At 45.1% G+C, this 57,671-nt stretch carries 57 protein-coding genes, 1 tRNA gene, 1 pseudogene and 1 riboswitch (2 of these 60 running past the window's edge); of the genes and pseudogenes, 50 read left to right on the top strand and 9 right to left on the bottom strand.

Going from position 1 to position 57,671, the window contains the following annotated elements:
• Both J3A84_RS00845 and J3A84_RS00840 read right to left on the bottom strand, forming a co-directional pair.
• A protein-coding gene (locus J3A84_RS00845) for a condensation domain-containing protein (RefSeq protein ID WP_207598104.1) crosses the window boundary here: on the bottom strand, nucleotides 1-461 show its 5' portion. 808 nt of this gene lie to the left of the window's left edge; only the first 461 of its 1,269 coding nucleotides appear in the window; it begins with the start codon at nucleotides 459-461; the stop codon falls past the left edge of the window.
• 19 nt (nucleotides 462-480) lie between these two features.
• Nucleotides 481-1,392 (bottom strand): alpha/beta hydrolase, encoded by a 912-nt coding sequence (locus J3A84_RS00840; RefSeq protein WP_207598103.1) that lies wholly within the window; start codon nucleotides 1,390-1,392, stop codon nucleotides 481-483.
• A gap of 180 nt (nucleotides 1,393-1,572) precedes the next feature.
• Between J3A84_RS00840 and J3A84_RS00835 the strand changes: the two genes are divergently transcribed.
• The 7 genes from J3A84_RS00835 (at nucleotide 1,573) to J3A84_RS00805 (ending at nucleotide 8,005) form a co-directional block, all read left to right on the top strand.
• Entirely contained in the window at nucleotides 1,573-2,763 is a 1,191-nt protein-coding gene (locus J3A84_RS00835) for a coenzyme F420-0:L-glutamate ligase (protein ID WP_207598102.1), read from the top strand.
• Between the two features lie 24 nt (nucleotides 2,764-2,787).
• Nucleotides 2,788-3,480, top strand: a complete 693-nt coding sequence (locus tag J3A84_RS00830; protein WP_207598101.1) for a Crp/Fnr family transcriptional regulator — start codon at nucleotides 2,788-2,790, stop codon at nucleotides 3,478-3,480.
• 187 nt (nucleotides 3,481-3,667) lie between these two features.
• A complete protein-coding gene (locus J3A84_RS00825) occupies nucleotides 3,668-4,888 on the top strand; it encodes an ABC transporter substrate-binding protein (protein ID WP_207598100.1) in 1,221 nt (406 codons plus the stop codon).
• 1 nt (nucleotide 4,889) lies between these two features.
• On the top strand, nucleotides 4,890-5,591 hold the full coding sequence (locus tag J3A84_RS00820) for a GTP-binding protein (RefSeq protein ID WP_207598099.1): 702 nt from the start codon (nucleotides 4,890-4,892) through the stop codon (nucleotides 5,589-5,591).
• On the top strand, nucleotides 5,584-6,606 hold the full coding sequence (locus J3A84_RS00815) for an ATP-binding cassette domain-containing protein (protein WP_207598098.1): 1,023 nt from the start codon (nucleotides 5,584-5,586) through the stop codon (nucleotides 6,604-6,606). Before J3A84_RS00820 ends, J3A84_RS00815 begins: the two co-directional genes overlap by 8 nt.
• Before the next feature lie 5 nt (nucleotides 6,607-6,611).
• Nucleotides 6,612-6,854, top strand: coding sequence for a hypothetical protein (locus J3A84_RS00810; protein WP_207598097.1), 243 nt, complete (start codon nucleotides 6,612-6,614; stop codon nucleotides 6,852-6,854).
• A 167-nt stretch (nucleotides 6,855-7,021) separates the two neighbouring features.
• Nucleotides 7,022-8,005 (top strand): helix-turn-helix transcriptional regulator, encoded by a 984-nt coding sequence (locus J3A84_RS00805; protein WP_207598096.1) that lies wholly within the window; start codon nucleotides 7,022-7,024, stop codon nucleotides 8,003-8,005.
• Nucleotides 8,006-8,053: 48 nt separating this feature from the next.
• On the opposite strand, the gene J3A84_RS00800 is transcribed toward J3A84_RS00805, so the two are convergent.
• Nucleotides 8,054-9,661, bottom strand: coding sequence for an amidohydrolase (locus tag J3A84_RS00800; protein ID WP_207598095.1), 1,608 nt, complete (start codon nucleotides 9,659-9,661; stop codon nucleotides 8,054-8,056).
• A gap of 232 nt (nucleotides 9,662-9,893) precedes the next feature.
• Here J3A84_RS00800 and J3A84_RS00795 point away from each other — a divergent pair, with 232 nt between their 5' ends.
• The 15 genes and pseudogenes from J3A84_RS00795 to J3A84_RS15370 all read left to right on the top strand — a co-directional run bounded on the left by J3A84_RS00795 (nucleotide 9,894) and on the right by J3A84_RS15370 (nucleotide 22,072).
• Nucleotides 9,894-12,401, top strand: a complete 2,508-nt coding sequence (locus J3A84_RS00795) for an ABC transporter permease subunit (RefSeq protein WP_207598094.1) — start codon at nucleotides 9,894-9,896, stop codon at nucleotides 12,399-12,401.
• A 6-nt stretch (nucleotides 12,402-12,407) separates the two neighbouring features.
• Complete coding sequence (locus J3A84_RS00790; RefSeq protein ID WP_207598093.1) at nucleotides 12,408-13,364, top strand: ABC transporter ATP-binding protein; 957 nt, start codon at nucleotides 12,408-12,410, stop codon at nucleotides 13,362-13,364.
• A 20-nt stretch (nucleotides 13,365-13,384) separates the two neighbouring features.
• The gene (locus J3A84_RS00785) at nucleotides 13,385-14,323 is read left to right on the top strand and encodes an ABC transporter permease subunit (RefSeq protein ID WP_207598092.1); all 939 of its coding nucleotides are present in this window, start codon (nucleotides 13,385-13,387) and stop codon (nucleotides 14,321-14,323) included.
• A 40-nt stretch (nucleotides 14,324-14,363) separates the two neighbouring features.
• Nucleotides 14,364-15,356, top strand: coding sequence for an ABC transporter ATP-binding protein (locus tag J3A84_RS00780; protein WP_207598091.1), 993 nt, complete (start codon nucleotides 14,364-14,366; stop codon nucleotides 15,354-15,356).
• A 138-nt stretch (nucleotides 15,357-15,494) separates the two neighbouring features.
• Nucleotides 15,495-15,570: transfer RNA gene (locus tag J3A84_RS00775), tRNA-Met, on the top strand.
• A 283-nt stretch (nucleotides 15,571-15,853) separates the two neighbouring features.
• Nucleotides 15,854-16,864, top strand: a complete 1,011-nt coding sequence (locus J3A84_RS00770) for a PstS family phosphate ABC transporter substrate-binding protein (protein ID WP_207598090.1) — start codon at nucleotides 15,854-15,856, stop codon at nucleotides 16,862-16,864.
• Between the two features lie 88 nt (nucleotides 16,865-16,952).
• Nucleotides 16,953-17,876, top strand: a complete 924-nt coding sequence (gene pstC / locus J3A84_RS00765; protein WP_207598089.1) for a phosphate ABC transporter permease subunit PstC — start codon at nucleotides 16,953-16,955, stop codon at nucleotides 17,874-17,876.
• Nucleotides 17,876-18,808: a phosphate ABC transporter permease PstA gene (gene pstA / locus J3A84_RS00760; RefSeq protein ID WP_207598088.1), complete on the top strand. Its 933-nt coding sequence runs from the start codon at nucleotides 17,876-17,878 to the stop codon at nucleotides 18,806-18,808. The genes pstC and pstA overlap by 1 nt, the downstream gene beginning before the upstream one ends.
• Before the next feature lie 15 nt (nucleotides 18,809-18,823).
• Nucleotides 18,824-19,597 carry a phosphate ABC transporter ATP-binding protein PstB gene (gene pstB, locus J3A84_RS00755; protein WP_207598087.1) on the top strand — a complete coding sequence of 258 codons (774 nt, stop codon included), beginning with the start codon at nucleotides 18,824-18,826 and terminating at the stop codon, nucleotides 19,595-19,597.
• 13 nt (nucleotides 19,598-19,610) lie between these two features.
• Complete coding sequence (gene phoU / locus J3A84_RS00750) at nucleotides 19,611-20,264, top strand: phosphate signaling complex protein PhoU (protein WP_207598086.1); 654 nt, start codon at nucleotides 19,611-19,613, stop codon at nucleotides 20,262-20,264.
• 89 nt (nucleotides 20,265-20,353) lie between these two features.
• A complete protein-coding gene (gene rd / locus J3A84_RS00745; protein ID WP_207598085.1) occupies nucleotides 20,354-20,515 on the top strand; it encodes a rubredoxin in 162 nt (53 codons plus the stop codon).
• 190 nt (nucleotides 20,516-20,705) lie between these two features.
• Nucleotides 20,706-21,095: an FMN-binding protein gene (locus J3A84_RS00740; protein ID WP_207598084.1), complete on the top strand. Its 390-nt coding sequence runs from the start codon at nucleotides 20,706-20,708 to the stop codon at nucleotides 21,093-21,095.
• Nucleotides 21,096-21,112: 17 nt separating this feature from the next.
• Nucleotides 21,113-21,346 (top strand): flavodoxin family protein, encoded by a 234-nt coding sequence (locus tag J3A84_RS00735; protein ID WP_207598083.1) that lies wholly within the window; start codon nucleotides 21,113-21,115, stop codon nucleotides 21,344-21,346.
• 236 nt (nucleotides 21,347-21,582) lie between these two features.
• Nucleotides 21,583-21,750: pseudogene (locus tag J3A84_RS15495) on the top strand (helix-turn-helix domain-containing protein); the annotation flags it as partial.
• 196 nt (nucleotides 21,751-21,946) lie between these two features.
• On the top strand, nucleotides 21,947-22,072 hold the full coding sequence (locus J3A84_RS15370; protein ID WP_281069601.1) for a hypothetical protein: 126 nt from the start codon (nucleotides 21,947-21,949) through the stop codon (nucleotides 22,070-22,072).
• Nucleotides 22,073-22,114: 42 nt separating this feature from the next.
• On the opposite strand, the gene J3A84_RS00725 is transcribed toward J3A84_RS15370, so the two are convergent.
• Entirely contained in the window at nucleotides 22,115-23,374 is a 1,260-nt protein-coding gene (locus J3A84_RS00725) for a CapA family protein (protein ID WP_207598082.1), read from the bottom strand.
• A 283-nt stretch (nucleotides 23,375-23,657) separates the two neighbouring features.
• Here J3A84_RS00725 and J3A84_RS00720 point away from each other — a divergent pair, with 283 nt between their 5' ends.
• The 3 genes from J3A84_RS00720 (at nucleotide 23,658) to J3A84_RS00710 (ending at nucleotide 29,862) form a co-directional block, all read left to right on the top strand.
• Nucleotides 23,658-26,657 carry a PAS domain S-box protein gene (locus J3A84_RS00720; protein WP_207598081.1) on the top strand — a complete coding sequence of 1,000 codons (3,000 nt, stop codon included), beginning with the start codon at nucleotides 23,658-23,660 and terminating at the stop codon, nucleotides 26,655-26,657.
• 116 nt (nucleotides 26,658-26,773) lie between these two features.
• Nucleotides 26,774-28,090, top strand: a complete 1,317-nt coding sequence (gene der, locus J3A84_RS00715; protein WP_207598080.1) for a ribosome biogenesis GTPase Der — start codon at nucleotides 26,774-26,776, stop codon at nucleotides 28,088-28,090.
• Nucleotides 28,091-28,332: 242 nt separating this feature from the next.
• Nucleotides 28,333-29,862, top strand: coding sequence for an SH3 domain-containing protein (locus tag J3A84_RS00710; protein ID WP_207598079.1), 1,530 nt, complete (start codon nucleotides 28,333-28,335; stop codon nucleotides 29,860-29,862).
• Nucleotides 29,863-30,083: 221 nt separating this feature from the next.
• Here the strand turns inward: J3A84_RS00710 and J3A84_RS00705 are convergent, their stop codons facing one another.
• A complete protein-coding gene (locus J3A84_RS00705) occupies nucleotides 30,084-30,623 on the bottom strand; it encodes a hypothetical protein (protein ID WP_207598078.1) in 540 nt (179 codons plus the stop codon).
• Nucleotides 30,604-30,996, bottom strand: coding sequence for a DUF4430 domain-containing protein (locus tag J3A84_RS00700; RefSeq protein ID WP_207598077.1), 393 nt, complete (start codon nucleotides 30,994-30,996; stop codon nucleotides 30,604-30,606). The genes J3A84_RS00705 and J3A84_RS00700 overlap by 20 nt, the downstream gene beginning before the upstream one ends.
• A gap of 173 nt (nucleotides 30,997-31,169) precedes the next feature.
• Nucleotides 31,170-31,356: riboswitch (cobalamin riboswitch) on the bottom strand.
• 189 nt (nucleotides 31,357-31,545) lie between these two features.
• Between J3A84_RS00700 and helD the strand changes: the two genes are divergently transcribed.
• Nucleotides 31,546-33,810 carry an RNA polymerase recycling motor HelD gene (gene helD / locus J3A84_RS00695; protein WP_207598076.1) on the top strand — a complete coding sequence of 755 codons (2,265 nt, stop codon included), beginning with the start codon at nucleotides 31,546-31,548 and terminating at the stop codon, nucleotides 33,808-33,810.
• Nucleotides 33,811-33,891: 81 nt separating this feature from the next.
• On the opposite strand, the gene J3A84_RS00690 is transcribed toward helD, so the two are convergent.
• The gene (locus J3A84_RS00690; protein WP_207598075.1) at nucleotides 33,892-34,395 is read right to left on the bottom strand and encodes a GNAT family N-acetyltransferase; all 504 of its coding nucleotides are present in this window, start codon (nucleotides 34,393-34,395) and stop codon (nucleotides 33,892-33,894) included.
• A 108-nt stretch (nucleotides 34,396-34,503) separates the two neighbouring features.
• Between J3A84_RS00690 and J3A84_RS00685 the strand changes: the two genes are divergently transcribed.
• The 6 genes from J3A84_RS00685 to J3A84_RS00660 all read left to right on the top strand — a co-directional run bounded on the left by J3A84_RS00685 (nucleotide 34,504) and on the right by J3A84_RS00660 (nucleotide 41,579).
• The gene (locus tag J3A84_RS00685; RefSeq protein ID WP_207598074.1) at nucleotides 34,504-35,655 is read left to right on the top strand and encodes an exonuclease SbcCD subunit D; all 1,152 of its coding nucleotides are present in this window, start codon (nucleotides 34,504-34,506) and stop codon (nucleotides 35,653-35,655) included.
• On the top strand, nucleotides 35,652-38,684 hold the full coding sequence (locus J3A84_RS00680; RefSeq protein ID WP_207598073.1) for an AAA family ATPase: 3,033 nt from the start codon (nucleotides 35,652-35,654) through the stop codon (nucleotides 38,682-38,684). Before J3A84_RS00685 ends, J3A84_RS00680 begins: the two co-directional genes overlap by 4 nt.
• Nucleotides 38,684-39,031, top strand: coding sequence for a Spx/MgsR family RNA polymerase-binding regulatory protein (locus J3A84_RS00675; RefSeq protein ID WP_207598072.1), 348 nt, complete (start codon nucleotides 38,684-38,686; stop codon nucleotides 39,029-39,031). The genes J3A84_RS00680 and J3A84_RS00675 overlap by 1 nt, the downstream gene beginning before the upstream one ends.
• A 305-nt stretch (nucleotides 39,032-39,336) precedes the next feature.
• Complete coding sequence (locus J3A84_RS00670) at nucleotides 39,337-40,071, top strand: DUF3784 domain-containing protein (RefSeq protein ID WP_207598071.1); 735 nt, start codon at nucleotides 39,337-39,339, stop codon at nucleotides 40,069-40,071.
• 37 nt (nucleotides 40,072-40,108) lie between these two features.
• Nucleotides 40,109-41,194: a M42 family metallopeptidase gene (locus tag J3A84_RS00665; RefSeq protein ID WP_207598070.1), complete on the top strand. Its 1,086-nt coding sequence runs from the start codon at nucleotides 40,109-40,111 to the stop codon at nucleotides 41,192-41,194.
• Nucleotides 41,195-41,207: 13 nt separating this feature from the next.
• The gene (locus J3A84_RS00660) at nucleotides 41,208-41,579 is read left to right on the top strand and encodes an SdpI family protein (RefSeq protein ID WP_207598069.1); all 372 of its coding nucleotides are present in this window, start codon (nucleotides 41,208-41,210) and stop codon (nucleotides 41,577-41,579) included.
• 89 nt (nucleotides 41,580-41,668) lie between these two features.
• Here J3A84_RS00660 and J3A84_RS00655 read toward each other — a convergent pair whose 3' ends face one another.
• Together J3A84_RS00655 and J3A84_RS00650 are read right to left on the bottom strand one after the other, a co-directional pair.
• Entirely contained in the window at nucleotides 41,669-42,715 is a 1,047-nt protein-coding gene (locus J3A84_RS00655; RefSeq protein ID WP_207598068.1) for a PTS sugar transporter subunit IIC, read from the bottom strand.
• A 17-nt stretch (nucleotides 42,716-42,732) separates the two neighbouring features.
• The gene (locus tag J3A84_RS00650) at nucleotides 42,733-44,421 is read right to left on the bottom strand and encodes an NFACT RNA binding domain-containing protein (RefSeq protein ID WP_207598067.1); all 1,689 of its coding nucleotides are present in this window, start codon (nucleotides 44,419-44,421) and stop codon (nucleotides 42,733-42,735) included.
• Nucleotides 44,422-44,577: 156 nt separating this feature from the next.
• Between J3A84_RS00650 and J3A84_RS00645 the strand changes: the two genes are divergently transcribed.
• The 18 genes from J3A84_RS00645 to J3A84_RS00560 form a co-directional block, all read left to right on the top strand.
• Complete coding sequence (locus J3A84_RS00645) at nucleotides 44,578-45,420, top strand: ATPase, T2SS/T4P/T4SS family (RefSeq protein ID WP_207598066.1); 843 nt, start codon at nucleotides 44,578-44,580, stop codon at nucleotides 45,418-45,420.
• Complete coding sequence (locus J3A84_RS00640; protein ID WP_207598065.1) at nucleotides 45,386-46,390, top strand: type II secretion system F family protein; 1,005 nt, start codon at nucleotides 45,386-45,388, stop codon at nucleotides 46,388-46,390. Before J3A84_RS00645 ends, J3A84_RS00640 begins: the two co-directional genes overlap by 35 nt.
• Nucleotides 46,377-46,820, top strand: a complete 444-nt coding sequence (locus tag J3A84_RS00635; protein WP_207598064.1) for a hypothetical protein — start codon at nucleotides 46,377-46,379, stop codon at nucleotides 46,818-46,820. The genes J3A84_RS00640 and J3A84_RS00635 overlap by 14 nt, the downstream gene beginning before the upstream one ends.
• Nucleotides 46,821-46,847: 27 nt before the next feature.
• Nucleotides 46,848-47,207 carry a hypothetical protein gene (locus tag J3A84_RS00630; RefSeq protein ID WP_207598063.1) on the top strand — a complete coding sequence of 120 codons (360 nt, stop codon included), beginning with the start codon at nucleotides 46,848-46,850 and terminating at the stop codon, nucleotides 47,205-47,207.
• 13 nt (nucleotides 47,208-47,220) lie between these two features.
• Entirely contained in the window at nucleotides 47,221-47,628 is a 408-nt protein-coding gene (locus J3A84_RS00625; RefSeq protein WP_207598062.1) for a hypothetical protein, read from the top strand.
• Entirely contained in the window at nucleotides 47,618-48,010 is a 393-nt protein-coding gene (locus J3A84_RS00620; protein WP_207598061.1) for a hypothetical protein, read from the top strand. Before J3A84_RS00625 ends, J3A84_RS00620 begins: the two co-directional genes overlap by 11 nt.
• A 3-nt stretch (nucleotides 48,011-48,013) precedes the next feature.
• Complete coding sequence (locus J3A84_RS00615) at nucleotides 48,014-48,544, top strand: shikimate kinase (protein ID WP_207598060.1); 531 nt, start codon at nucleotides 48,014-48,016, stop codon at nucleotides 48,542-48,544.
• 188 nt (nucleotides 48,545-48,732) lie between these two features.
• On the top strand, nucleotides 48,733-49,290 hold the full coding sequence (efp, locus tag J3A84_RS00610; protein ID WP_207598059.1) for an elongation factor P: 558 nt from the start codon (nucleotides 48,733-48,735) through the stop codon (nucleotides 49,288-49,290).
• 332 nt (nucleotides 49,291-49,622) lie between these two features.
• A complete protein-coding gene (gene dctP / locus J3A84_RS00605; protein WP_207598058.1) occupies nucleotides 49,623-50,675 on the top strand; it encodes a C4-dicarboxylate TRAP transporter substrate-binding protein in 1,053 nt (350 codons plus the stop codon).
• Nucleotides 50,676-50,799: 124 nt separating this feature from the next.
• Nucleotides 50,800-51,324, top strand: a complete 525-nt coding sequence (locus J3A84_RS00600) for a TRAP transporter small permease (protein WP_207598057.1) — start codon at nucleotides 50,800-50,802, stop codon at nucleotides 51,322-51,324.
• Nucleotides 51,324-52,610: a TRAP transporter large permease gene (locus tag J3A84_RS00595; protein ID WP_207598056.1), complete on the top strand. Its 1,287-nt coding sequence runs from the start codon at nucleotides 51,324-51,326 to the stop codon at nucleotides 52,608-52,610. The genes J3A84_RS00600 and J3A84_RS00595 overlap by 1 nt, the downstream gene beginning before the upstream one ends.
• An 18-nt stretch (nucleotides 52,611-52,628) precedes the next feature.
• Entirely contained in the window at nucleotides 52,629-53,420 is a 792-nt protein-coding gene (locus J3A84_RS00590) for an HAD-IIA family hydrolase (RefSeq protein WP_207598055.1), read from the top strand.
• A 185-nt stretch (nucleotides 53,421-53,605) separates the two neighbouring features.
• Nucleotides 53,606-53,986 carry an Asp23/Gls24 family envelope stress response protein gene (locus tag J3A84_RS00585; protein WP_207598054.1) on the top strand — a complete coding sequence of 127 codons (381 nt, stop codon included), beginning with the start codon at nucleotides 53,606-53,608 and terminating at the stop codon, nucleotides 53,984-53,986.
• A gap of 73 nt (nucleotides 53,987-54,059) precedes the next feature.
• Entirely contained in the window at nucleotides 54,060-54,557 is a 498-nt protein-coding gene (nusB, locus tag J3A84_RS00580; protein WP_242693913.1) for a transcription antitermination factor NusB, read from the top strand.
• Between the two features lie 28 nt (nucleotides 54,558-54,585).
• The gene (locus J3A84_RS00575) at nucleotides 54,586-55,434 is read left to right on the top strand and encodes a bifunctional 5,10-methylenetetrahydrofolate dehydrogenase/5,10-methenyltetrahydrofolate cyclohydrolase (protein ID WP_207598053.1); all 849 of its coding nucleotides are present in this window, start codon (nucleotides 54,586-54,588) and stop codon (nucleotides 55,432-55,434) included.
• A gap of 20 nt (nucleotides 55,435-55,454) precedes the next feature.
• Nucleotides 55,455-56,672, top strand: a complete 1,218-nt coding sequence (xseA, locus tag J3A84_RS00570; RefSeq protein ID WP_207598052.1) for an exodeoxyribonuclease VII large subunit — start codon at nucleotides 55,455-55,457, stop codon at nucleotides 56,670-56,672.
• The gene (xseB, locus tag J3A84_RS00565) at nucleotides 56,647-56,853 is read left to right on the top strand and encodes an exodeoxyribonuclease VII small subunit (RefSeq protein ID WP_207598051.1); all 207 of its coding nucleotides are present in this window, start codon (nucleotides 56,647-56,649) and stop codon (nucleotides 56,851-56,853) included. Before xseA ends, xseB begins: the two co-directional genes overlap by 26 nt.
• A protein-coding gene (locus J3A84_RS00560) for a polyprenyl synthetase family protein (RefSeq protein ID WP_207598050.1) crosses the window boundary here: on the top strand, nucleotides 56,854-57,671 show its 5' portion. 43 nt of this gene lie beyond the right edge of the window; only the first 818 of its 861 coding nucleotides appear in the window; it begins with the start codon at nucleotides 56,854-56,856; its stop codon lies beyond the right edge, outside the window. It begins immediately after the preceding gene.

The following is a 57,671-nucleotide window of genomic DNA, read 5'->3' as shown; positions in this document are numbered from 1 at the left end:
CGCAGTGTGGGAAAATCCTCCGGAAGATCATTTTTGTGTTTCAGCGTCATATAGTGATAGATGAGTGTTTCGAAAAACCAGTTAGCTCCAGCCCCATCACTTAATGCATGGAAGATCTCCACGCTGATTCTCTTTCTGAAATAGAACACTCTGAAGAGAAGGCTCTTTTCTTCTTTCAGATATAAAGGGGCGCAGATGGGTTTGGATTCTTCTTCCACAACAGGCTCCAGATCGCTGGATTCGAAATAATACCAGAATGCGCCTCTGCGTAGAATGGATCGATAAAGAGGAAAGCTGTCCAGGGTTGGTGACACCGCTTCCTGAAGGAGCTTCGGATCCACTTCCTCAGTCAGTTCGCAGTAAAGACGAAATACTTTCGTATCTCTGTTTGTGACGGTTGGCGGAAAGATTTTGGAAGCGTTGTCCAGTCTTCTCCATCTGATTTTTTTGTTCTCCTTCATGAATACACCTCGCTTTCTACTATTCGCTTAAGAACAGATTGATGATTTCAATGGTATGCTCCACAATATCCGAAGATAAGGGATTGTTCATGTAGCCGTGGAGCGCTTCCTTCATCTGAAAAATCCTCACTTCGTTCCCGAAGCTGCGCAGTCTTTTTCCGTAGGCTTCTCCTTCATCACGTAAAGGGTCATATTCCGAAGTGATGATCAGTGTTTTCGGTTGGGCGCTGAGATCGTCTGCAATGAGAGGAGCCACATAAGGTGTTTTGCGTGCGGCTTTAACGGGTACATAAAGATCCATGTAATCTTCGATTCTCTCTGCGGTGAGAATAAAATCTTCTCCATTCTCCTGAACGGATCGGAAAGGAGAATGAATGCTGTGATCGTGGTAGGTTGCCGGATAAATCAGGATCTGTCTTCGAGGCATGAATTCGCCTTTATCTCTGGCCATGAGGGAAACAACCGCAGCCAGATTTCCGCCTGCACTGTCTCCGATTAGGGTGATATCCTCAGGTGTAGCGCCGAGAAGTCCGATGTTCTGGAAAATCTCCTTAGCTGCTGTGTAGCAGTCCTGAAGTCCGATGGGATAAGGGTTTTCGGGTGCCAGAGCATAATCTACAGAAACGATGGTATGCCCTGTGGCTTCTGCCAGCGTGGCACAGACGGGTGTATAGGTATCAATATCACCTGTGACCCATCCTCCTCCGTGGAAGAAGATCATCACCTTGTCTTTTCTGTTCTCCTTAGGGATAAAAAGGCGTATGGGTATTTCACGATCTCCTGTCATCACTTTATGGTCAAAAGCTCTGTAGGGTACTCTGGGGGGTGGAGTGATGATTTTCTGAACTTTTCGAAACAGTTTGTAATTTTTTTTGATATTCATATCAATGCTGGATAAAGCTCTTAGTGTAATTCTTTTTAAAGGTTTCATAGAACACTCCTTCTTTGAGCTTAGTATACCTTATTCTTTGTAGTCATAGAAGAAAAATATCAGTATGGAAGAGGAAGGCTTAAAGAATGATGAATTGATTCCAAGGCAGAAAGAAGGGTATAATGAGACAATGAAGATGGAACGCTTCTACACCTTATAATATTAACTGGAGGATAGATTATGGAAAGAATGATAGGAACAACTTCTAGAGGAATACGTGCACCAATCATAAGAGAAGGAGATGATATCGCATCGATCGTGGTGGAATCTGTTATAAAAGCTGCAGCTTCGGAGCAGATCGTCCTGAACGACAGAGATGTGGTCTCCGTGACGGAGGCAGTTGTGGCAAGAGCGCAGGGGAACTATGCATCTGTAGATGATATTGCAGAGGACGTGAAAAAGAAATTCCAGGATGAGACCATCGGGGTGATTTTTCCTATTCTGAGCAGAAACAGATTTTCACTGTGCCTGAAAGGGATAGCGAGGGGAGCGAGAAAAGTCGTTCTCATGCTGAGCTATCCATCAGATGAGGTGGGCAATGCGCTGGTCAGCCTGGACCAGCTGGATGAAAAGGGAGTGGATCCATATATGGATGTCCTGACGGAGGAGAAGTACAGATCCCTGTTCGGATATGAGAAACATACCTTCACCGGTGTGGATTACATTTCCTTCTACAAAAAGATTATTGAAGAAGAAGGATGCGAAGCGGAGGTGATTCTCGCAAATCAGCCTAATGCGATCCTTTCCTACACCAAGTCTGTACTGAACTGTGATATCCATTCAAGAGAACGGACAAAGAGACTTTTGAAAAGAGACGGTGCGGAAGTGGTGTTCAGCCTCAGTGATATTCTGAATTCATCCATGGATGGCAGTGGGTATAATAAGGAATATGGTCTGCTTGGAAGCAACAAGGCGACGGAAGAAACCTTGAAGCTCTTCCCGAGGGACGGTCAGGAGATCGTCGACAGAATTCAGAAGATGTTTAAAGAACAGACAGGCAAGGAGATTGAAGTCATGATCTATGGAGACGGTGCCTTCAAAGATCCTGTGGGTGGCATCTGGGAGCTGGCAGATCCGGTGGTATCGCCTGCGTACACGAAAGGCCTGGAAGGACAACCGAATGAGATCAAGCTGAAGTATATTGCGGACAATGAGTTTTCGCATCTGGAAGGGGAAGAGCTGAAGAAGGCAATCACCGAATATATCAGAAATAAAGGAGAGAATCTATTCGGAGACATGACCGCTGAAGGGACAACACCTAGAAGAATTACTGATCTACTGGGCTCATTGAGTGACCTGACCTCAGGGAGTGGAGATAAGGGAACGCCGATCATACTGATTCAGGGTTATTTTGACAGCTATGCCAAATAGCAGATTCTAAAAGGAAGGATGCATATGGTTGAATCTTATTTGAAGCTGCTCATGGAGAACCCGCTTTTTCGAGAAATGTCCAGAGACGAAATTGGAGAGATGCTAAGTGGCATGGGTGCTTATATTGCCTCCTATAGTAAAAATGAAACCATTACAGTGGAAAATGAAAAACTCCATGGAATCGGTATTGTCTTGAGAGGAATGGTGTCCATCGGTAAAGACACGTCCTCAGGAGACCGGCTCATGATGGCCAGGCTCAGTCAGGGTGATATTTTCGGGGAAGTGGCGGTATATACGGGAAGCCTCTGGACCGCCACGGTCCTGGCAGAAAAGGATGCAACCATTCTTTTCCTGCCTGCGGAAAAGCTGATGAACGCAGAGCAGATGAGCAGTAATGCAGCAAGCAGATTCACGCTGAATATGCTTTACATCATTGCGAAGAAAGCCCGTGCATTGAATGATAAGCTGGAACTGCTGTCGCTTAAGAGCATTCGAAGAAAAATATGTTTCTATCTTCTGAAACAGCATCAAAGCAGAAAACAGAGTGAGTTCATGGTGCCGCTGAGAAGAATAGAAATGGCGGAATATCTTCAAGTATCCAGACCTTCTCTTTCAAGAGAACTGATTCGTCTGAAAGAAGAAGGAATCATCGACTTTGAAGGAAGAAATTTCAAACTGATTGATATTGAAAGAATCTCAAAAGAACTGAAAAAATGAAGTCAAACCAATTGCCTCCTGAAGTATGCGTTCATGTGATACTTGGGAGGCTTTTTAACGAAGAAAGTGTGTGAGAATCATTATCAATATTTATAAATGGTATCCTGAGATACCGAATATTGAGGAAGAACATGCTACACTTGAAAGCGGTGGCAAAGTGCCAAGAAGTAATCGTGAGGAGAATACAATGGATAGAATAAATATCGATCATAAAGATTCCTTGTTTCAGGTAACTGAAAGCTACAAGGATGCACTGGATCTTCTGATCTCTTTGGGTTTCGACAATCTGAAAGATGAGGAGAGAAGAAGGACCCTCGGAAAACTCGTGACCATCGGAGATTCCCTTAAGTCCAAAGGAATCTCACTGAATGCATTCATCGAACAGCTGGAAGAAAGAACAGCTCTGTCAGAGGGATCAGTAAAAGGTGTTTCGAATCAGGAGGATACTGTCCATATGGCTGGCGTCCTACCATGTCCGGTGAGAGTTCCGCTGCTGGAAACCTTTGAAGAGTGGCATTCAAGTCAGAGTCTGGGATACCATCTGGAGTATGAGCTGAAAGCCGCCTCCATGGGAATCGGGTGGCTGGAGGAGTCTCTGAAAAGCGAAGAAATCGAAAAACTACCGGATGTATTCATTTCAGCAGGATTTGATATGTTCTTTGATAAGAAGCTTTTCGGAAAGTACAAATCCAGAGATCTGTTTGAAGATCTCATGGACTTCGAGCATTATAATGAAGATTTTGAGAGTGAATCTCTCCGCCTGAGAGATCCGAAGAAGCAGTATTCCATGATCGGGGTCGTGCCTGCGGTATTCCTGGTCAATGTGAAAGAGCTTGGGGACAGAAAGATGCCAAGAAGCTGGGAAGATGTGCTCAAGGATGAGTTTCGAAACAGCATCAGCCTGCCTGTGAGCGATTTTGATCTGTTCAATGCGATTCTTCTGAACATCTATAAAATATATGGGGATGAGGGCATTGTAAGGCTGGGCAGAAACATGCAGAGAAGCATGCATCCGTCGGAGATGGTCAAGTCACATGCGAAACTTCTGGAGAGACCTTCTGTAACCATCATGCCCTACTTCTTCACCAAGATGGTGAAAAAAGGAGGCCCCATGGAAGCGGTATGGCCGGAAGACGGTGCCATCATGAGCCCGATTTTTCTCCTTACAAAAAAAGAGAAGAAAGAAAAGCTCAAGCCCATTGTAGATTTCCTGTCATCAAAGGGTGTGGGAGAAATTCTTTCGCACAACGGAAGATTTCCAAGCACCAATCCAGAGGTGGATAACCGCATATCGAAAGAAAACGGGTACATGTGGCTTGGATGGGATTTCATAGAAGAGCACGACCTGACGCAGCTGATCAGGCGCTGCGAAGATCTTTTCAATCAGGCTATGAAAGGAGAGATTTAAAATGAACCTTGTGACTGTATCTGGACCTCCTTCCTCAGGGAAGACTTCTGTGATCCTGAAGACCATTGAAGCCATCAAGAGAAGAGCATTATCTGTCGGTGTGGTCAAGTTCGACTGTCTTTATACCGATGACGACATACTCTATGAGAAAGCAGGTATTCCTGTGATGAAGGGGCTATCAGGATCCTTATGTCCTGACCACTACTTCGCCAGTAACATTGAGGAAGTTGTGAAATGGGGCAGAAAAAAGGAGCTGAAGCTGCTTGTTACCGAGAGTGCGGGTCTTTGCAACAGATGCTCACCTTATATAAAGGGAGTGAAGTCCATCTGTGTCATCGATAACCTCAGTGGGATCAATACGCCAAAGAAGATCGGGCCTATGCTGAAGACCGCAGACATCGTCGTCATCACAAAGGGAGATATCGTTTCCCAGGCGGAAAGAGAAGTCTTCGCCTCCAGAGTCCATTCCGTGAATCCACAGGCAGTGATCATGTCAGTCAATGGACTCACAGGCCAGGGCGCCTATGAACTGAGTACGCTCTTATATGATGAAGAAGAGAATATAAAGAGTGTGAAGGGAATGGAACTGAAATTTCCGATGCCATCGGCGCTGTGCTCCTACTGTCTGGGTGAAACCAGGATCGGAGAAGAGTTTCAGATGGGAAATGTGAGAAAGATGAAGATGGGTGATATGGATGCATAAAAGTTATGAAAGAATAATCATCGGGGATCTTCTCCACAAGTATCCCTTTGCGGCAGGATATTTCGAGCAGAACAAGATGGATATAAAGGGACATGAAGATAAGACAGTGGAGGAATTCCTGGATCGTTACACGGATGAGGAACGGGAAGAGTGGGCCATCGACAAGGAGAAGATCACATCTGATCTGAATCACTATATTGAGCAGATGATTTCTTTTCTGGGTCTTGACAAGGATCGTGTGGACAGCATTACGATCCTGGCCGGAAGGGATAAAGCCGGTAATCCGGAGACTTTTGAAAAATTAACCATTCACAGCAGTGAGATCATATCCATCGTGGGCCCAACAGGCTCAGGCAAGAGCAGACTTCTTGCAGATATCGAGTGGGCAGCCAACAAGGATACACCCACGCAAAGAACTGTGCTCATCAATGGGGAGCTTCCTGATAAAAGCCTCAGATACTCCACAAGCAACAAGCTGGTGGCACAGCTTTCCCAGAATATGAATTTCGTCATGGATCTTAGCGTAGGTGAGTTCATTGAGCTCCATGCCAGAAGCAGAATGGTGGAGAATATTGAAGAAATGACACAGCGTATCATTGATGCCGCAAATGATCTGGCCGGAGAGAAATTCGATCTGGAAACTCCGATCACAGGACTCAGCGGAGGACAGTCAAGAGCGCTCATGATTGCAGACACAGCCATTTTGAGCACATCTCCCATTGTCCTCATCGATGAGATCGAAAATGCCGGGATCGATCGTAAAAGAGCACTGAACCTTCTTGTCAGTGAAGAAAAAATCGTGCTCATGGCGACCCATGATCCGAGTCTTGCATTGATTGCAGACAAACGGATCATCATAAAAAATGGCGGGATTCATAAAGTCATGGAAACAAGAGCAGAAGAAAAATCGATTCTGTCTGAACTGGAAAAAATGGATCTGATCATCAGTAAAATGAGATCCAGTCTCAGAAATGGCGAAGTGCTGAATCATAAATATATTAAAGGAGAGGTATAGTAATTATGCATGAAGGATGTAGCGGAAGCTTTAAGAACGGAGAGGAAGTTGTAGCAAAGGTCAGACATATGGGTTTTTCTGAGCAGATGATGCCCATGCCTATGGAAATCAGCTGTGTGGAATGCGCAAAGGAATTTGAAATGAGTACCTTTGAAGACCAGTGTCCGCATTGCGGCATGGTGTATGGAGTCACTCCATGCCATGCCTTCGATCCGGAAAACATCAAAGCCGCTGGGATCGGCTACTGATATAACGCGAGAGGAAAGTCCGCAGAGAAATCTGTGGACTTTCTCATTTTCCGGCTGTGTTCTTCTGGGAGGTTATTTATCTGAATCTGCAGCTTTTTAACCTCATTCGATCAGATATCTGATACACTATAGATAATATAGCAATCATTTTCACGTAAGGAGGAATTATGGCAAAGAATGGAAGTCATAAACTGAAAATATTGTATCTGATGAAAATGTTTCTGGAACAGACCGATGAAGAGCACAGCATAGGCATTGCAGATATCATCAGAGAACTGGAAAATTACGGTATTTCTGCAGAGCGTAAATCCATCTATGCGGATATTGATACTCTTAAAGTGTTTGGACTGGACATCAGCAAGAAAAAGTCAAAGTCCACGGAATACTATCTTGCCAGCAGAGAGTTCGAGCTGCCTGAACTGAAGCTGCTGGTGGATGCGGTGCAGTGTTCGAAATTCGTGACCCATAAGAAAAGCAATGAGCTGATCAAGAAGATTGAGAGTCTGACGAGCAAGAAGCAGGCCATGACGCTGCAGAGACAGGTTTATGTGGCGAATCGCGCAAAATCCATCAATGAAAACATCTATTACAATGTGGACAAGCTCCATCAGGCTATTGCAGACAACAGAAAAGTTTCCTTTCAGTACTTTGACTATAATCTGGACAAAGAGAAAGTTTTCAGAAAAGACGGAGAAAGATATGTCATCAGTCCCTATTCACTGTCATGGGATGATGAGAATTACTATGTCATCGCCTATTATAAGAAGCATGATAACTTTGTTCACTACAGGGTGGACCGCATGAGCAGTATCGAGCTCATGGATGACATGAGAGATCTATTGAATGAAGATACGGTTTTCAATGTAGCGGAATATGCCAAACAGACCTTCAACATGTTCAATGGTGTGGATGAGGTGGTCTGGCTGGAGTTTGACAACGATCTGGTGAATCAGGTGCTGGATCGATTCGGTGCGGATATCAGCATCCAGAAGGAAACGGAAGAAACCTTTTCCATAAGGACCAGGGTCAAGGTGAGTAGTACGTTCTTTTCCTGGGTTGCACAGTATGGAAAGAAAGCAAGAATCATGCAGCCGCAGCATGTACGGGATGAATTCACAGATTTTCTCGCTGAAATACTCAAACAGTACTAGATTAGATAGGAGAAGAAGGCATCTGGCAAGATGCCTTCTTCTCCTATCTCAGCAGTCTTTTCTGCTGTCATAGCGGATCTGTCCATTTACGATGGTCATGTGCACTTTGATGTCTTTGATTCTGTCTGCGGGGACATCGAAATAAGGCTCTTCAAGAACCACAAGATCCGCATAGTAGCCCGGAAGGAGTCTGCCTTTCCTGTTTTCTTCCAAACTCATATAGGCACTGTTTGCTGTGATGTTATCCAGTGCGGTGTATCTGTCCACAGCTTCTTTCGTGTTGTATCCTTTCGGCGGGAAAAGAGTTAGGTCCTGTCTGTTTACCGCGCAGTGCAGGTTTTCCATCACCTGGAAATTTTCAATGGGCGCATCACTGCTGTAGGCGACCCTTATGCCGAGTTTTTCCATAGTCGCAAAAGCATAGGAGGACTCAGCAAGACTTTTCCCCACACGATCTTCGACGATATGCAGATCGTAATGGAGGAAGATGGGCTGTGCATAAACCATAAGGTTCAGTTTTCTGATTCGCTCAAGAAGAGTCTGGTCCGTGATCTGCACATGAATCAGTCCATGTCTGTTCCTGTTGTCCCTGATCACTTTCTCATAGGCATCCAGCACGCGCTCCAGAGCACCATCTCCGATGACATGGATGGCCGTCTGGATTCCATGGTCTTCGGCGGTACGGATCATGGACTCGAGAAGCTCCTGGGACATGGTGGGGATTCCACGGGTGGATGGGTCGTCTGCATAAGGCTTTCTGAGGTAGGCGGTCCGAGCTCCAAGGGAACCATCTGCAAACATCTTCAGTAGTCCATACTTCAGAAAGGGGCTTTCACTGCGGTTAAATCCCGATTCGAGTCTTTTTCTGAAGGTTTTCACATCCTTGGCGTAAATCTGATGATAGATTCGGATGCACGGATTCTCTTGTGCAAACCTTCTGTACGCTTCTTCCACCACTTCCGCTTCGGGATTGTCCAGCCAGATGTCATTGACCTGGACGGAGGTGATTCCATAGGAGAGCGCTTTCTCAGCGGCAGCTCGTATGTGATGCAGGGCACTGTCTATGGACTCTTCTTCATAAAGCACGTCCAAAAGCCGTATGGCGTTTTCTCTGAATACCCCATTGGGCACACCATCCGCAGCTGCATCGATCTGTCCACCTTCAATGGAAGGAGGCGGGGTGGAAAGATTCAGCTTTTCCAGTGCCGCTGAATTCACCACAGCAAGATGAGAGCAGGTTCTGGTGAAAATGATGGGAATATCGCGAGATATCCGGTCAAGATCATCTCTTGTGGGCAGTCTTTTCTCGGTGAAATAATCCTGATTGAAGCCTCTTCCGGTGAGGGTCTTCAGATTTTTCCCCTGCTTTTCCAGAAAGGCTGCGCTTCGGGTGATCATTTCCTCTATGGATGCGGATCCATAGAGGTTGACAGTGGACAGCGCCACTCCAGCCTGATAAAAATGAAGATGGGCATCATTGAAACCAGGGACAACGGTTTTTCCGTCAAGGTCCATGATTTCAGAAGGTTTAAGTGTGTTTTCCTCCAGAAGCGCCTTGCTTCCGGAAGAAATGATATATCCGTTTTCCATATAAAGAGCATCCGTGAAGAGATTGCGCTTCTGGTAGATTTTTCCGTTTTTCAGCAGCAGTTTCATATTTCCTCCGTCTGATTCTGATTTTGTATGTATGATCACATGAAATTTCAGATTGAACAGCCTAATTTTATCATGAAATCAGATCTGTTTCAGAAAAACTTCTGATGATGAATCTGTACATAGACAGGTCAAATTTGTATCTGAAAGGGTATAGCTTTTCGACATCTATGGTATACTGGGAGTATCGTTAATTATCAGAAAGTGCGAATTATTTGGCATCTGGAGGACATATATGAAGAAAATAAATTATCCGCTTCTCATTGGGGGGGTAGTGCTCCTAGTACTTCTGTTTCTCTCCTATTTTCCTGAACTGTTCACTTCCAGAGATCCCATTCACGAGGAACCACCCAGATATATAGAATATCAGCAGGATGGGGAAATGGTGGAGGAGCTCTCTGTGAATCCCATGAGACCCAACAACATCAATCTTATGGGAACAGATGACGCAGGAAGAGACATCTATGCAAGGCTTGTATATGGAACGAGAAATACGCTGCGGCTGGGTTTTCTCATTGCACTCTTCCGGATGATTTTAGCATTGCCTTTGGGGGTTCTGGCAGGTATGGGAAACAGAGCTGTCAGTGCGGTGATCAAATTCTTCAGCACATTCTTCAGTGCAGTTCCGATGCTCATCTTCAGTTTTGTTCTGCTCAACTTCAACTACTTCTATAGAATGCAGATCGAGAAATCCATCTTCGCATTTGCCATAGTGTTAACCATTGTGGGCTGGTCAAAGCTTGCTGGAATGCTGGAGGATGCTACCAAGAAGATCATGGAGGAGGACTTCATTGAAGGAGAGATCGCCATCGGGAAGACGAAGCTTCAGATTGTGCTGCAGAATGTGGTGCCTCATGTGATTCCAACAGGTGTCAGTCTATTCTTCAAGGAAATGGCCATGGCGCTGTTTCTAGTGGCGCAGCTGGCGGTTCTGTATGTCTTTGTCGGTTCCACCAGAGAAGTCGGCGCCATGGCCTTCAGAGCAAACTATCGTATGGGGCTTGAACCGGAGTGGGGTGGAATGCTCTCGAGAATCACAACGGATGTCATGAGGTTCGAGGAAGTCTGGTGGGTGTCCTTTTTCCCGGTACTGTTTTTTGCCGTGGCGATCATGGGCATCAATCTTCTGGGGGAAGGGCTCAGAATGGAGTTCCAGAAAAGAGACTCCAGAGTCATCAGCATCATCAGAAAAACCTTTGCGATGCTGTCGCCTAGACTGTTTTATCTGCAGCTGAGGGAGTTTCCTAAATACTACAGACCGATTATTCTAAAGACAGGTACAGCAGTCCTGATTCTTGTATACATCTTTGTGCCGAGATATTCAAGTGAGATCCCTTTTCAGACGGAAAAGGCGCTGGAACAGCTGCATGTTCTGACAGATTCATCTTTTGAGGGAAGAGTCAGTGGAACGGAAGGCGGGTATGAAGCGGGCAATCATATCATCGATACCATGCAGTCCTACGGATATGACGTGAAAACCCTGGACATCAGTTACTATCTTGAGCAGGATGAGACCGTGGATAATCTGAAAATCATGGCACCCATGGTGGTGAAGGAAGGAGAAATCAGAATTACAGAAGAGTCTGGAGAAGTAAAGACATTCAGACTTCATGAGGACTTCACCATCTTCTCATTAAGCAGACAGGAGCTCATAGAAGCTGAGGGTCAGGATTTTCATTATAAAGGAACTGCTGCAGATCGATCCCATCTTGCAGATGTTTCCATGGAGACCGAAGTGTTTCCCATAACAGAGAGGTATGTCAGAGAGCTGCTCAGTTCCAACGGATCCCCTTTCAGTGAGAATAATATGAGAGGAATAAATTCTTTTGAATCAGATGAAGTGGAGCGGGAATTCAGACTCCAGTTCATGCTGTTTGACGAATACGAATCCAGAACCAATGCTCATCTGCATAAATCTCATACGATTTTTCCCTTCGAAGAACTCAGAGAACTGCTTGAAAGAGGGTATGCGGAGATGGAGATCTCCTTCAGCTATCCTGAACTTCCTGAATACGAAGGAAGAGTCATTGAAGCATTCCTTCCAGGAAAAGGCCTGTCAGCTGAGAATCCTGGAGAAATCATCGTCATCGGAGCAGGTTATGATGGGGTATACGAAAATGCTGGTTCCTCATCAGTGATTTCAGCAACACCTGGTGCCACAGCACTGGAACTGGCAAGAGAAGTAGCAGCCCTGGAAGTGCCGCTAAGCAGATCTTTATCTTTTGTTTTCTGGGACAATCAGATGGAAGTGAAGAAAATCACCATGGAAGAAGGATCGGAGTACTATCACAGGGAAGCCATGAAGACCATCGATATGGTTGTGACCGGAGGGTACTACTATTATGAAATCGGATATGCAGGCATAGGAAAAGACAAGGAGCTTTCATTGGTCACATTTCCTGCTCAGGGTGGACGAAAACCATCCTATCTCATCGGGACACAGATGGAAAAGCTTCTGAAGGATATGAAAATGCCATACAGAAGATTTCAGAGCATCTACGGAAACACCGCCAGCAGTTCCAGTCTGGGCGTCTTTGATATGGTCACAAGATCTGCTCTGGATATGAGGCTGAACGCCTTCTTCACAGTGGGGATCGGGCAGGCTCATGTCAGTGAAATGTGGACGGAAAAGGATGTGCTATCGAATCTGAACAGGGAGAGACTGGAGAGCATCGGACAGGTGATGCTGGATAATCTCACCATGAATCCCTATCTGATGGAAGATGCGCAGAAGAAGGAGTAATGATGTATGATCGAGGTTAAAAATTTAAAGAAGCATTTCATTGCGAAAAACAGTATGCTGGGGGATGAGAAGGAGCTGGTTCATGCAGTCAATGGAATCGATTTTCAGATTCATCAGGGAAAAACTCTGGGACTGGTCGGCGAATCCGGAAGTGGTAAATCCACCACAGGAAGGCTGGTTCTGAGACTGCTTGAACCTTCCTCGGGGTCCATCTATCTGGATGGCAGAGACATCAGCACCATATCAAACAGGGACTTCCGAAAACTCAGAAAAGAGCTTCAGATGGTTTTTCAGAATCCGTACTCGGCCCTGGACTACAAAATGACCATTGAAGACATTCTTGTTCAGCCCCTTCAGATTCATAAAATCGTCCAGCCTCTGGAATACAGGAAAGAGGTCTACAGACTGCTGGATCTGGTGGGTCTTGATAAGGGATCAGCCAGGAAATTCCCCCATGAATTCAGTGGAGGGCAGAGACAGAGAATCGGGATCGCCAGGGCCTTATCCACGAAACCGCGATTCATCGTCTGTGATGAACCGGTGTCCGCGTTGGATGTGTCCGTACAGTCTCAGATTCTCAATCTGACCATGGATCTTCAGAAGGAATTCGGTCTGTCGTATCTCTTCATTGCCCATGATCTTCATGTGATCAGACATGTGAGTGATGATGTTGCGGTGATGTATCTTGGAAAGATTGTGGAGAACGGAACCGCGGGAAAGATTTTCAAAAGTCCCAGACATCCCTATACGAAAGCGCTACTTGCTGCTGTACCGGGTCAGAAGGAAAGAGTATCAGAAGATAGAAGAAGGCTTCATGGTGAGATACCGAGTGCGATCAGAATGCCCGCAGGTTGCGCATTTCACACGCGATGTCCCTATGCGATGAAAATCTGCAGTGAGGAAATTCCAATACTCAAAAATCATGAAGGGCGAGAGGTGGCATGTCATCTGTACGGAAGATGAATGCTCTATGGAGGTTGAAAATGAATCTGAGAACCAGGAAACTAATAAAAATCATTCTAGGGAATCTGCTGCTTCTCACATCGGTCATTGTAGGCGTACTTCTGATCACCGGTGTACCCATTGATTTTGATATCATCTATGAAAAGGGGAGATACAGACCGAATATGTCCTGGGATATCATCATGGAGGGAATCAGAGAGAACTTCCGGTATGTATTTTCCGGCGAAGTGAAGGATCTGGTCATTCTCGACGGTACCGTAGGGGAACTCTTTGCGGTATCAGCCAGACGTAGTGGAATCGTTCTTCTGTTTGGTATTCTGCTTGCGGTGATTCTAGGAATTCCCAAGGGGATTCTGGACAGCAGAAAGAGAGATCGTATCGGAACATTCAAGATGCTTCAGTCTCTGGTGCCGTTGTCGGTGCCGGATATTCTGACCATAGGTCTTATTCAGATGCTTGCATTATATCTTTTTAAAAGCGGGATCACCTTTTTCGGCATCGGTCCCATTGAATTCAAGGGCGACCAGTACTGGTATAGTGCCATCTATCCCATCATCTCCATTTCCATACTCCCTGCAGCGTATATTGCGAGAACCACCGCCACAGCCATTGAGGAAGGGTTTTCAAAGCCCTACATTCTGGCTGCGCGTGGGAAAGGCTGTTCCAGGTTTCGGATCATCAGAAACCATCTGATGAAAAGTGTGGTTTATGAGGTGCTTTCAGTTTTCCCGACGATCCTTGCGCTGATGTTTTCCAGTCTGATCATTGTGGAAAGACTCTTTTATTACAGAGGAATCGGATACCATATGATTGATTTCTATACATCCACCAGAATCGATGCCTTCGCAGGCAGTATGGCTTTCAGTTATTTCATGACCATCATGGCAGTGGTGTATTTCTTCATTCTGCTGATGTTCAACGTGCTGAAGGATGTGGTGATTCCTCAGGTCAAATCATGATGGAAATGGTGCAGATTAAAAAGTACAGGAGGGATAAGTCATGTCACTACTACGTGTCAGCAATATAAAAACATACTTTTATCTGGATGGGCTGGAACTTCCTGCTGTAGATGATGTAAGTTTCACCTTGGAAGAGAACAGGACTCTGGCGGTGATCGGGGAGTCAGGCAGCGGGAAAAGCGTGCTTGTCCTTAGCATCATGAAGCTGGTGGATTATCCTGGGAAGATCATAGAAGGCGAAGCCATCTATGATGGGAATGTTAAAGGGGATCTGCTGATGATGAAAGAGAAACAGATGCAGAAAATCAGAGGAAATGAGATCGCCATGATCTATCAGGACCCCATGTCCACCTTGAATCCGCTGATTCCAGTGGGAAAGCAGATAGAGGAAGCACTATACATCCATAAGAGAGGAAAAAAGCAGGAGATTAAAGTGAGAGCGATGCAGCTGATGACGGAAGTCGGAATTCCTGATGCGGAAAAAAGATACTATGATCTTCCCAAACAGTTCAGCGGAGGAATGCGTCAGAGAATCATGATTGCCATGGCCATTGCCTGCAAGCCCAGAATACTGATCGCCGATGAACCGACTACAGCACTTGATGTGACCATTCAGGCGGAAATTCTGGATCTCCTGAAGAAGCTGCAGGATGAGAACCAGATGTCCATCATTCTGAATACCCATGATCTGGGAGTGGTGGAAGATATGGCCCATGATGTCTGCGTGATGTATTGCGGAAAGATCATGGAAAAAGCACCCAAGGAAGAGCTCTTCAGCCATCCGATGAATCCTTATACCATAGGTCTCATAGACTGCATGCCTGGTAGAGGAGAAACAAAGGAAAGACTTAATGTCATTGAAGGTTATGTGCCCCATCCTTCGGATTTTCCCAAAGGATGCCGTTTTTCCAATCGATGTCCTTATGCTGTCGGAAAGTGTTATGAAGAAGTTCCTGACCTGGTGGAAATCACACCAGAACATTATGTGAGATGCTTTCTGGTAGAGGAGGGCATTCCGCTCATAAAGAAATGATTTGTGAGGCAGTACAAGTCTGCCTTTTTCTTTCTCTTCTTTCTTCTTTCTTGAGACTTGTGAATATCAGTTTGACATTTACATGTTTATCCTTTAAAATAGAATATGTGCTTAAGAAAGACAGTAAGCAGAGAATATCGCGGGGTGGAGCAGTTGGCAGCTCGTCGGGCTCATAACCCGAAGGTCGTAGGTTCAAGTCCTACCCCCGCTACCATTAAGAAAGAACCATGAAACAGGAAACTGATTCATGGTTCTTTTTTTTTTCGGTCGGGCAGATCACCCCAGTAAATAATTCATCATTGCCTTCACTTGAACCGAAAGCGTTTACCTGCTCTCTGTTCAATGAAATCCGCCTATGGAAGGGATTATAAGCAGCTACGGCATTTAACACGGACATAACATGTTGACAATCTCGGCAAAACAATCAGTGTCTATAATTCAATTTGTAGGGCACGGATGTGTCTCTCAGAATAGGTCAAAATTTAGGAGGATATGAAATGCGTAAGAAAATATTAGGTCTGGTATCATCAGTGGCAGTGGTTGCCATGCTGGCAGCATGCGGCACTACACCAGCGGAGGAAACACCATCAGATAATGGAGGAGAGCCATCCACGGAAGCACCCGCGGAAGAGCTGGAGGGAACAGTCATCGTAGATGGTTCAGGAACAGTCTATCCTCTGATGGCACATATTGCTGAAAACTACATGAGCAATGTAGAGCCAGGCGTAAGCGTGCAGGTAGGAAGAGCTGGATCCAGTGCAGGCCTTAAGAAGTTTATCGCGGGAGAACTGGACTTTGCGGATGCATCCAGAAAGATCAAGGATACAGAAGTGGAAGAACTGGAAGCTGCCGGAAAAGTCATGGGCGAAAACATCATGGAAATCGAACTGGCCTATGATGGTCTGACCATGGTCATCAACAAAGAGAATACATGGGCTACCGAAATGACCCAGCAGGAAATCATCGACATGTATCTGTCAGGAAAGTTCAAGGATGATGATAAGGTGCTCTGGTCTGACATTCGTGCAGAATGGCCAAGTGAAGAAATCAAGTTCTATGGTCCAAATGAAAATCACGGAACCTACGAATTCTTCTATGAAGTGATACTTGATGAGCAGGACATGGTGTCAACAGCCAATCTGCAACAGGAATACTCCACACTGGTGGATCTGGTATCTAAGGATGTGAATGCCATTGCGTTCTTCGGATATGGCTACTATGCTTCCAATACAGACAAGCTGACCGCTGTGAAGGTGGACTTCGGAAACGGTGCTGTGGAACCAACCCTGGATACCATCGGATCAGATCTGGATTATGCGGGATTCACAAGACTTGTATATACTTACCTGGATCTTGATAAAGCCAAAGAATCACCACAGATTCTGGATTACGCGAAGTTTGTGGTGTCAGAGGAAGGAGCCCGGAAGCTCGCTGGAGAAAACGGCTTTGCTCCACTTCCAGCAGAGAAGCATGCTGAATACAAGACCATTCTTGAAGGTCTGAAATAAGCGTAGAACAGACACTTAAATCAGGAAAGATGAGAGAGCATTCTCTCATCTTATCCGTGCGTATGGAGAAATCATAAAGGAGAAGTCTATGGAAAATCAGACTAAAATAAGAGAGATGATTCAGAAAAGAGTAAAAGAAAAGAAACGGTACATGGATAAGATTGTTCCGTTATTTCTTCTGTTTATGGCTCTGATTTCTGTGTTTACTACATTCGGAATCGTTCTGACACTGATCACCGATGCATTCCGATTCTTTGCAGCAGTCCCATTGTCTGAGGTGCTGAGCACGGATCTGGCACCCCTTAACAAGGATCCGCGGTTCGGATTCATTCCTCTTTTCATCGGAACCATCACCACATCGCTCATCGCCATGCTGGTAGCGGTTCCCATCGGGCTTGCGGCTGCCATCTATCTGAGTCAGTTTGCTTCACAGAGAGTACGCAGACTGGTGAAACCCATGCTGGAGGTCCTGGCAGGAATTCCTACCATCGTATACGGTTTTTTTGCCTACTCTTTTGTGACCCCCATGCTGATGAATCTGATTCCAGGACTTGAATCAAAGAATGCCTTGAGTCCAGGTCTTGTCATGGGAATCATGATCATCCCGATGGTGGCATCCTTATCCGAAGATGCCATGAACTCCGTACCAGAAATCATGAAGGAAGGTGCCTTCGGACTTGGCTCCACGAAACTTGAAGTGGCTTTCAAAGTGGTGATTCCTGCAGCAATCTCAGGAATCCTCGCATCCATAGTTCTTGGTATTTCTAGAGCCATAGGAGAGACCATGATTGTGACCATTGCAAGCGGAAGCTCCAAAGCCTTCACCCTTGATATCACACAGTCCATGCAGACCATGACAGGATATATTGTAGAGTTCACCAGTGGAGATGCGGCCAGCGGAACCACAGGATATTACAGTCTCTATGCGGTAGGGCTTCTGCTTTTCCTGTTCACCATGGTCATGAATCAGCTGGCACATTACATTTCTAAAAAATATAGGGAGGCATACTGATGGCAGATAATAAAGTGAAAACAGAAAAAACAGATCAGGTGTCTTTAATAAAGAAAAAAACATTTAAAGCAGACAGCAGGCAGATTGAAAGAAGAGTGAAACTCAGCGGATTTCTGAGAAGCGTATTTGGAGTGTCCATAGCCATGACACTGCTTGTACTGGTATTTCTGCTGGTGGATATCGTAAGAGACAGCGTCGGATGGCTTGATTGGGATTTTCTTACAGGGAATCTTTCCATTTTTCCGGAAAAGGCTGGAATCTTCGGTGCCATTATGGGAACGGTCTATATGATGCTCATCGTCATACCTGTTACCTTTATTCTAGGCGTATCCACAGCCATCTACCTTGAAGAATATGCAAAACCAGGAAAACTCAAAGATTTCATTAATATCAATCTCAGTAACCTTGCCAGTGTGCCTTCCGTGATCTTCGGACTGCTTGGTCTGGCGCTTTTCTCCAGACTCATGGGTCTTGGTGGGAGCATTCTTGCAGGGGGGCTCACCATGTCCCTTCTGGTACTGCCGATTGTAGTCGTGGCCGCCCAGGAAGCACTGAAAGCCGTTCCTGGATTTTTAAGAGAAGCCTCCTATGGCCTTGGTGCAGATAAGTGGACCACAGTCAGCAGAGTTGTTCTTCCGGTAGCACTGCCGGGCATGCTTACGGGCTTCATACTGGGCGTTTCAAGAGCCATAGGAGAAACAGCTCCTCTGGTTGTTCTTGGTATCCCGACACTGATCATGAAAATCCCCCAGAGTGTTATGGATGATTTCACCACGATGCCGATTCAGATCTATTACTGGACACTGGATACTGTGCTTACACCGGAGTATGCGAATCTTGCTGCAGCAACCATTGTGGTGCTGCTGGTGGTTCTATTCCTGATGAACTCAGTGGCGATTTTCATTAGAAACAAGTTTGAAAAGAAATTTTAGCGAGAGGAGTATACTATGACAACCATTGAAAACAAGGAAGCTGTTTTTCAGGTCAGAGATCTGGATCTCTGGTATGGAGACAATCAGGCGTTAAAGAAAATCAATTTCGATATTTACAAGAATGAGGTTACAGCCATCATAGGACCTTCCGGATGCGGTAAGTCCACCTTCATTAAGACCCTCAACAGAATGGTGGAAAATATTCCCATTGTGCGTACAGAAGGAAAGATTCTCTATCACGGAAATGACATTTTTTCCAGCGATCTTCGTGTGGAGGAATTAAGAACCCAGGTGGGGATGGTTTTCCAGAAGCCCAATCCCTTCCCGAAATCCATACTGGAGAATGTGCTTTATGCACCGAAGATTCACGGGCTGAAAGACAAGAATCTCCTCATGGAAATTGCGGAAACCAGTCTGAAGAGCGCTGCGCTATGGGACGAAGTCAAAGACAGGCTGAACGATAATGCCTATGGACTCTCCGGTGGGCAGCAGCAGCGTTTATGTATCGCCAGAGCCCTGGCGGTCCAGCCGGATGTGATTCTCATGGATGAACCCACCTCAGCTCTGGATCCCATTGCCACGGCAAAAATTGAAGAGCTGATGGAGAGCCTTAAAAATGAGTACACCATCGCCATCGTGACCCATTCCATGCAGCAGGCTGCTAGAATCTCAGACAGAACCGCATTTTTCCTTATGGGAGAAATGATTGAATACGGAGATACGAAGAACCTGTTCACGAACCCGAGGGATAAACGGACAGAAGACTATATAACCGGTAGATTCGGCTAAAAGGAGAAGAGAAATGACGTTAAACAGTATTGAAACAACCATAAGTCATATGAACAATAACCTTCTGAGAATGGGTTTTCTTGTGGAAACGCAGATCAAAAGATCCATCAGAGCTCTGGTGGAGAAAGACATCAAACTGGCTGATCTGGTACTAAAAGAAGACATACAGATCAACAATCTCATGAGAGACATTGAGGATGAAGCGATCAGGCTCATCGCTACACAGGGACCTGTGGCTTCCGATCTCAGAAATATCTTCACCATCATCAAAATCGTCACGGACCTGGAACGCATGGGCGATCACGCCAAGGACATAGCGGACATCACGAAAATCAGACGAGAGACTGATACGGATCTCATCAATGAGGAACTGATTCAGATTTCAGATCTCGTCATGGAATTCATCGGGAAGTCACTGGACAGTTTTGTGGCTAAAGATAAGGATACAGCGCTGGAACTGACCAAGCTGGATGATAAAATCGATGAGCTGACCTATGAAGCGGAGCAGAAAATGTTTGAGAAAGCAAACAACAATCCGGAGCTTCTCAAGCTTGCAGGGGATCTGCAGTTTGTCCTGAAGTACCTGGAAAGAAATGGTGATCATGCGACAAATATCTGCGAATGGACGATCTATATCGTCACAGGTAAATTCAAAGAACTGAATTAATGCTTAAATACCGGATATGAAGTTGAAGTCATTCCCCCTGCAGTCTATAATCTAGGTATCTTAGCAATAGATCCTATGGAGGTAGAAAAATGGAAAGGTATATCTGTGTCATCTGTGGTTACATTTATGATCCTGAGCTCGGAGATCCTGACAGTGGTGTTCATCCAGGAACCGCTTTCAAAGACCTTCCCGAAGGCTGGCTGTGTCCACTATGTGGGGCATACACGGATGAGTTCGTTCTAGCAGAATAAGATGGAAACCCGCTGCAGAGTAAATAGCAGCGGGTTTGCTGTTGAAAAGGGTAATCATCGAAAGAATGGTTGTTATTTTTTTGTTAAAGATATTGTTTATTCGCGAAAAAGTCACTTCTTCTTGAAAATAATCATTGATAATAGAACTGTTATGTGGTCAATCAATTTGATTCTGGAAGAAGGGATGATATTGAGAAAAAACAAATGGTTCAGGATTGTAGTCATAGTCATTGTGATTGTCGCTACGGGTAGTGTTCTGATCTACAGTACGTTATCAGATAATCTGGAGAAACTCACAAATGAACCGATTCATGATGTGGAACTATCCGAGATTCCTGATGGCAGCTATGTGGGTGAATATAGTGTTTTCCCTGTACATGTCAAAGTGGAAGTATTGATGAAGGACCACGAGATCAGCGACATTGTTATTCTGGAACATGACCATGGGAAGGGTGCAGATGCAGAGGCCATTACGGACACCATCCTGGAACAGCAGTCATTAGATGTCGATGCAGTTTCCGGAGCAACCTACAGCAGCCTTGTGATCATCAAAGCCGTTGAAGATGCTCTGATTCATTAAGCAAGGGGGTAGGGGGAATGAAAACAGCCATGATCATCCATTCTCTGACAGGAAATACTCTATCGGTGGCAGAAAGACTTAAAGAAAGCTTCCTTGGAAAGGGCATGGAAACGGACCTTATAAAGATCGAACCCATGGGTGGAGAAGACAGGAATGAGACCGATCCGGGTGAAATCAGATTTCAAGCCTATGAAAATCTGGACGACTATGATTATGTGATAGTAGGGTGTCCAGTGGGGGCTTCTCCATGAGTCCTGTGCTGAAATCCTATCTCAGTCACTCAGAAGAAATGAAAAAGACAAAATCCTCATTTTTGTGACACACTTCTTTCCATTCTCTTTTATATAAAACCCGAAAGAATACCCCCGCTTCTTAAGTGGGGGTATTCTTTCGCCAAATATTTCTGAATAAATAGAATTATTAATTAAAAAGCGATATAATAGTACTATAATATTTAAAGAGAGTAGCGATGATATGCTGAAACACAAAGCTTTTCAAGTTCAGAATATATCCAAATAATGAGCAGAAGATTTTATTAGCAAAACCATCGGCTCTCAAAAAAATTGGTGATGTGTCGTGGGCAAAGTTTAAAGACCAAATGGGCTACAAGGCAGACTGGTATGGCAAAACGCCCTACTTGCGATACGCATCATGATAGGGACTTAAATGCCAGTATCAACATAAAAAAGAGGCTCTACGAATAGTAGCCTCAAGAACCGCAGGAACTGCGGAGATAGCCTAATAAATTAGGAGCCGTTAGGCTCCCATCCTTAGGAATCTCCCTCTTCAATAATGATTTGATATCATTTAAGGGGGAGTAGTTCAAGGGAGGGAAAAGCGCCATCAGTCAGGTGAAAAAGGAAGTAGAGAATAAGGGTGGCTCTGTTCTGGACTGTGCAATCATTGACTGGAAAAATCCGGCTCGTGAAAAGCAGATTGAAAAGCTGATCATGAAGTGGAGCAGCACTGTGAAATAAGGAAGAGATCCATACAGTACTGACGCACGGTATGGATCTCTTCTATTCATGATTTAGGTCCAGTTGTTTTACCGTTGTGCTGTCTATGGCACGCAGTGTATTCATCAGGGATTCAGTGAGGCTCTCCTCGTCTGCACTGTACCTGGTGGCTGTTGACGAAGGATCAACATCAATCGGAAGGATTTCATATCTGAAATATTCACCGTATTCCGTTCGGCTGACCCAGGTTGGAATGAACTCTGCGCTTCGGATACCAATGATATGATCTGAGTCCCTCTTCAGAATCACTCTGGAAATGACTCCGTCTTCTGTGCCGGTCATATTAAGAATTTCGTTCCTCTGATTGGAGAGAAAGTTCCCCATGGAATAGATGACGAGTCCCTCATGAGCGCTCACGTTTGAAGTGAGAAACTCCATCTCCTGAACCATATGGGGATGAGAACCCAGGATCAGTCCTACTCCTTCGTCTATAAGCATCTGAGCCAGAGTTTTCTGATAGGCATTGGCGCTCTTTTCATACTCATTCCCCCAATGAAGAGACAGGATGATGAATTCGGCACCATTCTCCTTCATTGCATCAATTACAGGTTTCAGGGTATGAAATGCATTGTCAGCTTTTATGAGATCCATATAGTTGACGTGTTTTTCCATCCCATTAGACTGGATGTTGTTGATGACCACAGAATTTCCATGTACGTAAGCTGTGCTGAAAGCGGCAAAGCCGATGTTCATGCCTTTGATCTGTTTCATGAGATATTTGTCTGCACCTAGGTCCCTGTGTGTTCCGAAATACTGAAGATTTCTTTCCTCCAGCTCGGCTATGGTGCTCAGGATGCCATCCATTCCTGTGTCCATGGAATGATTATTGGCTGTACCGATGAGATCGAATCCGGCATCATCAAGAGCATCCAGGAGAGCATCCGGTGAATTGAATCGCGGATAGGTGGCGATGGCCTTATGCTCGTTTATGGTCGTTTCAAGATTTGCGATGGACAGGTCATCGGATGTGAAGATCTCCTTCACTTGGGCAAAATTTTCGGTGAAGTCATATGTATCGGGCCCCACTTGCTGAGACAGCCACTGGGATTCATGAACCATTATGTCGCCCACAGCGTTTATGCACACCTCATCTTCTTCCGTCGCATAGGGATTGATAGGAAGGGATGTGGTAACAATCGGATCAATCACATTCCTTATTACAGGTTCGGTTCGCAGTTCCTCAGAGGGATTTCCCGTACATCCGCTAAATAGGATGGGAAGAAGAATTGGAATCAAGATTGCATAGTGTCTGAATTTCATCATTCTGTTAAATTCCTTGCTCATTATTTGATTTAAGAATAACGTTTACACAGTCTATTATAGCTGATTTTCAATAAATAGAGAATATGAATCTGCCACCGCTCTGTTGTTACATGGGTATCGCCGCCCCATAATGATTTCTTTATAACTTTGATTAGCAAAGTATCAAAAACTGCTGTAGTTCAAAGTGAGAATCATATATAATGAAAAGATATGAGCGGTAATAGAAATGACCTGTGAATAGAATCAACTGCATTCTGACAGGAACGAGCACGAGGGGGTTACCATGAATGAGAAACTGACTCTTTGGAAAAATGATCTACTGGACCTGATGAACACTTCATCGGATCTGATCCAGATTGTTGATCAGGATGGAATAATTCATTATGCTAATGATATATGGAATACTGCGCTGGGCTATGGGGGAGCGGAAGTGCTTTTCACGATGATTTCAGACTATCTGATATGTGAGGATCCGGAATTGTTTCCAGCTTCAGGGATTCTTTCAGTCGGGAAGCATCTTTTTCAGGCAGATCTGAGGAAGAGAAACGGCGAAAGTTTAAAAGTGGAGGGTCTCATCCGTCCTTTGAAGGAAACCAGGTCAGATGCAGAAGTCCTGTACATGTGCATATGGAAGGTGTTAAAGCATCCGCAGATTACAGAAAAAGAGAAACCATCGGGTAGTATTCATCCGAATATAATTCAGGATGACAAAGATGAAGCAGTACAGAAGGTGCGCGTCGGAAATCTTTCTGAACAGGAGAAGCTTGCAGGAATCATTGAAGCGACTCAGGCGGGAACCTGGGAATGGGATGTGGAGAAAGATGAGATCAGATACAATGAGCGCTGGGCTGAGATTACCGGACATAGTCTTTCTGAACTTATGCCGATCACACATGATACATGGAGAAAACTGGTGCATCCCGAGGATCTGGTGAAGTCAAATCAGGAAATCGAATCCATTTTCTACAAAAAGAAAGAGTATTATTCACTGGAGTGCAGAATGAAGCACAAAGCAGGTCATTGGGTGTGGGTTCTTGATAAAGGCAAGGTTGTGTCCTGGTCAGAAGATGGCAGGCCTCTTCTGATGTTCGGTACACACATAGATATTACTGAGAGCAAGCAGCTTGAATTAGAGGTGAAGAAGAGCGAGGATGAATACCGGTTTCTTGTGGACAGCAGCTATGATATCATCTATCGCCTGCAGCTTGACGGTACATTTTCATTTCTTTCAAAAGCATGGGAAAATCAGCTTGGCTACAAAGTGGAGGATACGCTGGGAACCCCACTGAAACCATATGTACATCCGGAAGACCTTCTTCGTATCTACGATTTCTTCAGTCAAATCAATGAGTCTGGAGAAAAAATGGAGACGAGAGACTACCGTCTGCTTCACAAAAATGGCACCTATCACTGGTTTATGACAACTGCTGTAGCCATAAGAAGCAGCGAAGATGAAATCATTGGTTTTACTGGCACTGCAAAGGATATAACGGATGTGAAAGAAGCCCTTATTGAGCTTATGAATCAGAAAGAAGAGCTGGAAAGCTTTTTCACTGTGAATATGGACTTCTTCTGCATAGCTGATTCAGAGGGGAACTTCCGAAAATTGAATGATGCATGGAGTAGGAATTTTCATTATAAGACAACGGAGCTCATAGGTAAAAATGCGTTGGAATTTGTTCATCCTGAAGATGTTGATGGGGTGAAAGAGTGGATTCGCAGTCTAAATGGTATCAAGAAAGAAGCCTCATTTCTCGCAAGACTAAGAAAATCAGATGGAAGGTACCGGATGCTGGAATGGAAAGCGCATATCAGCGGAAAACTGATTTATGCCGCTGCAAGAGATGTCACGGATAACAAGGCACTGGAAAGCAGCCTGTTTCTTGAAAAAGAACTGTTCAGGACCACTCTTCTCTCTGTGGAAGATGGTGTCATTGCTACTGATAATACTGGTAGAATCACGATTATGAATCAGGCGGCTGAGATGATGACAGGGTGGCAGATAAAAGCAGTGCAAGGGAAGCCTATAGAAGAGATTTTCAGGGTGTTTCAGGAAAACAGCAATGCGCTGGTTTATACAAGGATTCCGGAAATCATCCGGAAGGGAAAGAGGATCGGGTTTTCGGAAATGATTCTTTCCTCAAAAGACGGGAAAGAAATTCCCATTGAAAACAGCGCTTCAGCCATTAAAGACCATGAAGGCAGAACAACGGGGCTTGTGATTGTATTCAGAGACATGACTGCAAAGAAGGAGAGGCAGAAAGAGATTGAATTTCTGAGTTTTCATGATCAGCTGACAGGTTTGTATAACAGAAGGTATATCGAAGAAGCGCTCAGACGACTGGGAAGAGTGGGTGATCTACCCTTAAGCATCATCGTTATGGATATCAACGGTCTGAAACTGGCCAATGACGCATTTGGTCATGATTTAGGTGATTTACTGCTGAAAAAAGCATCCAGAATCATGAAAAATAGAATCAGACAGGATGATCTGCTTGCGCGGATCGGTGGGGATGAATTCTTGCTTCTTCTTCCAAGGACTGATGCTGCTGAAGCTGATAGAATCAGACAAAGAATACAAGAGGAAGCGAATCATGCATCAGTGGGCCCCATCAGGATATCCATTGCGGCAGGTGCAGCAACAAAAACTTCTCTGTCCCAGAACATATCAGAGGTCCAGAAAGTCGCTGACAATAATATGTATCGGGATAAACTGGTTCACGGCAGACTTATGAAAAACAGAATCATAAAAACGATTATTGAAAGTATCAATCGAAAGTTTCCTGATGAGAAAATTCATCTGAAAGGCGTTGCCGAGTATTGCGCAGGAATCGGAAGTGCCATGGGACTCAATGTTTCTGAAGTTGAACGTCTGAGGCTGGCGGGAAGCCTGCATGATCTTGGCAAGATATCCGTACCGAAGGAGATTCTGCTCAAACCGGATCAGCTTACCTTCGAAGAACGTGAGGTTGTAAAGAAACATGCTGAAACCAGTTATCAGATTCTCAAATCGGTTGAGGAATATATGAGCATCGCAGAAGATGTGCTGTATCACCATGAAAGAGTGGATGGTCAGGGGTATCCTGAAGGACTGAAAGGAAATGAGATTCCCCTTCATTCAAGAATCATAACGGTGGCGGACGCTTACGAAGCCATGACCAGTGATCGACCTTATCATATGAAGAAATCTAAAGAAGAAGCAATCATTGAACTTAGAAGGTGTGCGGGATCACAGTTTGATCCGGACATTGTAGAGATATTCATCGAGAAGGTACTGTCTTAGTTCGTCCTCAGTATGTGAAGAAATTGCGGGGAAGGTTTTGTTTGACACTGGTTCATACTTAGGGTAATATGATTAGATGTAAAGAAATGCAAACGTGAAAAGTAGAGGTGAAGCAAATGGCAAAACCAATCGTAGCAATAGTTGGAAGACCTAATGTGGGAAAGTCAACTTTGTTCAATAAACTGGCAGGTCACAGAATTGCCATAGTTGATGATACACCCGGTGTAACAAGAGATCGAATCTATGCAGATGCCGACTGGCTGCAATATGAGTTTAAATTGATTGATACAGGTGGAATAGAACCAAAATCAGATGATATCATTCTGGCGCAGATGAAAAGACAGGCTCAGGTTGCAATAGATACCGCAGATGTGATCATATTCCTGGTGGATGGAAAACAGGGTCTGACAGATTCAGACAATGAAGTGGCTACCATGCTGAGAGTAAGCAACAAGCCGATTGTGCTGGCTGTAAATAAAGTGGATAACATGAAGGATGAGGCCAATGCCTACGAGTTCTATAATCTGGGTATCGGTGATCCTATAGCCATTTCCTCAGGTCAGGGATTAGGCCTTGGAGATCTTCTGGATGAAGTGGTGAAGCACTTCAAGGATTATGAAACAGAAGAAGAGGACGAGTATATCAGAGTCGCATTTGTGGGCAGGCCGAATGTAGGCAAATCTTCATTGATCAACAAACTGCTAGGGGAAGAGAGGTCCATCGTCACAGACATCGCCGGAACCACGAGAGATGCCATCGACAGTATGCTCGAAACAGAGGAAGGCAAGTTCATTCTAGTGGATACTGCCGGGCTGAGACGAAAGTCAAAAGTCAAGGAAGAAATTGAACGATATTCCGTGGTGAGAACCCTTGCAGCCATTGAACGATCCGATGTGGTCGTTCTGATGGTGGATGCTCAGGAAGGCATCGCAGACCAGGATGAAAAGATTATAGGGTATGCACATGACATGCGTAAAGCCATCATGGTCATCGTCAACAAATGGGATCTCATCGAGAAGGATGACAAGACCATGAACAAATACCTGGATGAGCTGAAGCTGAGTCTGAAGTTCATGCAGTATGCACCCTATCTCTTCATATCAGCGCTCACCGGACAGAGAACCCATAAGGTGCTGAGTATGATCAAAGGATGTTATGACAACTACAACAAGAAAATCGGAACGGGTGTCCTGAATGATGTGATCGGAAAAGCGCTGCTTCAGAAAGAGCCACCGATGATCGGCACCAAGAGACTGAAAGTGTACTACGGTACCCAGACAGGGGTGAAACCTCCGACTTTCGTCTTTTTCATCAATGACACCACAGCTATGCACTTCTCCTATTCAAGATATATCGAGAATCAGCTGAGAGATGCATTTGACTTCACGGGTACGGGTATAAAGATCGAGTATCGTGAAAGAAAGAAAGACTGATGAACTAAAACCAATCAACCTCCGGAGTCAGGAACATTCCTGATTCCGGAGGTTTTTTATCATGCAATGCATATTATGCATAAATACTGAAAGTGGAGGGGGTTCTTTTTCAAGTGAGAATGTTGAAATGTTACGGAATATTAACGATGTTGTGTTTTGTTTGATACTTGTGAGTGTTGTGTGAATTGTATAATTAATGTATAAAATACGACGGGTATTTTGAAGACAAGGAGGGAAAAGAAATGAAAAGCGCTTTCAGAAAAGTCGCAGTCTTACTTGTTGTTTTCGTTTTTTCCTCACTAACTGGTGTACATATGTTTAATCTGACAGGAAGAGATATAAATAAAGATCGTTATATTGAGGTGTTCGCTGAAGATGATATCAGGGTTACAACGGCAGATTTGAATCTGAGAAGCGGACCTGGAACGCAGTACAGCGTCATAGCCGTGATGCCTAAAGGAACCAGTGTGACGGTATTAAGCGTTTCAGGCAGCTGGGCTAAAGTCATCTATGGAAGCAAGGAAGGATATGCGCACACAGCGTACATGACTCAAGTGAGCACACAGATCATGGTGACCACAGCGAATCTGAACATGAGAACGGGACCTTCCACTAGCTACAGTGTCATCCGCGTCATTCCAAATGGAGCAGAGGTGAAGGTGCTGAGCACAAGCAATGGATGGGCAAGGGTCGTATATGGAGGCAGTGAAGGATATTCGTCCTTAAGCTATCTGAAGCTGAAAAGTACGCTGCCATCCACAGGAGAAACCATTATGGTAACTACTGCAAATCTGAATATGAGAACAGGACCTTCCACCAGCTACAGCGTGATTCGCGTGATTCCTCTTGGCGCAGAAGTGAAAGTACTCAGTAGCAGTAACGGATGGGCAAGAGTCCTATATGGCGGTAGTGAAGGATATTCGTCCTTAAGCTATCTGAGGCTGCCAGTAACATCCACCGACATTCGCGTCACCACGGAGGAGCTGAATCTGAGAAGTGGTCCTTCTGTAAGCTACAGTATCATTGCGGTGATGCCAAAGGGAGCAAAGGTCACAGTACTTAGTGTTTCCGGCAGCTGGGCCAAAGTGAACTATCAGGGAAAGATCGGCTATGCACATACCGGATACCTGGTGAAAGAGGGCACCTACGCATCCTCCACAGTGATCACCAAAGGGCTGGTCAATGCATCCACAAAACAGATTGCACTGACATTTGATGCCGGGTGGGAGTTTGAAACGACACTGCCACTGCTCGATATGCTTGATCAGCATGGGGTCAAAGCCACCTTCTTCCTGCGTGCTTTGTGGGTAAAGGATCATCCTGATCTGGCGAAAGAAATACTGAAGAGAGGTCACAGCATCCAGAACCATTCCCTTACACATCCTCATATGAGAGAGATGACAGAAGCGGAAATCAGAAAAGAATTCACCGATTCCACAGCCATATTCAAAAACGTTCTGGGTATCACACCTGCACTATTCAGACCTCCGTTTGGGGAATATAACGATACAGTGCTGAAAGTGGCAGGAGAACAGGGATACAAATATACCGTCATGTGGTCCATAGACACCATTGACTGGGCAACAACATATAACGGTGTAAACATCGATGCCAAATACATAACAGATAAGGTGCTGGATCGGGCAACAGACAAAGATATCGTGCTGATGCACATTGCCTATATGAAGACCGTCGACGCACTGCCAAGAATGATACAGACACTGAAAGACCGAGGATACACTTTCAAGACAGTTCCTCAGATGGTGCCATAACTGAAAAAATACTGAAAAACAGTGAAAATCCCGAAGAAATTCGGGGTTTTCTTTCTGAATGCTGTGCTAAAATTACCATAAGAAAGAGAAAGCAAAGCGCTGGAACGCTCTTCATGATGTGATGTAAGCCATCCATAGACACTTCTCTCTTTATACACATATAAGGAAAGCACCGGGAAACCATACATTTCCCGGTGCTTTTCCTATATGCATCTCTTTTCTTAATTTGTCACACGCAGATTGTGTTCATATTTGTCTCGAAGCCTTGTGAGCAGATGATACATGGGATTGAATAAAAACAGCACAATAACGAAATTCGATGCTCCATGAATCAGATCAAACGGAATTCCGCGGACCCAGTAGACAATTCCGTAGGGTATGCCGTAGAAAAAGGATTCGATTACAGCGAAGAACAGTCCGAAGCCTAATCCGAAAATCATTCCAAGAATGGCGTAAGGCCATTCAGAATGGGTGCCTTTCTGAAGAAGGACTGCGAGAAAACTCAGCAGCGGCCAGATCAGATAGTAGGCAAGAAGCCAGGTCTGTACACCATAAAAGAAGATTTCCGTGGTGGAAAAGATCAGTGCCACGAGGAAAGTTTTCCTGAATCCGAAGACAGAGGCATAGACCATGAATAAGAGTGTGACGATTTCAACGTTGGGGATGAATACCAGTGCCATTTTGCCTGCTGTCAATGAAGCACTGAGAAGGGGTATGAGCACGATGTCCCATACGGTGAAATTAGAATCCCGTAACTTCAAAAGTGTATTCGTCCTTATCATTTACTGGTATTTCTTTGATGCCGACCATGGCATCTTCCCCATTGATCTTGATGCTGAAGAATTCTTTGCTCATATCAGCAGTATAGCCTTTCAGCCCCATTAACATCGGACCATATTGCGTTTCTTCTGTTACCACCTGAAGTTCATCATTGTGTTCAATCAGCAGTCCTTCAAGGAACAGTTCATCAGATCGGAATGTCTCGCTGTAGTCTATGTTTTCGCTTTCTACAATGATATTGATGGTAACTTCCTTCGAGCCTTCCTCACCTTTTGGTGTCAGTGAACGGTAGACCAGAAATCCCCCAACAGCCAGAAGCAGCACCACCAGGACAGCAGTAATTTTCTTGTTCATTTTTTCCTCCTTGTTGTACAATTCGTACAGATGATTTTAAGAAACAATCCAAGAATGGTTACGAAGAGAAAAGGTGTACAAGGGGAAAGTAAAAGCACCCATTTCTGGGTGCTGCAATAGACTATTGAAGAAAATCTTCAAATCCATTTTGACACCTCATGACCCGTGAGGAGATTCTCAAAATCATATAGGCAGGTCTTCCGGCTTGACTATGTAAAAGAGTTTTCCTTCCCAGAAAAAGATTTCCAGTGGATCTTTGAACTCTTAAGAGTCTTACGGCGGCGGGACCGCACAGGCTTTTACCTGTTTCCCTCTTCGTGCCAAGATGCTGTCTTGGCAACCTATAGTATTCAATCTCTTAAATTGTATTCTTATACCTTTATTATAACAGATTAAATCCCGTAGTCCATAGTGTAAACGTATAGATTTTTGTGAGGGTCCGGTAAATATTTGTCTTAAAGCAATATTCTTGTGATGTAGGAGCGACAGGTTACATGTGGTATACTGATTTCTGAGAAAAGGTACAGAAAATGGAAGCCAGGTGAAGATATGTCGATCAGAGAACATGAAGACTATGACAAGGAAATAGAGCGACTGGAAGAGACGAAAGAATATATACGCAGAATCATCTCCCTGGTGGTGGAGAAGAGACTGAAATACAGGAAGGATATGCGCGAGGCATTTTCAGAACTCGACGATATGGACAACAGCCTCAGTTATGCCAGCATTCTGCTGAACGCGAAACTACTGGATAGTCTGGAACAGAATTTCGGCATGCTGAAGAAATCAAAGGATCACCCTTATTTTGCCCGTATGGATATCAGACAGTCCGACAAGGACAGAGATGAACAGCTCTATATAGGGAAAATATCGCTTTTTGATGAATCCATGGACACTCCGCTGGTTGTGGACTGGAGAGCACCCATAGCGAGTGTGTACTATGATGGAAGACTCGGGAAAGCGAGATATAAATCCTATGGAGAGGAATATGAGATCGACCTGTTCCGAAAAAGACAATACACCATTGAAAATGGGGAGCTGAAGCATTTTGTGGATGTGGACATTTCCATGTCGGATACCTTTCTGCAGGCTACCCTTGAAAATCATGCCAGTGATAAGCTGAAGGATATTGTCTCCACCATACAGTCCGAGCAGAATGACATCATCCGGGCCGACATCCATAAACCGCTCATTGTGCAGGGGGTGGCGGGAAGCGGAAAAACCACAATCGCACTTCATCGGATCGCCTATCTGATTTATACCTATTCCGACTCCTTTCAGCCCGAGGATTTCATCATCATCGCCCCCAACAACCTTTTTCTGGACTATATCTCCAGTGTTCTGCCGGAACTGGGTGCAGAGGATGTGAGACAGACCACATTCCCGGATTTCATGCTGGATGTGATCGGTGAAAGATATCCGTTGTCTGATCAGAACAGCAAGCTCAGACTTCTTCTGAAAAAAGAATCCCTGGAGGAGTATGACAGAGGACTGATCATTCGAGCATCTGCCTTCAAGAACAGCATGCTGATGAGAAAGATTCTGGAAGCGTACTGCGGGGACATCGAAGAGCACTTCATCCCTCCTGTGGATTTTGAAGTGAACGGGGAAGTGATCTTTACGAGAGCCTATCTGGAGGAGATGTTCAGGGAAAGTTATGCTTATCTGCCTTTCTATAAGAGAATCGACCAGCTCGAAAGCTATCTGGATCATCACGTGAAAGAGGCGGTAGATGAGATGGTGGCAAAAACAAGGCGAATCTATGACCGGAGAATGGATCGAGTGAGAAAATCCGACATGGATTCTGAAGACAGGAAGACAAAACTGAAGGCGGCCATCATGGATCGGGACGAAAAGATAAAAATGCTCCAGAGGAGCAGAAAAAAGGCGGTCAAGGACTATATCAAAAGAATCGACAGAAAGGATGCACTGTTCTTCTACAACAGGCTCATGACGGATGCGGACCTTCTGGAGCGCTACACGGATGACAAAGAGGTGATCAGATTCATTGTTGAGGATCGGATCAAAAGAATCCCTGCAAAGGAACTGGAACTGGAGGATCTGGCACCGATGGCCTATCTTCACAATAAACTCTACGGCATCGATAAGTCTGCAAGAGTGAAGTATGCCGTCATCGATGAGGCACAGGATTTCAGCGACTTTCAGTTTTTTGTGCTGAGAGAAATTCTAAACACGGACAGATTCACGATTCTGGGCGATCTTTCCCAGGGGATTCATATGTATCGCGCAGTGAAAGACTGGTCCTACCTCCAGGAATCCGTTTTTGAGGAGGAAGTGAACTACCTCACATTGCTTCAGAGTTATCGAACCACCATAGAAATCATGAATGAAGCAAACGGTGTTCTGAAAAAAGCACCGATCAGGGATCTCTCTCTGGCGAATCCTGTGGTTCGACATGGTAAAAAACCGCAGATCAGAAAGCATAAGGATGAGAGTAGTCTTGTGAAGGGAATTCTTGAAACCATCGACAAGTGGATGCAGGAAGAATATACAACCATAGCCATCATCACCAAATCAGAAGACGATGCCGGAGCCATTCATGGAGCGCTTACGAAGGGTAGTGGTTATGCCATAGGGCTCATAGAAGAGAAGGCTGCTCATTTTGAGGAAAGAATTGTGGTGCTGCCTGCATATCTTGCGAAAGGACTGGAATTTGATGCAGTCATCACTACCAATCTCCATGATGCCTTCGAAATCAGTGCACTGGATGCGAAGCTTCTTTATGTGGCGATGACACGAGCCATGCATAGATTGTCCCTGCAGTTCATATCCGGAAAAAACAGTTATTTCTGATAGAACACAGAACAGATGTCAATTCAGGACATAAGAAAAAGGTGTCAGATTCGTTCAATCTGGCACCTTTTGATAGATTCATTAGTCAATATTTATTTCTGTCACTGTTGTCAGGGGGACTTCAGAAAACCCCAAGGACTCAAATAATCTTACAGCACTGCTGTTTTCAACGGTCACATAGAGATAGAGTGAGTGATAGCCCAGCTGATAGAGTGTTTGAGCCGATTTCAGGATCAGCAGCGTGGCATAGCCGAGTCGCTGCTCCTTTTTTCTCGTGAAGGTATACGTGATGGTGGGTTCTCCGCGATAAAGACAGACAAGAACACCTGCTTTGACCAGATTCTCTTCCATGAGAAGAAATGAGGCTTCGTCCATGAGTGGACCATAGGAGCCTTTATAGACGCGTTTCAGCTCGTCCAGTGTCTGTTCCAGATCTTCTCCTTCGTAATCGATGGTATCCCGGTAGGCATCAAGTATGGCTTCTGCCATGGCGTACAGATGCTTTTTTTCTGCTGGGACAAAGGTGATCGGGAAATCTCTCTTATCATCACTTAACCTGAGACTCATACGGATTCTCTTTGGCATGATATACACCCCCTAGGAATATTCTACTACATTTTGACTTGTATTGCGTTGTATTGTCAAAATATTTCAGCTAAACTTTAAGGTAGGAAATGAAAGGAGCATCAGAGAATGAAAATTCTTCATGTAGCAGACTTACACATAGGAAGATATTTCAATGGCATGTCTCTTCTGGAGGACCAGAAGAGAATGCTGAAAGAGATTATAGAGGTGATTAGAAAGGAAGAGCCGGATGTGGTCGTCATAGCCGGCGATATTTATGACCGGTCCATCCCAAGAGAGGATGCAGTGAAAGTCAATGATGAGTTTCTCACAGAACTTGTCAAGCAAGGGAAAAGAAATATTCTCATCACAGGCAATCACGATTCCCATGAGCGTGTGGGGTTTTTGAGTTCTCTCCTGGAAGATAAGGGACTCACGGTGGAGAACAATGTGAAGCGGCCTCTGCGCTGCATCACGCTGAAAGATGAGTTCGGACCGGTGGAGTTCTACCTGTTCCCCTATCGGGATACAGCGAATCTGAAGACCATCTACGAGCTTGAAAGCTTCAGAGACGATACCCTGGTCTATGAACGCATCTTCAAGGAAAGCGTGAAAAAGAATGCCAACCGAAAAGTGCTTGTCTATCACGGTTTTGTGGCAGGTACAGGCCGAGAGGATGTGGCTGAGAGTGAATCTGAACGAATCCTGTCTGTGGGCGGGCATGATTTCATCAGAACCACGGTTTTCGAACCATTCCATTATGTTGCGCTGGGCCATCTTCACAAACCCCAGTGGGTGGTGGAAGGAAAGATCAGATATTCGGGTTCTCCCATGAAATACTCGTTTTCTGAAGAAAACCATAAGAAAAGCATCACAATCATTGAACTGGATGAAGAAGGGAAGGCTGATTTGAAGGAGATTCCGCTGCATCCTGTGAAGGATGTGGTGACTCTGGAAGGGTCCTTCAATGAAATCATGAATATGGATTATACGGGGAATCCTGAGGATTACATCCGGGTGATTCTGAAGGACAAGGAAGAGATTCTGGAGCCCATGATGAGGCTTCGCGCAAAATTCCCGAATATTCTGGAACTGCAGAGGGCACGTGACCAGAAGGAGATTCTCAATGAATATGCGGATTACAGCATCATTCAGAAGAAAGACATGACGAAACTCTTCAAGGATTTCTACAAGCTGAAGAACGACAGGGAAATTGAGGAGACGAATCTTGAAATCATCCGTGAACTGGTGGAAGAGCTGGAAGGGGGGACCATAGTATGAAACCATTGGATCTGAACATGAAGTCCTTTCTCGGATTCAAGGAAAGCACCCATGTGGATTTCAGACCCTTGTATGAAGATAAGATTTTTCTGGTGACAGGACCTACAGGTGCAGGAAAGACATCCATTTTCGATGCGATCTGCTATGCGCTCTATGGAGAAGGCAGCGGTTCCACCAGAACCAGAGCGAAATGCTTCAGAAGCCAGCTGGCAGAGGAGAAAGAGGACATGGAGGTTTCGCTTTCCTTTGAAGTCAGAGGAGAGCTGTATCATGTAAGAAGAGTGGAAACACCCAAAGGTGTCAATAAAGCATATTTCTACAGAGAAAGCGATCCGGAAAAGATGCTGGTGAAGATCAAGGAAGTCAATCAGGAAATTGAGGAAATCATCGGTCTCAATCTGGACCAGTTCAAGAAAATCGTCATGATTCCGCAGGGAGAGTTCAGGGAATTTCTCACTGCCGGCACAAAGGACAAATCTGAAATTCTGAAGAAACTGTTTTCCACAGAGCAGTATGAAAGACTGCAGTGGCGGATCAAAGAGAAGTTCGATGAAACCAGAAACGTGGACAAGGTTCTGGTTCTGAAGTTTGATGAAATACTCAAAGAAGCCGGGATGGAAGGAAAGGATATCGAGATGGGGCCGGATGCGCTTCTGGAGAGTCTTCAGGCGGCTGAAGAAGAGATAGTGAATCTGGAGAAGGAAATCAAGGGATTTGACAAGAAGTGCAGAGAGATTGAAAAAGAGATTGCTGAAGCGGAAAAAAACAATCAGGACTTAGCGGTGTTTCAGAAAGCCTTCGAGGAGTATACAAGGTATAGAAATCTGAAAAGGGTCTATGAAGAAAAAGACAGAGAACTGAAGCTTCTGAGAAAAATATCGGCCATAACCCATACGGAAAAACAGCTTGCGGATAAAGAGGCTGACATCAGAAAACTGCAGTCAGAGCTTAAGAACCTGGGTGAGGACCGGAAAAAGGTCAGCGGTTACATGGAGCGATGCAGAAAGAAGCTGCAAAGCGCCACGGAGGAAGTCAAGGTACTGGATGACAAGAAGACAGAGAAAACCAGGCTGGAGAATCTTCTGACCCGGTCAAAGAGACTCGGAGAAGCATACGTGAGTCTGAATGAGCTGAAACGAAGCGGGCAGGAGATTGATCGGAAGCTGGATTATCTCAGAAAGAAAGAGAATGAACTCAAAGCATACAGAGAAGAGGAGCAGGAGCTGTCCAGAGCGCTTCATGATGCGAAAATGAAGCAAGTGGAACTGAAGCTGAGTCTTCAGGAATCCAATGCGAGGCTCAAAGCCCTGGTCACTTTATTCAACAAAGCGCAGAAAAGAGATGAGATTGAATCGAATATCCGGCTTCTGAGAAAAGAAGAAGAGAACATTCAGCGCAACATTGAAGTGGCTTCCAATGCCTATGATCACGAACTGGCAAAACGGAATGAGAACTATGCATATATTCTGCGGTCCCAGCTTCACGAGCATGAACCCTGTCCGGTATGCGGTTCCTACGAGCATCCGTCCGTAGTGAAAGAGGTCAGAAGCTATGATGAGGATCTGCTCAGCACGCTGGAAGAAAAGCTGAAAAAACTGGAGAAGTCCCTTCAGGAGAAAAAGTCCGATATCCGAAATGGAATCCGTCACTTTGAGGATCTTGCAGAGGAAATCATTCTTCTTGGAGATGAAAGTCAGATCAGCATCTTCAAAGTGGATGATCTGAGGATTGTCGGAGGGGACGAGAAGGAAAAATATCGAAGGCTCGAAAACAAGCTGGCTGAATCCATGAATGCCGTCAACAAGTTCACGACGAAACTTGATGGGGTAGAAGCCCGTAGCGAACTCTGCAGGAAAGAACTGGAAGTGATGGAAGATGTGATGAAGGAGCATGATGAGAACAGTGCCAAGCTTCACGATATAAAGGGTGAAATCAGATCCCTTGAAGCGGATGGGGTACCGAAAGAATCCATAGGAATTCTCCATCAGATCAGGGAAGCGCAGCGAATCATTGATGATATCAGCAGCAGACTGGAAGAAGCGAAAAAGCATTTCGAAGAATGCCAGAATCAGGAGCAGCATCTTAGTGGCCGGGAAACTGCCATGAATCAGACGCTCATTTCTTCCCTTGAGGCTGCAAAGTCTCTGAAGGATGAGTTTTTCACCAGCCTTCTGAAAGCGGATGTGACTAGAGAAGTCTATGAGATGAACAAGCATAACGTACCGGAAATGGATTCTATTGAAGCAGATATCACTTCGTTCTTTAAAGGGTATAACGCTGTAAAAGGAGTATACGAGAATCTGCGCGAACATGGGGAGCCATTGCGTTTTATGGAGATTGAACCGCTGAAGACCAGGCTTCTGGAGTGCGGAAAAGAGTTCGACGAGAAAAAAAGTCTCCATAAGGTCAAAGGGATTCTTGTCTATAACCTGAAGCGTTCTCATATGAGGCTTCAGGAAATCCATGAAAGTTATCTCTCCAACCAGAAGAAGCTTACAGTTCTTCAGGACCTGTATGATACGGCGAATTTAGGGATGGGATTTGAAACATTCGTCCAATCCTACTACTTCGAAGGCATTCTCTTAAGAGCCAATGAAAGACTCAGAAAAATGTCAGAAGGACGCTACAAGCTCAAAAGAAGAGATGAAACGGAAAACAGACGAGAGAAAATCGGACTTGGCCTGGATGTGTTTGATGAGTATACTGGAAGAGAACGAGATGTGCAGTCCTTATCCGGTGGAGAAAGCTTCAAGGCATCCCTTTCCCTTGCACTGGGTTTATCGGACTTCATTGAGAGTCACAAGGGCAGCGTGAATCTGGAGACCATATTCATCGATGAAGGCTTCGGTTCTCTGGACCAGGATTCCCTGGACAATGCACTGGAGAGTCTCATGGAGCTGAATGTTTCTGGGCGAATCGTGGGAATCATCTCCCATGTGACAGAGCTGAAGGATCGTATACCTGGAAGAATCGAAGTGAAATCCATTCCTGGAAAAGGAAGCAGCATAAAAGTGAACGGAGGAATATAATGCAGATTGTATGTTACCGAAAATGCGGAACCTGTATCAAAGCGAAGAAATTTCTCATGGCGCATAATCTGGAATTCGATTACAGAGAGATCACGGAAGAGACCTTGAGCTATGAGGAGCTGAAAAGCATTCACGAAAAGAGTGGCCTGCCCATCAAAAGGATGCTCAATACCAGTGGAACGGTCTACAGAGACCTGGAAATGAAGGAGAAGGTGAAGAGCTATTCTGATGATGAGATTCTCAGACTGCTCTCCATGCATCCGATGCTGGTGAAGAGACCGGTTCTCCTAAAGGATGACCTGGTACTTGTGGGCTTCAAGGAAGAGGAATGGAACCAGCTCCTATAGAAAAGCTATCAAGAATGGCAAGGAGGATGAAATGCCGAGAAACAGAAAAGAGAAGAATGCACTATACTGGAAGATTGGGGTAGTATCCATCGTTTTATCGATCATATTCTTTGTGATTGCAGCGCTCCTGCCCTGAATCTCCAAAAGGCAGCATCAATGACGTGAAGAATCTGCGGACCGGAGAAAGAAAGACTCTCTGGTCCGCTTTTTCATTAGGGATGTGTAGATTCATATCTTCTGAAGGTGTATTATAATACTATAGATATGATTGAATGCGCGTATTAGAGAGGAAGGAGGTATCTTTTGTGTTTTATATCCTATTTGGTGGAATCATGCTGATTCTGGGTCTTCTGGTCCATAAGGCGAAACTGTATTTTCTCATTTCGGGATACAATACCTATTCCCGAGAAAAACAGGAGAATGTGGATGTGGAGTCCACAGCAAAACTCATCGGGTACTACGGCTATGCCAACGCAGGTGTTTTCTTTGCGGCTGGTGCTCTGGACATTCTGGGAGTGAAGATCGGGATGATTCCGCCCATCGTCGTCATGATGGTCTCCACCCTGATTCTGCTCTGGAAAATTCAGAAATACGATGGTAATGTGTATGATGATAATGGGCAGATGAAAAAAGGCAGTAAAATACAGTTTCTGATCGTGATTCTGATTCTTGGAGGCACCTTTCTGTTTGTGGGATTCATGATGTTTGCTTCCTCCAGAGACATCAGTGTGCGCATCGATGACCAGGGAATTGATATTGAGGGGATGTATGGGGAAGCCTACGATTGGTCCGCCATGGAGGAGCTTACACTGCTTTCGGATCTGCCGGACATCACTTTACGAACCAACGGATCTGCCATCGGCTCCAAGCTGAGAGGCCATTTCAGAATGGATGAGTTTGGAGCCGTGAAGCTGTTTATGGATGCATCCGTGCCACCTTATATCTATTTCGAAATGAATGGAAAATCCGTGATCTTCAATTTAGGAGACAGGGTGAAGACGGAAGAATTCTATGAAAAGATGATGAAAATGAAGCCATAGAGAAAACAATGTGAAGCGGAGGAAAGGGGAAAAAGAAATGACAGATATCAAAATGATGGAGCGTCTATCCAATGCATTCGGTCCGGGTGGATTCGAGGAGGATGTGGTGAGGGTAATCAAGGAGTACACTGAAGACTTCAGGATATCCATGGATGCCATGAACAATGTCTACATCAGCCTGAAAGGGAACACGGGGAACCGTCCTGTGATCATGCTGGATGCACACCTGGATGAGGTGGGCTTCATGGTGCAGACCATAGATGCCAAAGGGCTTTTAAGCATTGTTCCGCTGGGAGGGTGGATCACCACAAATATATCCGCGCACAGTATGATCATCAAGAACAGAAAAGGGGAATACGTCAAGGGGATTGTGGTCTCGAAGCCCCCGCACTTCATGACGGCGGAAGAAAAGGATAGCGGCAAAATCCATATGGAAAATCTCAGAATTGACGTAGGATGCACCAGTCGTGAGGAAGTGGTGGAACTCTTTGGCATAGAGACGGGTGATCCTGTGGTGCCTGATGTGACTTTTCATCATAACGACAGAAATCATGTGATTTCGGGGAAAGCCTTTGATAATCGGATCGGTTGTCTTGCGGTCATTGAAACGCTGAAGAAGCTGAAGGACATGAATCTGCCTTATGATGTGGTAGGCGCACTGGCAGCCCAGGAAGAAGTGGGGACAAGAGGGGCGCAGGTCACAACCCAGGTGGTGAAGCCTGACTTGGCGATCGTCTTCGAAGGGTCTCCAGCTGACGACATGTATTATGATGAATATACTGCTCAGGGCGCACTGAAGAAAGGGGTACAGATCCGGCATATGGACCAGAGCTATGTAAGCCATGCGGGATTCATCCATCTGGCCCAGAAGACTGCAAAGGAAAAGAAGATCCCGTATCAGAGTGCCGTAAGAAGAGGTGGAGGAACCAATGCCGGGAAAATTCATCTTGGGCATGAAGCGGTGCCGGTGCTTGTCCTTGGCATTCCTTCCAGATATGTCCATACCCATTATTCCTATGCAGCTCTTGAGGATGTGGATTCGGCTGTTTCTCTGGCAGTGGAAACGCTTCGGGCCATGGACCAGGAGGCAATGGATACACTGCTGAAGAAAAATTTCCTGTAGGGGGGAAGAGCAGATGGTTCTATTTTCACTATCCATGACACTGATGCTTACAGCAACAATGATTCTCTTCGGATTGCTTTTTCTGAAGAAACCTCCTAAAGAAATCAATGGCCTTTTCGGCTACAGGACGCGAATGTCGAGTATCAATGACGAAACCTGGTATTTTGCACACCAGTATGCAGGTGCAGTATGGATCCGAACGGGAGTCGCTGTATTGGCCGCTTCTCTTCTAGTGATATGGTTTCTGAAAAGTAGCAAGAAATTTGAATCCTACATGCTGATTCTCTTCTATCTGCAGATGGCTTCTCTTCTGATGGTGATTCCTCTAACGGAAAAAGCGCTGAGAAAGACATTTGACAGGGATGGACAGCTTCGACAGAGATAACAGCAATGCATTAACAGATGGAATGTATGACCGAAATGAAAATAGGCCTGATGCACTATACCAGAAGTGCATCAGGCCTTTCGTATTATTTAGAGTTTCATGTCTCCGAACCTGATGTAGCCTTTCTTCCTCATGATTTCAGAAATGATGAGGGTCAGAATTGCAGGCAGGATCACGTGCATGAGGATGATGAGCAGGATCGTTTCCGTGGAGGAGCCCATGACGCTGACAGCGTCGAATTGACCTACAAGTCCGGATGTACCCATTCCGGCCCCGAGCTTGGAGCCTTCCATTTTGAATACGGCACTGGCGACAGGTCCAAGAATGGCAGATGCCAGAGTGGGTGGAATCCATATCTTCGGATTTTTTATGATATTGGAGATCTGAAGCATGGAGGTTCCAATGCCCTGGGAAACAAGTCCGCTGAATCCGTTTTCCCGGAAGGAAGCCACTGCGAATCCGACCATCTGTGTAGCACAACCCACGGTGGATGCGCCTGCAGCAATACCGGAAAGCCCCAGGGATACGGACAGTGCAGCTGAGCTTATGGGCAGAGTCAGCACCATGCCCATGGTGGTGGAGACAATGATGCCCATGGGAATCGGCTGAAGCTCCGTTGCTCTATTGATGAGGCTGCCTAAAAATGTCATGAAGGCTGCGATGAAGGGAGCGATGTAGTAGCCTACAAGGCCACCTGCCACAATTGCAGCCAGGGGAAGCAGAACAATCTCGATTTTGGTCTTCCCGCTCAGAAACTTTGTCAGTTCCGCAGATACCAGGGATGCGATGAGGGCACCCACAGGTTCACCGATTCGTGCCACCATGGCTCCATCCACGGAGGTGAATGTACCGGCGCCGATGGCCCCGACGATAACGGATGCGAAGATGCCCAGCGGGGGTGCACCAACGCTGTAGGCCACTGCAGCACCGATGGCAGGTCCCATGAGAGACTGCGCCATGCTGCCGAAAAGAATCAGTACCTCAATGTCAAGCAGCGTACCCAGCTGTTTGATGATCAGGCCGATGAGAAGAGACGCAAAAAGTCCCTGCGCCATACCGTTAAGCACCTTGACCGCATAGTTTGTTATTTTTTTTCGTTCCGGGTTTCTGTTTTTCTTTGTGTTTTCCTTCGTCATGTCTTTACTCCTCTTACCTATTCTTGTCTAGGAATTCTAGGAGCCTCCGGATCCACATACAAGGTTTTATTTGTTGAATAGATCACCATACCAGGCTTTGCACCATTGGGTTTTTTGACATGTTTCACCAGGGTATAGTCAACAGGGACCTTGGTGGATTTGGAGGCTTTGCTGAAATAAGCAGCAAGATTTGCCGCCTCCAATAATGTTTCATCATTAAAATGATCACTTCTGATTATGACATGGGAACCTGGGATGTCTTTGGTATGGAGCCATGTATCGTGTCTGCTTGCGAATTTTGTGGTGAGGTAATCGTTCTGGGTATTGTTTTTACCTACGTAGATATCGATGCCCTCTGTGGATGTAAAGTGCAGGGGCTTGGAAGCTATGTCCTTTTTCGTGCCCGTCTTTCGGAATCTGAGATATCCTGCCACCATGAGCTCTTTCCGGATCTCCTGAATTTCGTTTTCGTTCTCCAGATTTTCCAGAGAAAGCAGAATGGAAGTAAGATAGTCTTCCTCTTCCAGAGCAAGGATTTTCTGCCCCTTGGCCATGACCTCTGCACGCTTTTTCTTGTTGTATTTGTTGTAATACATTTCGATATTCTGGCTGATGGATTTAGAAGGATTGAGCCTGATTTCGATGTCTTCACCGGTGTAATAGTTCAGAAGTGTCGCTTTCTCCATACCGTCTTTCAGAGCGTACACGTTTGCCGAGAGGATTTCTCCTCTCAATTTGAACTTCTCCTTATCCATGGAATCTTCGATGGACTTATCAAGGACTTCAATCTTCTTTCTCACACGCTGCAGATTATTGTTCAGGATCTTCTGCAGGTCAGAGGTCTTTGATTTGATTCTATCTTTCGCATCTTTTTCGTGAACAAAAGTTTCCAGAGCCAGGGATGGAGAATCGAATTCCAGATACGTTTCCTTGAAGGGGTAACTGGTCACGTCTTCAAAACCTTTTTCACTGGTCAGAATATAGAACTTTTCGCTTTCTGCGAGTTTCTTCAGAATTTCTCTTGAGAAAGCAAGCGGTTCTTCATCCTGATGAATGCTGTGGATAAAATGGGAAGTCCTTCTGGACACCCCTGCAAATACAGTGCTGTAGAAGTCTTCGGTGAAATCGTGTGTCGCTCTGGCCTGATGAAATTCTTCATCGGAAAAGTGAAGCGGATCCAGCTTGTTGCTTTTAGGTGGAGCGATATAGGATTTTCCCGGAAGCAGAGAACGATAGGAGTTTTTCAATGAGGAGACATGCTTGATGCAGTCCACTATGGTTCCTTCCTGATCTCTGACTAGAATGATGTTCGAATGTTTTCCCATCATTTCGATGGAAAGGGTAAATGCCTGGTCGTAACCGAATTCGTCGTAGCCCACAAAATGCAGGTTTATGAGTCGGTCACCATCTACCTGGTTGATCTCGATTAATTTTGATCCTACGAGATGTTTCCTTAATACCATGAGAAATAAAGGAGCTTGCATGGGATTTTCTTTTGGAAGATCTGTGAAGTGAATTCGGGCATAGGAGCTGTTTGAAGTAAGCAGGAGTTTTCTGTTCCCGCTGACCCCTCTCATACTTAAAATGATCGTATCATTCTCCGGCTGAGAAATCTTGTTGACCTTAGCCCCTGTGAGATCTTCTTTGAGTTCGCTGGTGATGTTTGTGAAAAATATTCCATCTAATGCCATCTTCTTTTTTCTCACGGATCACATCCGTGTTTCCTCCTTGTTGTCCTTCCTTGCATGATTGATCTGCAATCAATATTAATTATAACTTATTTTTGCCCATCTCACCAAATAATGTATAAGCAAATCTGCAGCAGGCATAATACTGGTAGGAAAGGGGCAGAGGAAATGAATTTGGAAGAGATTATAACGGAGGGAATGGAAATGGATGCCTCGGATATCCATTTCATCCCCGGGGAAAGATGTGCAAGAATGCTCATGAGAAAGAAGGGGGAGCTGGAATGCTACGGCGATCTGGAGAATCACCACTATCAGATTCTCCTTCAGAAGGCCAAAGCCATGGCCCAGATGAATATATCCGAAAAAAGGATGCCTCAGGACGGGATACTGAAAGTGAACGGTCTCTCCATCAGAGTCAGCACACTTCGATCTCTGAAGGGGGAATCTCTGGTGCTTCGTCTTTTCACAAGAGAGCTCATTGCGCTGGAAAAGCTTGGCCTGCGTCCGGAGATTTCTGAATCGCTGATCTCTCATGTCAGAAGTCAGATGGGGATTCACCTCATATCCGGCGAGACGGGCATGGGGAAAAGCACCACCATGTATGCGCTGATGATGAAGCTGAGAGATCTGAATCAGAAAATCATATCGATAGAAGATCCGGTGGAAAGAGAGGTGGATGGAATCATCCAGAGTCAGATCAATGGGGTCTCGGGATTCGACTATGAAAAAGCAATATTTGCGGCCCTGAGACAGGATCCGGATTACATCTGCATCGGTGAAATCCGAAACAAAGAAACAGCCAGCGCACTCATAAGAGCAGCGCTTACGGGACACAAAGTCATTTCGACGATCCATGCGAAGCGCTATGACAGTGTGCGTCAGAGAATGACTGATTTCGGTATCAGCAGGGAATATATGGATCTGACATTGTCTCTAGTGATGAATCAAAGACTGCGTAATACAGAAGGAGGAAAAGTAGTAGATGCGACACTCGATATTTCTGAAGATTTCGGATAGAGTCCGTTCCATACTAAGCAGAAGAAGGGAATTTGACAGTGAGCACTTCTTTCAGGAAAAGGGGAGCTATCTTGTGAACGGCATCGGTCTGTCAGAAGCGCTTCTTTTATCGGAACATTATTGGGACATGAAACTGAGAGAACTCATTCTGTCCGGGATGCGCTTGTCTGAGGCGATGAAATCGCTGAATGTGTTCTCCGGTCGAGAAATCAGCCTCATCAGGCTTGCGGAAGAGACAGGAAACCTGGCAGGCGCATTCGAGTCCATCCATGTTTCCCTGAGAGAGCAGAGAGAGCTCAGCAGCAGAATCAGGACCGTCATGATCTATCCGATGATGCTTTTAGGCACAGCCTACCTGTTTCTTGTCTGCACCATCTATTTTATCGTTCCGCCCCTGTCTGAGATGCTGCAGGAACTTGGAGCGGAGAATGATCTGCTCCGTATGATCCACTCTCTTTCGGCATATGTTCCCATTCAAGGTGTTCTCCTGTCTTCAGTTCTCCTGGGGTTCTATCTGATAAGAATCCTGAAGCATAGAGATAAGATCTTCCAGCTCGTTCTGGGGACGAGAACCGCCCGCTACAAGGAAATGATGTTCATAGAAGAGCTATCATTACTGTCGAAAGGAGGATTGGATCTTGTGGAAAGTCTTCAGGTGCTTCTGGAAGAGGGATATCCATATGAGGAGCTCCTGAAAGAAATACAAAGCGGAACAGGTCTTGCAGAATCCTTCCGAAAAAGCAGGTTTTCACCCGGACTGGTGCGTTATCTTATCATGGCTGAAGAGACAGGGAATTACACGGAAGCTTTTGCATCGTTTGTTTCTCTTCAGAAACTCTATTTCAGAGATTATCTGAAGAGAAAAACGGCTTTGATGGAACCTCTGGCCATTGCCGCAATGGGCATGCTGGTATTTTTCGTTGCTTACCTCGTCATGATTCCAATGCTGGATGCGTATGAGGGTCTGTAGAGGCACTCTGCTTCTTGAAATGATGGTTGCTGTATTTCTCATGGGTGTTCTGCTTCTGATGTCCGCATCCCACGCACCGGTATCATACAAAAGCACTTCAGAGGAAACGCCGGTGATTCTTCTGGGGCTTCTGAATGAGGAGTTAAGGGGAGCTGCGGAGAAGATGAGTTTCAATCAAATCAAGGTGGATGATGAAACGCTGATCCATATGAACCACAGACTGGCAGTGACCAAAAGAAGCTATATCGACGAAGAGGTGAGGATTCTCTATGACTCAGTTTACAATCCCAGATTCAGAGCCAGCACGAGCTTTAATTACGAGATCAATGGGAAAGCTCCTCGAGGGAAGATCTATTTCTACAGAGCAGGGAGACTGGAATCTTTCATCACCATTCAGGTGGGTACACTGACAATGGATATTCGCAAATGAAGAACTGACAAATCGGGAGGGATGGGATTGCTCGGCAATAATCTGAAAAGGAAAGGATTCATGAATATGTTTTTCACAGGAGCATTGATGGTTGTCATGCTCTGTTTCCTTGTGCTGACGGAAGAAGCGGCGGATATGAGGTACAGAAGTGGCGAGCTGGAAGAAATGCTTCAGTTTGATTATCGTGTTGAAGCATATTATCTGCTTCTTGAGACGGGTTCGCTGACGCTGACCAGTGAAAGAGGCTATGGAAGCTTCACGGAATATTTCATTATGGATACATATGATGAGAAGCGCTATATCGAAATCACGGACCGGGAGGATCATATTCTCATTATGGGGTATTTCGAAGGTAGAGAAAGAGGACATTATGAAATATGGCACTAGGAGTGGAAGGTTCATGATGGAGATGATGTTCTATATTGTACTCTCGGTTTTTCTCATGGGTGCATTTACAAGGCTTTATAGTGGAATTATAGTCGATTATAAAGAAAACATCACTTTTCTCAAGCATACGGATTATGCCTACCGGGCATTTGAAGTAATGAAAGTGGATTTTTATACGCATACGGAAGCGTTCGCCCTGAATGCGGATGAACTTCAGATCCGGAAAAGCGATTATATTACAGGAAATGAGATTATCTTGAAGCAGCGGGACCGGCGGCTTGTGTATCAGTTCGGGACCACCATTCAGGTGCTCTGCCATGATGTGGAGGATGTGAATATGAGAATCTTTGGTGAAGTTCTTATGATTGAACTGGTGTTTTCAGATGTGACCTATGAAAGGAGCTTTAAAATTGGGAAGTAGAAAAGGAAGCATCCTCTATGCTATGATGGTCCTTGTGCTGTGCAGCATGATACTGGTCAGGAACTACAGACTGCTTAGAAGTCACGTCTACATTGAAAAGGGGATCTATTCCATGGATGTCAGAGTGCATGCATTTGTGACGGAACTGGAGGATATGGAAACATATCTTTCCTCTACCTATGGATCCGCGGAAGGACTGATGGCGTACCTGATGACTGGGAGAAAGATCCTCTATAAAGACTTCACTCTTTCCTATGATTCCAGTTATAATGGAGATGACCTGTATATGATATCTGTGCTGGATCGAAGGATAAACTACTACAGGTCGGTGATGGTAACAGAGGATGAAGTTCAGATCCGGCTGATCAATAAAGGGGTGTAGAGAATGAAGAATATTTTTATCATAGGCATGCCCGGGAGTGGGAAAAGCACCCTAGGAAGAAGTGTGGCTGAAGCGCTTCACATGGATTTTCTGGATACGGATATGAAAATCAGTGAAAATGAAGGTTTGACTCCGGAGGAGATCATCATGATTCATGGAGAAGAGAAGCTGCGGGCAATCGAACATGCGCTTCTTTTGTGTCTTCTGGAGAAGGAGAACCTCTTCATATCCACCGGGGGAGGATTCCCTGTTCATCACGACAACATGACAATCATGAAGGAGAGAGCTATCACACTGTATATCAAGTATCCTGCTGAAGTTCTCTGGGAACGATTGGAGAAGGATCGTGTAAGACCACTGTCGAATAGTTTACCTTCACTCACTCAGCTTCTAGAGGAAAGATCTGAAGTATACGAAAAAGCGGATATCACAGTAATCGGTGAAGAAGAGGCAGGCGCAAATCTCCGTAATGTGATCCGTGCTATAAAGGATTATCTTGGAGATGAAACTCATGGAGCTCATGGAACACGATGATGCGATGCCAATCAATATTTATTGCCAAACTCTGGTCAATCTGGTAAAATATCATTGGTTAATTACGGGAAACTTTAATTTATGATGGCAGAAGGAAATCCTTTTATGAAACCCCCAACCTTCTGTTTTAAAACCGCTGGAGCATATCCGGCGTATACTATTTATTGGGGAAATTTGGAGGTATAAAAATGATTTCAGCAAGTGATTTAAGAAAAGGAACAACATTTGAGCACGAAGGCAATGTATATGTAGTACTTGATTTTCTGCATGTAAAACCTGGTAAGGGTGCTGCATTTGTAAGAACAAAGCTTAGAAATGTAATCATGGGTGGCACTACAGAAACCACATTCAACCCTACCACAAAACTGATGGAAGCTGTCATAGAAAGAAAGGAAATGCAGTATCTGTACAATGATGGTGAGCTCTACTACTTCATGGACCAGGAAACCTTTGAGCAGATTCCCCTGAATTACGAAAAAGTGGAAGAGGCCATCAAGTTCCTGAAGGAAAACAACTTTGCAGTGATCAAATTCTACAAAGGAGAGGCATTCTCTGTGGAAGCGCCGAACTTCGTGGAACTTCAAGTCACCGAAACAGAACCTGGTGTCAAAGGAAATACGGCGACAAATGCACTGAAGCCTGCTACAGTGGAAACAGGTGCAGTGGTCATGGTTCCGTTCTTCATCAATGAAGGAGACTCCATAAGAGTGGACACGCGTACCGGCGACTACATGGAAAGAGTATAATAAAAGAGCAGAATAAAGGGAATCTGGGTCATCCAGATTCCCTTTAAAACTATATGAAAGCAATTTCTGAAATGCCCGTATGGGTTGAATATGAATCCTATTCGAATAGGGTAAAGAGACAAAGACTGTGCTTCATGAAAACAATTGCATTTAAACCTTTACAAGAAAATAACATTGTGTTAACATTAATTAGCTAGAAAAAATACAGAGATTATGTTAATGAGCGCTAAGCGTATCATTCTCTAAGATATGGCTACAGCTGCCCATTCAAGATATGTCTCTGCATTTTTATTTGCGAAAAAATATTAATATATTTTGAAGGGGGACACTTCATGAAAAAAATCGCAATGTTGCTCGCAACAGTGTTAATGGCGACTTCCATCGTAGCATGTGGAAGCAAGGAACCAGCTGAGACACCAGGAGCCGAAACACCAGGAGCTGAAACTCCTGCAGCAACGGAAACCAAGGAAATCACCATCAGCACAAAGTTCGTTGATGACGAACAGACAGCAATCTCACTGAAAAAGGTTGTGGAGGCTGTAAACGAGAGAAGTAACGGTTCACTGGAACTGAAGCTTTTCACAGGCGGAACTCTGCCAATCGGTAAAGATGGCATGGAACAGATCGTCAAGGGGTCCGACTGGATACTGGTTGACGGTGTAAACTTCCTGGGAGACTATGTACCAGATTACAATGCCATCACAGGACCCTTCCTGTATACCACATTTGATGAATATCTGGCAATGACCAAGACTCCACTTGTGGAAGAGCTCAATGCCAAGATTGAAGAAGACCATGGTGTAAAGGTCATGTCACTGGACTGGGTATTCGGATTCAGAAGCATGATGACGAAGAAGCCCATCAAGACTCCAGAAGATATGAAGGGACTCAACATACGTGTTCCTACGAGTCAGCTGTACACCTACACCATCGAAGCCATGGGCGGAAACCCCGTTTCCATGCCATATCCTGACACTTATGCTGCAATCCAGCAGGGCGTCATCGACGGTGTAGAAGGATCCATCATGACTTACTACGGCACACAGCAGTATGAGAATGTCAAGGAATACTCTCTGACAAACCATCTTCTAGGTGTTTCTGCTGTAGTCATCTCTGATGATCTGTGGGCTGAACTGACCGAAGAGCAGCAGACAATCCTTTCTGAAGAATTCGAAAAGGGCATGCAGGATAATCTGGCTGAAACCATCAAGGCAGAAGACGAATTTGCTGATCTTCTGAAGGCTGAAGGCGTAAGCTTCCATGAAGTGGATGCAGAAGCGTTCCTGAAGGCTGCAGAGCCTGTATATACCAAGTTTGATAACTGGACACCTGGAATCTACGAGAGAATTCTTGAAGAACTTGAAAAGATCAAGGCTGCACAGTAATATTTAATCTGATTGACAATAGCATTCTCTTTCGTTGAAGGAGAATGCTATTGAAGATTATACTGACTTTTATTTGAAAAATCTGAACAAAAGAAATTTTGTTTTCGAGAAAGAGGAGGACGAGATGAAAGATAAATGGAAAAAGTTGTTTGTAAACTTTGAACTGTATATCGGTGCAATGTTTCTCACGGTAACCACAGTACTGGTTGTTGTGAATGTGTTCACCAGATATTTCCTGAACTTTACCTATCACTGGTCTGAAGAAATAGCCGTAGGTGCCTTCGTCTGGGTTATTTTTCTGGGCTTTGCCAATGCATACAAGACAAAAGGTCTGATCGGTGTAGAGGTACTCACCAATCTGGTGCCCGATAAGCATCAGCCACTGGTTGTGATGCTGACTTCCGGTGTTGTCACATTTCTTTCAGGAGGAATGTTTTATCTGAGCTATCTTTATTTTAGAAATTCCACTAAGATCACTGCCGCGCTGGAGTTTTCTTATAAATATATTTATATTGCAATTGTTATTTCCTTTGCACTGATCACCATCTATTCCATCTACTTTTTTGTTCAGAGTATCAGAAAGGTATTCCTGAAGAAGGACGTAAGTCTTGAGATCGGTGCGCCAGAAGATCAGGGGGTGGATGATTAATGGAGTCTTTATTACCGGTACTGGTCCTGTTTATTCTGTTCTTCATGAACATTCCCGTAGCCTTCGCGCTGATGGGATCTTCCTTGTTCTATTTCATGTTCATCAACAATTCCATGCCCATGGAAATGGTCATACAGCAGTTTGTCACTTCTGTGGAATCCTTCCCGTATCTAGCGGTTCCTTTCTTCATTATGGTGGGATCCGTCATGAATCACTCGGGAATTTCCGGAGCACTCATGGATTTTGCAGATGTGCTGGTCGGTCACACCAAGGGTGGACTCGCTCAGGTTAATGTACTGTTAAGTGCGCTCATGGGTGGTATCTCAGGTTCCGCCAATGCGGATGCTGCCATGCAGTCCAAGATTCTGGTACCTGAAATGGTGAAGAAAGGTTTCTCGAAGCCTTTTTCAGCAGCGATCACCGCTGCTTCATCTGCCATCAGTCCGGTCATACCACCCGGAACCAATCTGATTCTATATGCGCTGATCGCCAACGTGGCGGTGGGAGATATGTTCCTGGCGGCCTATATGCCAGGTATTCTCATGGCCATCATGCTTATGATTACGGTGCACATCATTGCGCTGAAGAGAAACTACACACCATCCAGAGAACGTATTGCCAATGTGGGAGAAATCTTCAGGCAGTTCCTGAAGTCCATCTGGGCCCTTTTCATTCCCTTCGGAATCATCATGGGTATGCGTTTTGGTGTGTTCACACCCACTGAGGCTGGAGCGGTAGCCGTTGTCTTCTCCGTCATCGTAGGATTCTTCGTCTACAAGGAGCTGAAGCCTAAGCATCTGCCTATGATCTTCATGGATACAGTGAAGGGTACTGGTGCGGTCATGTCCATCATCGCCAGCGCCAAGGTCTTCGGATATTACCTGACACTGGAACAGATTCCGCAGATCATTACGGAATTCCTGATGAACATGACAGACAGCCCGATTGTGCTGCTTCTTGTCATCAATGCACTGCTGCTCTTCATCGGCATGTTCCTGGAAGGGGGAGCTGCACTGGTTATTCTCGCACCACTTCTCGTGCCTGCGGTTGTATCCTTCGGCATCGACCCGCTTCATTTCGGTATGATCTTCATCGTGAATATCATGATCGGCGGCCTGACGCCACCGTTCGGCTCCATGATGTTTACGGTCTGCTCCATCGTCAATGTCAAGCTGGAAGATTTCATCAAGGAAGTTTGGCCGTTCATTGTGGCCCTTCTGGTGGTACTGCTGCTTGTAACTTACTCTGAAGGAATTGCTCTGTTCACATTCAATCTCTTCAGTTGACCGTAAAGGAGTATCGTTTTGAGTATTTTAAAAGAAAAAGATACGTTTCTTCTGGATATGGATGGAACCATATTTCTAGGAAATGAACTGATCGAGGGAGCCCTTGATTTTCTCGACACATTGAAGAAGAATGGAAAAAGATATATTTTTCTCACCAACAATTCATCAAAAAACAAGCTCATCTATGTGGAGAAGCTCAGAAAACTTGGCATTGATGCCGCTGCAGAAGAGATCTTCACATCAGGAGAAGCAACCACAAGGTATCTGAAGCGCAATCATGAAGGGGCCCGAATCTATCTCCTGGGCACACCTGCGCTGGAAGACGAGTTTGAAAGAGAGGGGTTCCAGCTTGTAAAGAAGCGTGGAGAAGAAGTGGACTTTGTAGTGCTGGGGTTTGATACTACACTGACTTATGAAAAGATCTGGGGAGCCTGTGAGTATATCGCTTCTGGTGTGGAATACATCGCCACTCATCCCGACTTCAACTGTCCGCTTCCCAATGATGCCTTCATGCCCGATGCAGGCGCCATGGCTGCCATGATAGAAGCTTCAACGGGTAAAAAACCGAAAGTCATCGGGAAACCGAACAAGGAAGTTGTGGAAAGCATCGCCTACAAGTATGGCCTGGACAAGACTGGAATGGCCATGGTGGGAGACCGCCTGTATACCGACATCCAGACAGGTATCAATGCAGGCATCACATCGGTACTGGTCTTCTCCGGTGAAACGAAGGAAAGGGACTATGAGGATAGTTCCATTCAGGCGGATTTCGCATTCTCATCTGTAAAGCAGATGATTCAAGAGGTTTAAAGAATAAAGAAGTCTTCTTCCTATCTGGAGGGAGACTCTTTTATTTGAACCGGAGTTTGAAAGGGTCAAACCGCATCTTAATTATCCTTGAAGATAGAGTGGTTATTTGGCTATTCAATTGCTTATAAAAGGCCAATTTGGTATAATTATTCCAAATAGACCTACTGTATCGAGGAGGATAAGGAATGAGTGAGAATATGAATAAAACCCAAGGTCATGGAGTGGTCAAGATATCTGAGGATGTAGTTGGTGTAATTGCAGGAATCGCCGCCAGCGAAATTCAGGGTATCCAGGGCCTTCATCCTACACTGACCGGAGGAATTACTCAGGTGGTTACAGGAAAGAGGAATGTGACCAAAGGGGTAAAGGTGACTGTGGGAGAACATGACGCCATCATAGATATGGTTGTAAGCATTGAATACGGCTTTAAGATACCGGAGGTTGTACAGAAGGCGCAGGTGAACGTGAAGGAAACAGTGGAGACCATCACGGGACTGAAAGTCTCTGCGGTGAATGTCTATGTGAACAACATCTATGTGAAGGACAAAGAGACAAAGGAAAAGTAAGACCGAACCCTCTGATGCAGAGGGTTTTTTACAGTGGTTTTCTGCAAATCTAGAATACAAGGAGGGGGCAGGGATGCCCTTAAGAATTATGAGAAAAAGAACAAGAGAAATAGCAATGGAACTTTTATATCAGAGCACGATGAATCACAAGACGCCTGAAGAGCTGATGGATGATTATTTTGAAGATAATCAGGATGATCTGCGGGAAGATACGGATATGGATTATCTGGAAGATGTCCTGACGGGAGTGGAGTCACATAAGGAACAGATTGACAGAATCATCGAGAAGTATCTTGTTAAGTGGAAACTTCCAAGACTTTCTAAAATCAATCTGAGTATTCTGAGGCTTGCGACCTATGAGATCCTCTTCATAGAGAACATACCCAACAATGTATCCATTTTTGAAGCCGTGGACATGACAAAGAAATATTCAGATGACACATCCGGCTCCTTTGTCAACGGCGTTCTGGATAAAATCGCCCATATGGAGACCAGAAACTCCATGGAATCTGTGCCGGAAAATGAGAACATGGAAGAATCGGAAACAGAAGAAGAGCTGGACGAGAAGTAGTCGCACTGAAATGCAGAGGAGGAGAATCATGTCAGAAATCATCAATGTATCAGCCATCGCGAAAGTGGAAAAAGAGAAAATCAGAAAACGCATAGAATCCTTTAGAAGCAATGGGAAGGCAACGCCGACGCTGGCCACTGTGCTTGTTGGAGAAGACCCTGGATCCGTATACTATATGGATATGCAGAAAAAGGTTCTGGAATCCTTGGGAGGAACGATGCTGAAACTCACACTGACGGAAGATGTGAGTGAACAAGAGCTGCTTTCCACCATCGGGGATCTGAATAATGATGATAAGGTGCATGGCATCATGATCCTGTTCCCCCTGCCGAAGCATATCGATGAACACAAAGTTGCGATGAAAATCAGCCCATCCAAAGATATTGATGGAGTCAACCCCATGAATATCGGTCTGCTGGCTTCCACATCAGGAGGGATTGCGCCATGCACGCCATCCAGCGTTGTGGAGATCCTCAAAGACACCTTAGGTGAGCTGAAAGGAAAGCATGCGGTGATCATAGGCCGAAGCAATATTGTCGGGAAGCCTCTGATACAGCTTCTGCTGAGAGAGCATATGACCGTTACCGTCTGCCATTCCAGAACCAGGGATCTCAAAGAAGTGGCGCGATCCGGTGAAGTCCTCATATCGGCCATGGGAAGGCCGAAAATGATTACGGAGGAATACGTTGGAGATGGCGCTGTCGTCATTGACGTGGGTACTTCCGAACTGGATGGGAAGATTACGGGGGACTGCGACCTGGAAAGTGTCATGAAGAAAGCATCCCTGGTGACAAAAGTGCCAGGTGGAGTAGGTACCCTTACCACTACGATCCTTATGCGAACCCTTGTGGATCTCTACGAAAAAAGTGAATCATAAACCTGAAACGGAGGTCAGAGATGAAACTTAAAACCATGAGTGTTACGGACCTCAACGTCTATATCAAGAGAAATTTCGATCACGACTTTATCCTGAACAATCTGACAGTCATGGGTGAAATCTCCAACTTCAAAGCCCATTCTTCAGGTCACCTGTATTTTTCGCTGAAAGACGAGAGTGCGAAAGTGAACTGTGTGATGTTTCGAAGTGAGGCTTCTGGACTGAAAATCAGTCCCAAAGACGGAATGAAAGTTCTTGTGAAGGGCAGAGTCAGTGTCTATACAAAAGAAGGCAGCTATCAGCTCTATGCTTCCTTGATGGAAGAAGTGGGTCTTGGAGAAATCTATCAGGAATTTGAACGAAACAAGGAAAAGCTCCAGAAAGAGGGGCTTTTTCGTGATGAGATAAAAAAAGCACTTCCGGCAATTCCCGAAAAGGTTGCTGTCATCACCTCATCCACAGGAGCGGCCATCCAGGACATCATCAATGTGACCAGGAGAAGAAACAAGGGGGTATCCCTGATCATCTACCCTACGCTGGTGCAGGGTGAGGAGGCGCGCGGCTCTCTCACGGAAGCCATCCGGAAGGTGAATCAGAGAAAGGACATTGATGTGATCATTCTTTCGAGAGGTGGCGGATCCTATGAGGACCTCTCCTGCTTCAATGATCTGGATCTTGCCTACGCCATAAGAAAATCGAAAATCCCGGTGGTCACAGGCATCGGTCACGAAGTGGATTTCACCATCGCAGACTTTGTGGCGGATCTTCGATGCGCAACACCTTCTCAGGCGGCTGAGGTCGTGATTCCATCCATGGAGGAAATGACAAGAGCTGTAAAGGAAAGCATTCAGAGACTGGAAAGCGCTTATGAGATGAAGATCAGACTGGAGAAGATGCGAATCGGAAATCAGTTTCAGTCCTTGTCCAAGAACCATCCCAGAATCCTCATCGCCAACGGATATCTTGAAATCGATAAAAAAAGGAATCAATTAAATGGTATAATTATCCAGAAGCTATCCAGAGTGAAGGAAAGGCTTTCATCCAGATATAGTCTGATCAGAGCACACAATCCACTGAATATTCTGGAAAAGGGCTATGCGCTGATTTATGATGAGAAAAATCATCTGGTGAAGGAAGTAAAGACTCTGGACCATCTCAGTCAGGTGAAGATCAGGTTGAAAGATGGAGAACGGATATTGGAGGTAAACAGAAATGGTGAAGAAAAAGCTGACTTATAAGGAACTTACGGAGAAGCTTGATGATATTATAGAGAACCTGGAGTCCGGGGAACTGTCTGTGGAAGAATCCATGGAAAAGTATGAGGAAGGTGTGAAAATCACGAAAGAGCTTTTAGCCATTCTCAATAAGGCGGAAGAAAAAGTGAAGATCATGCGGGACCAGGATGAAATGGAGTTTTAGATGATAAGTAGAAATAAAGCGATAATTGATGATCTCATACTGAATTATTTCAGGAGTCTGCCGGAAAACAAACTGACGGAGTCCATGGCCTACAGCATGAATCTGGGTGGAAAGAGGCTGCGGCCATCCCTTGTGCTTCTTTCCAGCAGACTATTCGGGGGTGAGGAAAAGGAAGTGTATCCTATGGCGCTGGCCATGGAGATGATCCATACCTATTCTCTGATTCATGACGATCTTCCAGCCATGGACGATGATGATCTGAGGAGGGGAAAGCCTACAAATCATAAGGTGTTCGGAGAAGCGAGCGCCATACTGGCAGGGGATGCGCTTCTCAACGAAGCCTTCACGATCCTTCTGGCAAACTATGGGGTGAAAAGCAGAGAAGGTGCTGAAGCAGCCCTTTTCATTTCACGTGCGGCCGGAAGAGAAGGCATGATATTAGGCCAGGTTCATGATCTGGAGAATGAGAAGAAACGAGCGACCCTGGAGGAACTGGTGGAGTGCCACAACAAAAAGACCGGCGAGCTTATCGCTGCATCGCTCACGGCACCTGCGATCCTATATAGAGCTGAAAAGGATGAAGTGGATAAGATCCATACCTTCGGGATTCAGCTGGGCCTCGCCTTTCAGATTCAGGATGATATTCTGGACAGGACTTCCACAAAAGAAGTGCTCGGAAAGAGTATCGGCAAAGACGGAGCGTCTGGAAAGAGCACCTATGTGGAGCTCTTCGGCATTGAGAAAAGCAGAGAAATGGCCAGAGAGGTGACAGATTCCTGCCTGGAAATCCTGTCCACCCTGGACAGAGATACAAGAGA

The sequence above is a fragment of the Proteiniclasticum aestuarii genome (assembly GCF_017368455.1).
Classification (GTDB): Bacteria; Bacillota; Clostridia; order Clostridiales; family Clostridiaceae; genus Proteiniclasticum; species Proteiniclasticum aestuarii.
The sequence above is the reverse complement of the archived record's forward strand: the minus strand, read 5'-3'. Positions and strand labels throughout refer to the sequence as shown.

What these genes read in the sequence shown, in the direction of transcription:
- J3A84_RS00795 (WP_207598094.1), top strand. Translation starts at nt 9,894, where the DNA reads ATGAAGAAAATAAATTATCCGCTTCTCATTGGGGGGGTAGTGCTCCTA.
- helD (WP_207598076.1), top strand. Translation starts at nt 31,546, where the DNA reads ATGTCGATCAGAGAACATGAAGACTATGACAAGGAAATAGAGCGACTG.
- J3A84_RS00820 (WP_207598099.1), top strand. Translation starts at nt 4,890, where the DNA reads ATGAACCTTGTGACTGTATCTGGACCTCCTTCCTCAGGGAAGACTTCT.
- J3A84_RS00780 (WP_207598091.1), top strand. Translation starts at nt 14,364, where the DNA reads ATGTCACTACTACGTGTCAGCAATATAAAAACATACTTTTATCTGGAT.
- J3A84_RS00720 (WP_207598081.1), top strand. Translation starts at nt 23,658, where the DNA reads ATGAATGAGAAACTGACTCTTTGGAAAAATGATCTACTGGACCTGATG.
- J3A84_RS00680 (WP_207598073.1), top strand. Translation starts at nt 35,652, where the DNA reads ATGAAACCATTGGATCTGAACATGAAGTCCTTTCTCGGATTCAAGGAA.
- J3A84_RS00725 (WP_207598082.1), bottom strand. Translation starts at nt 23,374, where the DNA reads ATGATGAAATTCAGACACTATGCAATCTTGATTCCAATTCTTCTTCCC.
- efp (WP_207598059.1), top strand. Translation starts at nt 48,733, where the DNA reads ATGATTTCAGCAAGTGATTTAAGAAAAGGAACAACATTTGAGCACGAA.
- J3A84_RS00640 (WP_207598065.1), top strand. Translation starts at nt 45,386, where the DNA reads ATGCGACACTCGATATTTCTGAAGATTTCGGATAGAGTCCGTTCCATA.
- J3A84_RS00615 (WP_207598060.1), top strand. Translation starts at nt 48,014, where the DNA reads ATGAAGAATATTTTTATCATAGGCATGCCCGGGAGTGGGAAAAGCACC.
- J3A84_RS00660 (WP_207598069.1), top strand. Translation starts at nt 41,208, where the DNA reads ATGGTTCTATTTTCACTATCCATGACACTGATGCTTACAGCAACAATG.
- J3A84_RS00690 (WP_207598075.1), bottom strand. Translation starts at nt 34,395, where the DNA reads ATGCCAAAGAGAATCCGTATGAGTCTCAGGTTAAGTGATGATAAGAGA.
- J3A84_RS00625 (WP_207598062.1), top strand. Translation starts at nt 47,221, where the DNA reads ATGATGGAGATGATGTTCTATATTGTACTCTCGGTTTTTCTCATGGGT.
- J3A84_RS00810 (WP_207598097.1), top strand. Translation starts at nt 6,612, where the DNA reads ATGCATGAAGGATGTAGCGGAAGCTTTAAGAACGGAGAGGAAGTTGTA.
- J3A84_RS00830 (WP_207598101.1), top strand. Translation starts at nt 2,788, where the DNA reads ATGGTTGAATCTTATTTGAAGCTGCTCATGGAGAACCCGCTTTTTCGA.
- J3A84_RS00800 (WP_207598095.1), bottom strand. Translation starts at nt 9,661, where the DNA reads ATGAAACTGCTGCTGAAAAACGGAAAAATCTACCAGAAGCGCAATCTC.
- J3A84_RS00665 (WP_207598070.1), top strand. Translation starts at nt 40,109, where the DNA reads ATGACAGATATCAAAATGATGGAGCGTCTATCCAATGCATTCGGTCCG.
- J3A84_RS00685 (WP_207598074.1), top strand. Translation starts at nt 34,504, where the DNA reads ATGAAAATTCTTCATGTAGCAGACTTACACATAGGAAGATATTTCAAT.
- J3A84_RS00675 (WP_207598072.1), top strand. Translation starts at nt 38,684, where the DNA reads ATGCAGATTGTATGTTACCGAAAATGCGGAACCTGTATCAAAGCGAAG.
- J3A84_RS00655 (WP_207598068.1), bottom strand. Translation starts at nt 42,715, where the DNA reads ATGACGAAGGAAAACACAAAGAAAAACAGAAACCCGGAACGAAAAAAA.
- J3A84_RS00635 (WP_207598064.1), top strand. Translation starts at nt 46,377, where the DNA reads ATGAGGGTCTGTAGAGGCACTCTGCTTCTTGAAATGATGGTTGCTGTA.
- J3A84_RS00595 (WP_207598056.1), top strand. Translation starts at nt 51,324, where the DNA reads ATGGAGTCTTTATTACCGGTACTGGTCCTGTTTATTCTGTTCTTCATG.
- J3A84_RS00575 (WP_207598053.1), top strand. Translation starts at nt 54,586, where the DNA reads ATGTCAGAAATCATCAATGTATCAGCCATCGCGAAAGTGGAAAAAGAG.
- nusB (WP_242693913.1), top strand. Translation starts at nt 54,060, where the DNA reads ATGCCCTTAAGAATTATGAGAAAAAGAACAAGAGAAATAGCAATGGAA.
- J3A84_RS00840 (WP_207598103.1), bottom strand. Translation starts at nt 1,392, where the DNA reads ATGAAACCTTTAAAAAGAATTACACTAAGAGCTTTATCCAGCATTGAT.
- der (WP_207598080.1), top strand. Translation starts at nt 26,774, where the DNA reads ATGGCAAAACCAATCGTAGCAATAGTTGGAAGACCTAATGTGGGAAAG.
- J3A84_RS00710 (WP_207598079.1), top strand. Translation starts at nt 28,333, where the DNA reads ATGAAAAGCGCTTTCAGAAAAGTCGCAGTCTTACTTGTTGTTTTCGTT.
- J3A84_RS00790 (WP_207598093.1), top strand. Translation starts at nt 12,408, where the DNA reads ATGATCGAGGTTAAAAATTTAAAGAAGCATTTCATTGCGAAAAACAGT.
- xseB (WP_207598051.1), top strand. Translation starts at nt 56,647, where the DNA reads ATGGTGAAGAAAAAGCTGACTTATAAGGAACTTACGGAGAAGCTTGAT.
- xseA (WP_207598052.1), top strand. Translation starts at nt 55,455, where the DNA reads ATGAAACTTAAAACCATGAGTGTTACGGACCTCAACGTCTATATCAAG.
- J3A84_RS00825 (WP_207598100.1), top strand. Translation starts at nt 3,668, where the DNA reads ATGGATAGAATAAATATCGATCATAAAGATTCCTTGTTTCAGGTAACT.
- J3A84_RS00735 (WP_207598083.1), top strand. Translation starts at nt 21,113, where the DNA reads ATGAAAACAGCCATGATCATCCATTCTCTGACAGGAAATACTCTATCG.
- dctP (WP_207598058.1), top strand. Translation starts at nt 49,623, where the DNA reads ATGAAAAAAATCGCAATGTTGCTCGCAACAGTGTTAATGGCGACTTCC.
- J3A84_RS00785 (WP_207598092.1), top strand. Translation starts at nt 13,385, where the DNA reads ATGAATCTGAGAACCAGGAAACTAATAAAAATCATTCTAGGGAATCTG.
- rd (WP_207598085.1), top strand. Translation starts at nt 20,354, where the DNA reads ATGGAAAGGTATATCTGTGTCATCTGTGGTTACATTTATGATCCTGAG.
- pstC (WP_207598089.1), top strand. Translation starts at nt 16,953, where the DNA reads ATGGAAAATCAGACTAAAATAAGAGAGATGATTCAGAAAAGAGTAAAA.
- J3A84_RS00700 (WP_207598077.1), bottom strand. Translation starts at nt 30,996, where the DNA reads ATGAACAAGAAAATTACTGCTGTCCTGGTGGTGCTGCTTCTGGCTGTT.
- pstA (WP_207598088.1), top strand. Translation starts at nt 17,876, where the DNA reads ATGGCAGATAATAAAGTGAAAACAGAAAAAACAGATCAGGTGTCTTTA.
- J3A84_RS00585 (WP_207598054.1), top strand. Translation starts at nt 53,606, where the DNA reads ATGAGTGAGAATATGAATAAAACCCAAGGTCATGGAGTGGTCAAGATA.
- J3A84_RS00815 (WP_207598098.1), top strand. Translation starts at nt 5,584, where the DNA reads ATGCATAAAAGTTATGAAAGAATAATCATCGGGGATCTTCTCCACAAG.
- phoU (WP_207598086.1), top strand. Translation starts at nt 19,611, where the DNA reads ATGACGTTAAACAGTATTGAAACAACCATAAGTCATATGAACAATAAC.
- pstB (WP_207598087.1), top strand. Translation starts at nt 18,824, where the DNA reads ATGACAACCATTGAAAACAAGGAAGCTGTTTTTCAGGTCAGAGATCTG.
- J3A84_RS00805 (WP_207598096.1), top strand. Translation starts at nt 7,022, where the DNA reads ATGGCAAAGAATGGAAGTCATAAACTGAAAATATTGTATCTGATGAAA.
- J3A84_RS00600 (WP_207598057.1), top strand. Translation starts at nt 50,800, where the DNA reads ATGAAAGATAAATGGAAAAAGTTGTTTGTAAACTTTGAACTGTATATC.
- J3A84_RS00835 (WP_207598102.1), top strand. Translation starts at nt 1,573, where the DNA reads ATGGAAAGAATGATAGGAACAACTTCTAGAGGAATACGTGCACCAATC.
- J3A84_RS00770 (WP_207598090.1), top strand. Translation starts at nt 15,854, where the DNA reads ATGCGTAAGAAAATATTAGGTCTGGTATCATCAGTGGCAGTGGTTGCC.